The sequence below is a fragment of the Clostridium sp. DL1XJH146 genome (assembly GCF_054819755.1).
The window spans coordinates 1-57671 of sequence record NZ_JBTVVN010000012.1 but is presented as its reverse complement, the minus strand read 5'-3'; the positions used below and the strand labels follow the sequence as shown (position 1 = coordinate 57671).

Below are 57671 nucleotides of genomic sequence, written 5' to 3'. Positions count from 1 at the left end.
AATAGGATAATGGCTGAAGATATAATTCGTGAATCTGGGTATATGATTCCACAGAGTGGTAATGTAAACAAATTCTTAAATTCATTAATGAAATCAGAAGATAAAGAATTACCAAAAGAAGCAGTAGAATTATTATTAAACAAACTAAAATTTAATGAGAAAGAGGAGATTAACAATATGGCAAATATTGAAAAGTGGAAATGTAGTGTGTGTGGATACGTACATGAAGGACCTTTAGAGGATGATTTTATTTGTCCAGTATGTAAGCAACCAGCTTCTGTATTTAATAAAATAGAAGAAGATAATAAAAATAAATATGCAGGAACAAAGACTGAGAAGAATTTGCTAGAAGCATTTGCAGGGGAATCTATGGCAAGGAATAAGTACACTTATTTTGCCAAAGTTGCTAGAGAAGAAGGTTATGATCAAATTGCAGGAATATTTGAACATACAGCTCGTAATGAGCAAGAACATGCCAGGGTTTGTTTTGAAGAATTAGGTCATATAAATTCGACAGCAGAGAATTTACTCTATGCAGCTGAAGGTGAAAATTATGAATGGACTGACATGTATGACAGATTTGCAAAAGAAGCGGAAGAAGAAGGATTCAAAGGATTAGCAGAACGTTTTCGCAGAATAGCAGCTATTGAAAAAGCTCACGAAGAAAGATACCGTAAATTACTTGATAATGTAGAAATGAAGAAGGTTTTTGAAAAGAGTGAAGAAACAATGTGGGAATGTCGTATATGTGGTCATTTAGTTATTGGTAAAAAAGCACCTGGGGCATGCCCAGTATGTGGATATACTCAAAGTTACTTTGAAGTTAGAAAAGAAAATTATTAATACACTATAAATGTTAAATAGGTAGTGCGAAAGCACTGCCTATTTAACATTTATTTTCTATTTCAAATTTCACTTCTTTTGGCATTAAATCTAGTAACATATCAGCCGTTTTTTCAGAGGGAATTAAAGCGCCATTGTTTAACCAGTCTATTGTAGTTTGGACTACTCCATGACAAAAAAACTCTAAAGCAAATTTGAATTCTACTGATTGATTGTCAATAGGAGTATTGGTATTTTCGTATATCTTTTTGGACAGAGAATTAAAAATTCTATAAAATTCGTGATCTGCTAGTGAATTTTGACCTTTATATCTGTAGGCATTTTTAAGAACATGAGAATATTCTTTATAAAAATCACATTTTTTAACTAAATTATCATGAATCCCTTTTAAGGTATTAGTATCAGTAAATAATGTTTCTACTTTTTCGTCATAAAACCAATTAATTACATCGTACTTATCCTTGAAGTGTCTATAAAAAGTTTGTCTAGTTATGTTTGAAGCTACAGCGATATCCTTAACAAAAATATCATTCAAATTTTTAGTTGTCATTTGATTAATTAATGTATTTACAATATGTAATTTAGTATCATTGCTTTTCATAAACTCATCCTTTTTATAATTATAATTAACTTTATGATTTTTTCAATATGAGTAGAAAGGGAGGTGTTTCTCTATTTATTATAGCATATGCCAATAACAATATAAATAAAAATAATTACTTTACATAATTTGTAATTATTTTGATACGTATCTGTAATATTTTTGTTTGTTTTACTACTAATTAACTTGATATAATAATGTAAGAATAAATATTATTATAAAAGGAGATTTATAATGAATAAAAAAACCATATTGTTATTAAGTGTTTTTACAACTGGTATTTTGCTATTCACAGCTTGTGGTAATGATGCGAGCAATAATACAGGAAATACAGGAAATACTGTTACTGCAGAAGAGCAAGAAGATGTAGATACAAATAATTCTTCTGAAAAAGATGATTATGAATTAAAAGACATAAAAAATGTGGGAATTAATGGTAACTTTGAATATGATATAACTTACCCTGAAGTTTCAGGTATAACTAATGTAGAGGTCCAAGGAAAAATTAATAATCTTATTAAAGAAAAGTTTGCTATAGATGAATCATCTATAGATGATTCGAAAGAAACGTATACTATTACTTATAAAACACAACAAAAAACTAGTGAAATATTAAGTTTAGAAATTAATTCCTCACTCTATTTTGATGGAGCAGCTCATCCTAATAATGCTATTGATGCCATTACTATTGATATGAAAACAGGCGAAGAAATCAAACTTCAGGATTTATTTAAAGCTGATGTAGATTATGAAACTTCTTTAAATGAGATATTAAAGAAAAGAATGGAAGAAACAGAGTACCAATTATATGAAGAGTATAATGGAATAGAAGAAAATCAAAGTTTTTATCTAACAGATTCAAGTATAGTTTTCCTATATAGTGAAGGGGCTTATGCTCCATATGCAGTAGGTAATATTTATTTAGAAGTAGGCTTTGATGAAGTAAATGAACTCCTTAAATAAATGTTAATACTTTGAATTATATTTAGAAATATTAGAAATATTAGAAAGCAAGTTAGTCTGCAAGCTTCTAGCAAAAATCAATTTTTATTTTTGCTAGAAGCTATAATAGGCGAACTTGCTTAATTTTTTTCTGAAAATGATATTGTAGTTGGAGTTTAACTAAATTACTTTTGTTGCACAACCATATTATTAGCAGTAAATTAACCTATTTTTCTAGCGGGGCAATTTTTAGAAAATAATTTAACATCATTAGTGAAAACAAATTTTCTTTGAGCCCAAAAACTAAAGGTAAATATAATTATTTCGGCAAGAAGTTTTGAAATAATTAAGTTTATTTCTATAACTTCATTGAACATATGGATTATTCCATAGTTTCCCATCATAACAAAGAAGGCAAGAATAAAGTATTTTGGCAGAGATTTTTTAACTGTAGAATTTTTGAATTTTGAAAATACGAAAAATTTATTTATAGTGTAATTAAATATAGCACTGAAAATTCTTGCACCCACTACTGCAATTAAGAGATTTGAAGTTAAAAATTGTAGTAGTACAACTAAAACAAAGTCTAATATACCTGATGTTATCGAGGAAAGACTAAATTTTACTATAGGGAAATACACCTTTGCAGAATCTCTAAATGTACGAAAATGTGAAGATTTATTTTCTTCTAGGTAAATAGTTTCTATATCAATTTCTTTGAAACTATAGCCAGATGGGGCAGCTTCTAAAAGTTGGTTCATTTCGTATTCAAAACGGTCTCCTGAAATTTCATAAAGCCACTTAAGCATATGAGGAGGAAATCCTCTAAGTCCTGTTTGTGTATCATATACCTTTACTCCACTTGCAAAAGAGAAGACACCTCTAGTCATACTATTTCCAAAAGAACTTCGCAAAGGTACATTGCCGGTAAAACGTCTGCTACCTAATATTATATTGTTATCATATACATTGATTTCTTTTGCAACTCTTATAATATCTTCTGGTGAATGTTGACCATCACAATCAGCAGTTATAATTCCTTCCTTTTCTGCTAGAGTTTCTATATATTTAAAACCTACTTTTAGGGCATATCCTTTACCTCTGTTTATATCTTCAGTAATGACTGTACACCCTAATTCTCGTGCAAGGTCAAATATGTTTTTATAGTCTTTTCCACTTCCATCATCTACAATAACGATATTGTAATTACATTTTAATTTCAATTTTTCTATCAGATTTATCATTCGCATAGTTGGTTCATAAGCTGGTATTAGTATTATCATAATATAACAACTCCTTTCAATTTAAGTATTTTGATTTTATACTTATAAAACTATTCTGTTATAAAAATTATATCGCTGACGCTTCGCTCTTCCCCTTTGCCAAGGGGGTCATTTACTACATTCCCCATAAAGTACATTGTTGAAGAACCGCCTCCATCTAAATTGTAGGCCTCAGTGCAACCTAGTTCATCAAAAACATTTGCAAATTCTGATAGGGTCATACCTTTGCTATATCCTGTATCTCTTCCATCCACTACGATGAAAACAAAATGATTAGGTTCTATCATACCTATGCCTGTTCTAGGATTTGAACCGTCGATTGTACGGTTTCCAAAATTGCTGTCTATCTTAGTGTCTGTAAAGTCTTTAGTAACCTCTCCATCTGAGATAAGTATAGGGCCAAAAGAGTAAGTATTTGTAACTCCCATATCTAGTAATTCTTCAGAAGATACTTCTTCTTCATCATAGGTTAGTAAACTACCGTCGGTATAAAATGCAGCACCAGTTCTAGTAGGAATATCTCTATAGAGCACTCCGTTACGTATCAAAACTCCATCGCTTCTAAATCCATAATAGTCTCCGTTTATAGCAAAAATTGCATCATTATTTTCGGCTATTTCTGAGGTAGTCTCTACAATATTGCTACCGAATGCATTTTTTGCAAAGGCAGAATTAAGATATGTAGAATCTTCAAGTATAATATCCGCAACAAAATAAGTTATCTTGTCACTACCAGAGCCAGTTTCAATTTTTTCAATATTTATTTCAATATTATCGCTTTTATAGGTAGAGTCATCATAATAGATATTATTTGAAGTTGTGGTAGCATCAGTATCAGAATCGATGCTGTCTATAGTAGTATCAGTGGTATTGGTATCAGCAAAAGTATTTATAGAAGTAGGCTCTACTACTACTTCAACTTTTTCAATTAAATATCTGTCAGCGAGAGCATATAGTATGATTGCAATTAGTAGCATTACAGTTGAAGAAATTATTATTATTTTTTTATTTACTTTAGTATTCAATCTATTTTTGATTTTAATCATCTCCTTAGAGCGAATTGTTTTTTTAGTATAGTTATATATTAGTTTAGTAGGCTTAAATTAACCTTAAAAAAATAGTAAATTCAGTAATAGATAACTTGACACTATTGACGAAATATGTCGATATGATATCATGATATTAACAACAATAAAGTTATATTAAAGATATACTAAAATATAGAAGGAAATCTATTAAATTTTCGACTAAATATTGAGGGGTTGATTATTATAATCTGGAAACGGAAATCAAAAGGTCTTACGCTACTAGAATTGATAATTAGTATAGCTTTACTCGCCATAATAATTATTCTTAAGAAGATGGAGATACATCAGTTTTAGGGGAGATGGTGATTTACGCAGGAAAATTAACTATAAAAAACAATACAATAATAGATTCGAGTGGAGTACTATATATAGATGGTGATGCCACAATTGGATATAACAACGAGTTCAAAGGGAGCATAGTTGCTAATGGAGAAATTAAAATAGGGAAAAATAAAAGTTTAACAATGGGTGATGGTGGAACTATAAAAGGGAATTTGCATGCCATTGGCAAAGTAGATATTGGCAAAGATGGAACCTTAACAGGTGATATAAAAACTAATGATGAAATAGATGTTGGGGATGGTAAAGTCATATATGGTGATTTGTATGCAGATAAAAAAGTAGACATTGGTAGTAATGGAAGCCTAACAGGAAGTATACAAACTAATGATGATATTACAATCGGAAACAATAAGTCTATATTAGGTGATTTATATGCCATGGAAAAGGTAGACATAGGTAACAACGGAAGTTTAACAGGAAAGATAGAAACTAATGATGAGATAATAATCGGTACATCTAAAAATATTGATGGCGATTTATTTGCAATTAAGGATATAACGCTTAAAAATAATAGTATTATTAATGGAAATGTTATTACTAATGGAAGTATAAAGACATCTAATAATGTATCTATAAATGGTGATCAAACTGAAAACGCAAACCTTGATAACTATTCTGAAATTGAGCCTGTTAGTTTTTCGTTAGAATACTTAGATTTAGTAGATATTACTATACCTAATATGGAATTAAAAGTAGAAAGCTTTTATAATAGCAACGGTTACTACAATTTAGATTCCGATACTACGAATAATTATTCAAGTTATAGAAAATTTTATTCAGAAGATGATGTAGACAAAGATATATTTACAAAGATTCATAATTTTCCATCTGAAGAAATTATAATAGTAAGTAAAGGTGATATTAATATCGATTCCTATAATCAATTAAAGGGAGTGCTTGTAGCTGAGGGGAATATCACACTAAAAAACATACAAGGTTTTGAGGGTATTATAATTTGCAACGGAGAATTCAAGTATGAAAACGCATATGGTACTATTACATTAACAAGTATAAGTGACTATTTTGATTCAGCGGATGAGTATCCTTTTATTATGACAAATCCTTAATTAACAATAACGATAAAATTATTAAGGGTTTCTTTGTTAAAGGGTAAGATATAAATGATTTTCTTGATGCTCCAAAGGCGACGAAATTGGCTAAAATATGATATAATAAATTTAGTAGATTTTGGGAGGAATACCATGAGAAAATATATGAAATACATTTTAGCATTTGCTCTATTTATAATTATTTTTCTTTTTCAAACGTTTCTTTATCATCCACGTGGAATCGAAATTGCAAAATGGCAAGTTGCTACTTGGGATACTATGAATGATTCTGACTCATTTATTGCCCCTTTCAATTATGGTGTAACTAAGTCAGGGATCTACTATCTTTCTAGTCAGTTTGACGAAAATATGGAATTATATGATTCTATTTATATACAAAAACCTCTTGGATATGCATTTGAAGTATATTTTAATGAAGTTATGATTTACTCACAAGGAGATATGGACTACCCCACAGCTAATTTGTGGAATACATCATATTTAATAACAATACCTGAAGCATTAAAACAAAAAGAGAATTCTATTGAGATGAAAGTTTATGCACTTCACGATGTAGGTTTTATTTCTATACCAAGCTTAGTATTGAAAGATGATATTCATTGGGTCAATCTTCTTCAGAATATTTATACTAATTTTTTCAATGATATATGTATTGGAATATGTATTTTTTTGGGTATTATATTGCTATTGTTTTCTAAACATAATTATACACACAAAATATCTTATCAGTTACTTGCAATGGCTGCCTTTTTCTATGCAATACATAGTTTAGATTATAGCTATAGGCTATTTACGGGTTCATTAACTTCATATTTCATCTTTCGCAAAATAATTATATCTTCCTTTGTTATTGCTCTATATTTGTTAATATATGGTTTGAATACTTATTTTTATAATGTAAGACTTCCTAAATATGTACATATACTTTTTATATTGAGCTTGATGCCAATATATGCGGCACAAAACTATATATGTCTTAATAATATTAAAATATATTACTATATATTTGCACTTATAGGAATTATATTCCTAATAATAGAAGTATATGTTCGCAGAATTACACAGCTACAGTTTTCTATTTCCTTTCTTAGTCTTACTTTAATTCATAATTTTATATTATTTATATTTAATATTGCTGAACCGGCATTTTTTAATATTGGTATTTTTGTTTTGCTTATTGGAATTACCTATTCTCTTATTATGGAATATTCAGAAATTGCACAAAAGAACAATTTTCTGAGCCATAAAGTAATCACAGATTCTTTAACCAATGCTTATAATAGGGAATTTATTAATAGTGTACAATGTACTCCGGGCGACATTATAATGTTTATTGATTTGGATAATTTTAAAAAGTACAATGATGCATATGGGCACCAGGCTGGTGATACACTACTTATTTCATTTACAAATTATGCAAAAAAATTGTTACAATGTGAAGATTATTTTATACGCTATGGTGGGGATGAATTTATCATCATTAAGAAAGATGCTACGCCTGAAACTGGCAGCACTATTACTAGGGAACTAGATGAATTTGCCCATAGCATCAATGAATTTGGTGGTATATCCTATGGAGTTTTTCCTTACGAGCAATCAATTTTTAATACTATGCAAGAGGCTGATAAACAAATGTATCAAATGAAAGCTGGCAAGAAAGATAAAAAATAACTATAGAATCAAATGCTCAATGCATTAGAATTTGAAGAATTTATTGCAAAGTAATATCATGTAACGTACAAAACAAAGAATAAAAGAGAGGTATAAAAATGAAAATAGCTATAGCTCAAACTGATATAAAATTTGAAGAAAAAATATATAATTGGGAAAAAGCCAAGGAAATAGTAAGAGAAGCAAAGAACAATAAAGCCGAATTAGTAGCTTTCCCAGAAATGAGTTTTACAGGATTTTCAATGAATATTTCAGAAACCAGCGAAAAAAATTGCGAAACGCTGGAATTCATGAAAAAATGTGCTTTAGAAAATGGGATAGCTATAGCAGCGGGTTGGGTTAATAAGTGCAAAGATAAGGCTGAGAATCATTATTCTGTAGTTGATAAAGCGGGCAAAATTATCTCGGATTATGTAAAAATCCATCCATTTACTTATGGAGGAGAAGATGAGTTTTTTATTGCTGGTGATAAGATAACCAATGTTGATTTTATGGGAAGAAAGATTTGTACTTTTATATGTTATGATCTAAGATTTCCTGAAATATTCCGTAGAGTTGTGGATGAGGCCGATATTATTATTATACCTGCAAATTGGCCTGCAACCCGTGATACACACTGGCGAAGTCTTTTGCAAGCTAGGGCAATTGAAAATCAATGTTATATTGTAGGTGTAAATTGTGTTGGCAATCAGCAAAATATTCATTATTGTGGCAGTAGTTGTGTTATCAACCCGAATGGTGTGTTTTTGCAAATTGCTAGTGAACATGAAAGTTTGTTTTTAGTTGATATACGGGATGATGTTGATAAATATCGCGAAGAATTTCCTGTTTTGAAGGATAGAAAGAATTGGGTTTGATAGAGTCTTTGAAAAAACAAGAATTGATATCTTAATTGATATCAATTCTTGTTTTTTATAATAAGTTAATCTTCTACATCAAAAGCTTCCAATTTACTCTCTTTTTTGATGGGCATAGAATCACCGTGTTTTACAAAAAATAGAGGGATAGCTGATAGGGCAATAAAAATAGCTCCATAAGGGAATAAGGTCCAATAGCCAACATATTGTAATAAAAGACCCGATAGAATAGGCGTAACTATTTGAGAAGACATAGATGCAGTATAATAAAAACCAGTGTATTTTCCTATGTCAGAGCCCTCACTTAAGGATACTATCATAGGATATGAATTAACATTAATAGATGCCCAACCAATACCTGCTAGACCAAATAGGAATAATATGATAATGCTAAAGGATTGGAAGAAACCGGCGATTAAAAATGCAAGACTTAACATAAAAATACCTATAAAAATAGTTTTTTTACGGCCTATTTTTGTAGCAATATTTCCTATTGGTATAAAGGCTATTAAAGCTACTACTTGAGCAACAATTAATGCATAGGCATATAAACCACCGTCCAAATTCCATTTGACAACGGCATATTTTGAATAAGCACTTATTATTGCATTATAACCAAAGAACCATAAAAATATTGCACTTAGCATAAAGATTAAACTCTTTCTTTTTTCAGGTGATAGTTTGGATTTTGTTATAGTCTCTTTTTTTTCGGTGAAACCATTTTGATTTTCAATTTGCTCTTTCTCAGCATTGAATTTTTTTTCATCTCCAAAGATGGAAAGAATAATAACACCTAATAACATTATGATGGCAACGCTTACAAATAATATTAAATAGCTAGGATTATCTCCTTTAGGTACTAATAATGCAATTAATACAAGGGCAATAATACCACCAACTGTACCCATTAAATTAATAATAGCATTAGCTTTTGAAAGCAATGGTTTTGGTGTTATATCTGGCATTAGAGCAACGGCAGGTGAACGATAAGTGCTCATAGCTAGTAAAACTATACCCAAAAATATAACAAAAGGTACAAAAGTAGTTGGTGTATTAAATATTACTAAAAATATCATAGAAATAACAGCTGTGATTGTACCGAACAAAATGTACGGTTTTCTTTTACCAAACTTTGAATTTGTTTTGTCAGATAGCATACCAAAGAGTGGAAGCATAAATAGAGCTAGGACATTATCAGCTCCCATAATAGCACCGGCTAAAGCTTCATTCATGTCAAATGTTGTTTTTAAGATGAGAGGTATAACATTGTTATACACCTGCCAAAAAGTACAGATTGTCATAAAGGCCAGACCAATTAAAACGGTTCTTTTCGTGTTTAATTTCATATTCAGTCTCCTAACAAATTATTTGATTTTTTAAAGCTTAAACATAATCGATATATAGTACCTATATATATAAATTATAACATTTTATCGAAATAATGCATGTAAAATTTAAATTAAATTATTCGATTAAATTTCTTTGTTTTTACATAATAAAACTGTTGGAAATTTGCTTATGGCATAGTGAATTTAAAGTTTTTTAAGATTATGTTTATGGACATAAGTTGAAAATATTTTCTAAAAAGAATATAATTTGGAGTATAAGTTATTTTTTATAAGCATTATTTATATATGAAGAATATGGAGAAATGTATGGCAATTAGCAAGGGATATAAGAGAGCACTTTGCTGGTCAGAAAATCTGTTAATATAAAATTTCATGAATGAAATAGCTAGCTTTTTTAAACTAGCATATGTGCTAAAAAATCTTGATAATTTGAATGCATCCAATTAGGGTGAGGTGACTGAAATGAATTCAGTGCTAATAATTAGTATAATAATATTGATTATTGCAATTACCATGTCTATGGTAGGAAAAGGTGGAGGTAATTTTTACGTATTAACCATGGTGCTAGCTGGGGTTTCAATGCATAATGCAGCTACTACATCACAGCTTATAATGATGGGAACAGCAATTACCTCAATGATTGTTTTCAATAAACATAAAAAAGTTGATTGGAAACTAGCATTGATTATTGATCCACCTACGGATATTATGGCTTTTGTTGGAGGGTATTTCGCTGGAAATATTGAAGGAACTACTTTAAAATTAATGTTTGCTATATTATTAATAGTAATATCAATTTTTATGTTTATTCCAGTGAAAGAAAAACCTATAGAGCAAAAGAAAAAATTTGGTTATTGGAATAGAACTTTCGGTGATTATAAATATACCGTTAATTTATGGGTTACGCTGCCTATTACAGCTGCAGTAGGTTTTTTTGCTGGTGCAATTGGAATTTCAGGAGGAGCTTTTAAAATTCCTCTTATGGTTATGCTATGCGGAATACCTATGGAAATAGCTGTGGGAACTTCATCAGCAATGGTTGCAGCTACAGCTTTGATGGGATTTATAGGACATAGTATTAATGGTGATTTTAATCCTCAGTTAGCTATACCACTTACTATTGTTGCAATAATTGGAGGATTAATAGGAAGTAAATATGCTATTAAAAGCAAACCTAAAAACTTGAAAAAAATCTTTGCTGTAACAAATCTATTAGCAGCAATAACTATGATAATCAATATTCTTAAGTAAGTTGATATTAAATATGGAATAAAGATTGAAGATGTAATTGAATAAATAGTAATTATTAAGCCAGTTTTTTGATGTAAAAGTCATTTTGACTGGTTTTTTATCTGTTATTGGAAAATATTTATAATGAATTTATTGACATAATTGGAATGGGGGGGGGTAAAATGATGAATGTAGATAAGCTTGTCTATGTTTTTGATTAATAGGCCTATGTAATTGCAAAGATTAAAAAAAATTATTTGGTAATGATTAAAAATTAAAACTTCCCTATTTTTATTTATAAATAAGAATGGGGAAGTATGAGATTATTAGAAGTATATGTTATCTAAATAGTTAAGGAGTGCGGAGGGGTTTTTTGAAAGGAATTAAGTATATCGTTAGTTTTTGTGTTATCTTTATAGGTATTTTAATAATAGGTGAAAGTCATATTTTTTATTTAGACAATTTTTATACACTATATGATAATACTACATTGTATTTACAACATGATACAACTAGTGAAGAAATGATTGCTGATATACTAAATTCAGCACATCGAAATAAAGTTGAGGTATTTACCTTCACGCGAACTCAGAGGGATGTAGTTAATACTGAATATGATATTTATGCAACGGCAGGGACTGAAAAATATATTAATGAAAATTCAAATATATTTGAAGGGAACTATACAAGTCTTTTTGTAGGAAACACTAATTTTAAATTTAATGATTTTAATGATATACATAGCATAGAGAATATGCATGATTATTATTTTATTGGTAGTGAAGAGCAGGTTTACCAATTCAAGATGGATTTAATTAATAAATATGCAGGGAATCACCCTAAACAAGGATATATTGATAAAGAAGCAAGAAATAATACAGTTGCTATATGGATACTTATTATCAGTATTATTTTATTATTATCTTTTTATGATATTCTTTCACAAAAGAAAGAAAATGTTGTTAGAATATCTATGGGAGAAAAAATAAGTAAAATCATTTGGACAAATATTATCTTAGATTCTTTAGCGCTTATTGTGATTTTTATCGTAATATTATCTGTTTTATCAAGATATAGTTATGTGTTTTTTAATTTTAAAATTTCTATAATATTATTTATCATTTTACTATTTATCAATGGAACTTTATATTTAAATTTATATTTTTATGATATAAAAGAAGTTTTTTCTAATAGTAAAGGATCTAAAAAATTATTATCAATTAATTATGGACTGAAATTAGTAACAACTATTATTACGATTTTTATAATATCTAGCAATATAGCTTTTAGTGCTCAATCGTATAAGTTGTACAAGCAAAAGTCTTTTTTTGAAAAACATTCAGATTATTACTATATCAAGTTTATGTATAGACCAATTGTAAAAAATGATGGATCTATGAAAGATACATGGAATGAATCTGAAGCTGTTCAGTCAAGATTTTACAAAGAATTTTTTGAGAAATTTCATTCAACTGCACTAAAAGATAATTCTGGTTATATAGAGCAAGAAGCTATTATAGCAAATAGAAATTCTTTTGATTACTTATCAAGCAAAATAGATGAATTAAGGGATAGTGATTTAGATAAAGATGTTTATTTTATGCTACCTGAAAAGATGAAAGAAAATCCCGAAATAATTGATAATCTATATGGAAAATTATGTTCTAGGGAAGAAACTAAATTTGATTATGAAGTGATTTATTACCATGAAGATATAGAGGTTATTGGAATAGATGAAGATAGTATTTACGGAAGTAATTTAGTTAAAAATCCTTGCATTAGCTATATTAATATATCGTTGGATAAAGCAGGAAGTAATAATATTTATTTAAATAACTTAGATTATTTAAATGATGTTATGTATAAAATATCATCAGATAATGAATTTAATGAATTCAATGAATTTTTAGTTGAACATAATTTAAAAGATGAAGAAGTTTATAAAATAAACGTTCTAGAAAAATATGAAAATAGTTGGATTATAGCAAAAAGAGTTTTATATATCAATTTAGTATTTAGTGTTTTAGTTTTATTTTTAGAATTTATTATTATTAATTCAATTATTAGATTGGAATATGAAGTAAATGCTATTGAACTTTCTATTAAAAAAGTTATGGGATATAGTGTTCTAGAAAAGAATTGGAAAATTATTATGATGACAGTTATAACTACAATATCCAGCATACTAATTTCCGTAATTGTTGTAAAAGTAATGGAAATTAAGGAAGTTTATTATTTAGCTTTTGGGGGAAGCATGATTCTAATACTAGAATTATTTGTTATTACATTTTACATACGTAGGATTGAGAATTGTAAAATTCAAAAAATATTGAAAGGAGGAAATTTATGATTGAAATAAAAAATTTAACTAAAAAATTTGATAATAAAACAATCTTATCGAATTTTAATCTGAATATAGAGAATGGAGATTTTATAATATTTTCAGGTCCAAGTGGTTGTGGTAAAACAACTTTATTAAATATGATTGGAGCTATAGAAAAAATAGATAGTGGTGAAATAATTGTTGATGGTATAGATATTAAAAATAAAAGAAATCACTTAAAGTATTTTAGAACAAAAATAGGTTTTTTATTTCAAAACTTTGCATTAATTGATAATAAAACGGTAAAAGATAATTTGAAATTTATCCGGAAAGATTGTAAGACAAATTTATCAATAGAAGATGCGTTAAAGGGTGTGGGCTTAGAGGAAAAAATAGATGAAAAAGTATATACATTATCAGGTGGAGAACAGCAAAGAATTGCATTAGCCAGATTAATGCTTAAAAAATGCGATATTATATTGGCGGATGAACCTACAGGATCTCTTGATAAAACGAACGCAGGAGCTGTACTTAATATTTTAAAACAGTTAAATGAACAAGGAAAAACAATTATTCTGGTTACACATGATGAGGACATAAAAAAAGTAGGAAATAAGGTGATAAATTTATGAGTAAGATTAATGGGAAAAGAATTCTTTTGTTTATTATTCTAGTATTTGTAGTTTTAAATTTAAGTTGGTTTTTGATAACAACGCTAAAGTACAATAAATATATAAAAGCTGTACCTAAAAATGAATTTGGCTTGTATGGTATAAAAAAAGAAGATGGATATACTTATAGTGTTAAAAAACCAGATTATTTACATTATACAGGAAATTTGGCAGTATCTAATATGGAAAAAGGTGAACTTTTAATTGTATGGCCATTGATATTTGGAGGGTATAAATATGGTTTTAGCATACAGTATGCTGAAGGAGCATATGAAATTTATGTTGATGAAAATATGAAGCCAATAAATGAAGATGATATGGATGCTATTCAAGAAATTGAAAAACATAAAGATGAACTAGAGGAACTATTTTCTAAAGAAAATGAAATGTGGCAGTTGAAATAATAAAATCGTAACTACATATGTTTCCTAAAACTTAACGGTTTGAGGAATTTTTTTTTACTTTTTAAGTTTGGTATTTTTATATTAGAATTGATATTTAGAGATTGGGTATGATTTTAATGTAATTACAAATAATGGTATAATAGTTATTAATAATACTTAAATAGAAAAGGGGTTATTTTATGGAAAACTGGTGGAAAGAAAGAGTTGTGTACCAAATCTATCCTAGAAGTTTTCAAGACACAAATGGCGATGGTATAGGTGATATTCCAGGAATTATTATGCACTTAGAAGAATTGAAAGATTTAGGAGTTGGAATTCTGTGGATTAGTCCTGTTTATTCTTCCCCAAATGCGGATAATGGTTATGATATTAGTGATTATAGGGCAATTCATAAAGATTATGGAACCATGGAGAATATGGAACAGCTTATAAAAGAAGCTAATAAACTAGATATTAAAATTGTTATGGATTTGGTTATTAACCATACTTCCGATGAACATGATTGGTTTCAAAAGAGTAGAGAAAATATAGAACCTTATAAAGATTATTATATATGGAGACCTGCTAAAAAGGGTAAGTTACCTAATAATTGGACAAGTTTTTTTGCAGAGGATTGTTGGGAGTTTGATGAAAATAGACAAGAATACTATTTACATCTTTTTGCTAAGAAACAACCTGATTTGAATTATAATAATCCTAAAGTTCTTGAAGAAGTAAAGGATATAATGAGATTCTGGCTTGATAAAGGAGTATCTGGTTTCCGTTGTGATGTTATTAATGTACTTTATAAATCTTCATTAGAAGATGGTAAAAAGAAATTGATTCTAACGGGCAGTGAGTTTTATATATCACAAGAAGGTAATCATAAGATATTGCAAGAGTTAAGGAAAGATGTTTTAGACCACTATGATTGTTTTACAGTAGGTGAAACTGTTTTCGTTACACCTGAAATGGGAAGAGACCTTTGTGATGAAGATAGATGCGAGCTTAATATGATTTTCTCTTTTGAACATATGGAAGCAGACCAGTGGAAAGTTAAGTGGTTTAATAGAAAGTTTAATCTCAAAAAATTTGCAACGTCTATTGAAAAGTGGCAGAAAGCTCTTGAATGGAATGCAAATTATATTGAAAATCATGATCAACGTAGAGTGGTATCAAGATTCGGAGATGATGGAGAGTACTGGGATAGATCTGCTAAGATGCTTTCAACTATGCTTTTAAGTTTGAGAGGGACACCATACATATTTCAAGGTCAAGAAATTGGTATGACTAATTTTGATTTTACAAGTATGGATCAGGTGCAAGATGTTGAATCGCACAATGTTAATGAGCTACTAAAACGTTTTCATATCCCTGAGGGATATCGTTGGAAGATGATAAAAACTTCATCAAGAGATAATTGCAGAACACCTATGCAATGGAAAAATGGTCCTGAAGCAGGTTTTACAACAGGAAAACCATGGCTGGGTGTTAATAAAAATTATACACGTATAAATATGGCAGCGCAGGTAGATGACCCTGATTCTATTCGTAGCTATTATAAAAAAATGATTAAACTTAGAGATGAATCTATGATACTTAAATATGGAGAATTTGAAGCTTTAGAAATATCAAAGAATATATTTGTCTATAAAAGAACTTATGAAAATAATAGTCTAACAATTTTGTTGAACTTTTCTAAAATGAGTTGTAAAGCTAATTTTAATGGAAATGTGATTATATCAAATACTAAAAGAACTGATTATGATGGGGTATTACAACCTTATGAAGCGATAATTCTTAAGTGATTTTGAATTAGCAATTAAAGATTCTCAACGATAGGAAAGAATCATCCTTAATTGTGCATTGTGCATTGTGCATTGTGAATTGTGCATTATCTTTAAAATGTATTATGTTTTCAAAAAAAGGGGGGCTAGATTATGAGTAATGAGCAAAAGGTCGATATTAAACGAAATCATTATACTTTTGGACTAGGAACTGTTGGCAGAGATATGACGTATACGTTAGTGAGCATGTATCTTATTTTTTATTTGACAGATATATTGGAGTTGCCTAATGGAACACTTTGGTGGATTGCTGCTATTATGTTATTTGCAAGAGTTTTTGATGCATTAAATGATCCTATTATGGGGGTTATAGTTGACAATACTAAGAGCCGATTTGGAAAATTTAAACCATGGATTACTATTGGTACTGTTGTTTCTGGGGGATTTACAGTTCTGTTATTTACTGATTTTGGTTTTACTGGTACAGCTTTCGTTATTATGTTTTTATTTGTTTATTTATTTTGGGGCATTAGTTATACAGCTAATGATATTGCCTATTGGTCTATGTTGCCATCTTTATCTATCAATCAAAAGGAACGTGAGAAGATAGGTGCCTTTGCTAGAATTTGTGCCAATATTGGTTTGTTTACAGTAGTTGCAGGGATTGTGCCTATTACAACAGCCCTTGGAAATACTTTTGGTAGTATGAAAAAAGCGTACTTTATTTTTGCAATTGCAATTGTTCTAATTATGTGGGTAGGACAAAGTATTACTATATTTGGAGTTAAGGAACCTAAAGGAATATTTAGTGAGCAACCTAAGACAGAATTAAAAGAACTTATTAATATTATTTTCAAGAATGATCAATTACTTTATATAGCTATTTCTATGGCATTATTTATGATTGGCTATATGACTACAACTGGCTTTGGTTTATATTTTTTCAAATATGCATACAGGAATGAGGGTATGTATTCAATATTTGCTTTGATTTTAGGAGTATCTCAATTGAGTGCATTAATGTTATTCCCTTTATTCAGTAAAAAATATGAAAGGCGTTCCCTTTATAAAGGGGCTGTAGTTTCAGTAGTAGTTGGGTATATTATCTTTTTCTTTTCGCCTATGAACATGCTTTTTATTGGAGTTGCTGGTATACTAATTTTTCTCGGTCAAGCATTCATTCAGCTTTTAATGTTAATGTTTTTAGCAGATACTATAGAATACGGTCAATGGAAATTAGGTAAACGTAATGAGAGCATTACTTTTTCAATACAGCCATTTATTTATAAAATGGGAGGGGCAATAGGGAGTGCTATTGTTTCTGCAACAGTTATTATTTCTGGTATAACAGGAGCCAAAACACCTATGGATGTAACAGAAGGTGGATTACTTATGATGAAGGTTGCTATGTTGATTTTACCTTTGATTTTTATATTATTAGGATATTTAGTATATAAACATAAATTTAAAATAGATGCTGAAATGTACAATAAGATTATTAGAGATTTAGAAGAGTGGGGAGATATTAGTATTAACTAAAGGCTAGTTTTAAAGAAAAATGGATGTTTTTTTATAATTTATAAAAGAAAAACATTCAACACCTTTGTTCTATAAATATTTTAAATTTAAGAATTATTAATTAAAATAATTATTGAATTAATGCAAAAAGTGGTATAATGGTAATAATTTATTAAAATATATACAAATGAAAAGGGGAGTGAGTACGTGGATAATTATTTAGATATTGCAAATAGTTCATATATTTTTAAAATTGGAGCTGTTGTAATAACTTTTGTTTTTGTTCAAGCAATAATATTTTTTATAAAGGCATGGAAAGAAGGTAAAAAAATAGGATTAACTAAAGAAAAAATGATGGCAGCAGTCAGGTCTTCGGCGGTTTTTTCAATTGTACCATCTCTGCCGATATTAATAGCTTTAATAGCGATGGCACCAGTTCTTGGAATACCATTTCCATGGATTAGATTATCAATTATAGGGTCAGCGCCATATGAGCTTATGTCTGCTGAAATTGGAGCAAAGAGTATGGGCGTTAGTGGAATTGGTTCAACAGAATATACTGCTGCTGTATTTGCTAACTCTATGTGGGTTATGTCTATTGGTATAATATGGGGACTACTTATTTGTATTTTATTCTTAAAAAAAATCCAAGGTAGAATGAATAATATGAAAGAAAAAGATTCTGCATGGGGAGAAATAGTAATATCTGCTTTATATTTTGGAGTATTATCTGTATTTATTGGAGGGCCTATAGTATCAGGAGGAGTTCCTTTATACACGTTATTAAGTAGTGCATTAATTATGGTGTCTATAACTTACTTGATTAAAAAATTCGATATAAAATGGCTTAATAGCTTTGCCTTATCAATAAGTATGGTAGGTTCTATGGCTTTAGCAATTTTATTTAGTAATATAGGATAGGGGGATGAATTTATGGACAAGGATATTAGATTAGCAGATTCATACGATGATGAAATTCATAAATTAGGGAGAATAACTGGGTTATTAGCCTTGTTATTAATTTTTATAGTACCAACGATGATCAGTATCAAATTTAATATATTCCCACCAACTAAAAATTTATTAATAGGTGTTTGGAGTATAGCAATCTTGGAAATTCCAGTTTGTATAGCAGAGGTACTTACATATACGCCTCTTTTAGGTACAGGAGCATCTTATTTAGCTTTTGTAAGTGGTAATTTAACTAATCTTAAAATACCATGTGCTTCTATGAGTATGGAAATTGCCGAAGTTAAACCAGGGACAAAAGAAGGAGATATTATCTCAACAATATCTGTTGCTACCTCTACAATGGTTACGGAAATAATAATAATAGTAGGAGTTTTAGCTATTGTGCCATTGACACCTGTTTTAAGTTCGGAAGTGTTGAAACCAGCTTTTGATAATGTTCTTCCAGCTTTATTTGGAGCACTAGGAGTATACTGGATATTAAAGCAATGGAAACTTGCAGTAGCACCACTCCTTTTCTCTATAATAATATTAATGGTTGTGGATATCAATATAGCAGTAATAATTCCAGTGGCAGCTGTAATATCAATAGTTAGTGCAAGAGCTTTGTATAAAAAGGGACTTCTTGATAAGAAGAAGTAATCTTTCTTAAAAAGATAGAGTGAAGTTTGTAGAGTGAAGTGAAAAGACTAAAAGAGTAAAAGATTAAAGATTCTCAGCTCTGCTGAGAGTCAACAATAATTGTGCATTGTACATTGTGAATTGTGCATTCAAAAATGTATTATGCATTGACAAGAAGGTGTATTAAAAATGAGATTTTTGTTGTTTTTGTTAGTAGTTTTAGTGGTTTTAATTGTGGTAGTTTTGGTTAGAACTTTGAAATTTAAGTCAAAGAAATTTAGTGTACAAGCTAAAGGCGAATTTAATATTGATAGAGATAAGGCAGTAAAAAATTTAGCTGATGTAATAAAAATAAAAACTGTTTCTCATTCAGATTATTCAGAAACAGATTGGGATAAGTTTAAGGAATTACACAAACGGGTAGAAGAAAACTATAAGCTTGTTCATAAAAAACTTTCAAAAACTGTTGTAAATGAATATTCTCTAGTCTATAAATGGAAAGGGAAAAATAGCGATAAAAAACCTATACTTTTAACAGCACATATGGATGTAGTTCCTGCATCAGAAGATTCTTTAAAGGATTGGACATATCCTCCATTTAGTGGGGAATTGGCAGAAGGACATTTGTGGGGAAGAGGGACTTTAGATATTAAAATTCAGATGATAGCAGTACTTGAAGCCGTAGAGAACTTGCTTGCGCAAAATTATGAGCCCGATAGAGATATTTATCTTGCATTTGGTCATGATGAAGAAGTTGGAGGAAGTGAGGGAGCAACAAATATTGTTAAATATTTTGAAGAGAACAATATAACATTTGATTTTGTCATAGATGAAGGTGGATGTGTAACTGAAGAAGCGCTTGCAGGAGTAGACGGACCTCTTGCTGTAATAGGAATAGCTGAGAAGGGATATTCAAATGTTAGATTAAGTGTAGAAAGCACTGGAGGACATGCTTCAATGCCACCTAAGAATACTGCACTTGGAGAGATTGCAAAAGCAATTGTTGCACTTGAAAAAAATCAATGTGAGACTAAAATAACTAAGCCACTAGAGGATATGCTCATGTATATAGGACCAGAAATGAGTTTTTCAAATAAGATGATAATATCAAACTTATGGTTATTTGCTCCTGTTTTCAAAATGGCTTTTGCTAAGACTGGAGCTGGGAATGCCCAACTTAGAACAACTACAGCAGCTTCAATGAGTAGTGGTAGTATGGAGCCAAATATTTTGCCTGGAAAAGCTACAGCTACTTTTAACTTTAGAATTCTTCCAGGAGAAACAGGACAAGATTTATTAGAACATATTGAAAAAGTAGTTAATAATCCAAGAGTTAAAATTGAGCCTTTAAGACTTGAAGATCCATCAAAGGTTTCTAGTGCAGACAGTGAAGGATTCAAAATTATAGAAAAAACAGTATATCAAATATTTGATGAGGCAATAGTATCTCCATATCTAGTAATGGCAGGTACAGATGCTAGAAAATATGAAGATGTTAGTGATAATGTATATAGATTTTCACCTTATCAAATACATAATGATGATTTAAAGAGAATGCATGGTGTAGATGAGAGGATTTCTTTCGAGAATATTGAAAAAGCAGTTCATTTCTTTATGCAAATGATAGTGAACTCTAACACTTAAGGGAAATTTGCAATTTGCAATTTGCAATTAGCAATTTTTTAAAAAAAGAAAAAGGCAGTGTTAAGTGATAATGCACAATGCACAATGCACAATGCACAATGCACAATTAAGGAGGAAATATTTTAGCGGAGCTAAAATATTTCTAGAATTAACTTAAAGATCAAAAACCAAAAGACCAGGAGATCTGTTTTTACGCAAATCTCCTGGTTTTTATTAATTGTTTTTATAGGAGAATTTTTGATTGATGCAGAACCTGCTTGCATTAGTTTGGAAATAAGATGTTGTTTGTGATATATGATAAGTATCAGTGAAAAATAATATAAATACATAAATAATATTAACACATAAATGTTTGTAGTTTATATAATGCTCTTACAAAATTAAAGATTCTCAGCTCTGCTGAGAATCTACAATAATTGTGCATTGTGCATTGTGCATTGTGCATTGTGCATTGTGCATTGTACATTATGTATTGTGTATTATGAATTGTGCATTGCTCTTTTAAGAAGGTTCTTTCTCCAAAAAAATGCTTCTGCTAGGATAGGCGATTTCTACTTTTTCATTTTCAAGAATTTCTAGTATTTTAAAGTTTATGTTTTCTTTTACCTTTAAAAAGTCACCCCAATTAGTAGTGTTTGTGAAAAAATAAAGAAAAATATCTAGACTACTTTCATTGAATTCATTGAAAGTAACAAAAATGGTTTCTTTATGAACATCATTATTTTCAGTAAGCATTGCTCTTATTTTTTGAGTGCATATTTCAATTTTTTCTTTAGGAGTATCGTACCTAACACCTAAATTAAAAGTAATTCTTCTTTTTTGCATTCTAGACCAGTTAGTTATTGCTTCGTCTGCCAAATTTGAATTAGGTACAGTTACTAAGGCATTGGCAAAGGTACGAATTCTTGTACTCCTAAAGGTTATATCTTCTACAGTACCTTCAATGGTTGGAGTATAAATCCAATCTCCTATAGTAAAAGGTCTATCAAGAATTATTACTATTCCACCAAAAATATTTGAAAGAGTATCTTGTGCGGCTAGTGCAATAGCGAGTCCTCCTATTCCTAGCCCTGTAATAAAACTATTTACATTAAAGCCGAATTCTTCTGCAATTATACAAGTTGCAAAAGCAATTATAATAAATCGGACAATCCTTGATAAAAAAGTAAGTAAAATATTATCAACTTTCAAATTTAACTTTTTATTAATGTTTTTATATAAATTAGAATTCTCAGAAGATAAATTGTGAAGGCCTAAGGCTACAAGGATAATTATTGAAGACCTAAATAAAGATACAAATTTTGAAGTTTGCACAATAGTGCCAGCACTAGTTGAGGAAATTACCGATTCTGTAATATCATATCCAAAACTTGAGGTTAAATATTTAATAGATAGATAAAGACCAAGTATGGTGAAAAATATTGATAATGGTTTTTCAAAGGATATAAGAATTATTTCGTCTAGGTTAGTTTTTGTTTTCTTGCTTATTTTTAATAGACGACTAAATATATATCTTGTGAAAATCTTTCTAAACAAAACAAAGAATAAAAAAATTAATAGAGCTATTATAACTATTTTGAGATTATTAAATGTAATAAATTGATAAATATAAGTTGTTGTATTATTAAAGCTGTCAAATGCTTCTTGTAATACGCTCATTGTAGCACCCCCTAATTAACCATTCTAAATGATTTTGCAATAATTCTCAAGATGATACGCTAAGTAACAGGGGTAATTGCGTTCTTTTTATAAGGCCGCTATTCAATGTAAATACTTCTACTAGGGAAAGCAATTTCTAATTTTTCTTCTTTTAGTATTTATAATATTTTGAAATTTATATATTCTTTATTGAAGAAATTGCATAAAAAAGAATTTTTTTAATAGCTGTAAGCTTTTTATTACATGTTTATTATGATATAATGTTAAACAGTAATAGTTATTAATTATGAAAATATGATGAGGTGATGTAATGAATAATTTGGATAAAATAATAAAAGATATTGAAAATGGAAAGGCTGATATGCAGCTGATAAATGAGGAAGTTAAAGCACAAGAAAAAGACTTCAGCAAACTTGATGGATTTTCAATGGTCCATAGTTTTAAATTTAATGAAGGCGATAAATTCATTAAATCAATAGTTGAGAAAGATGAACAATTATATTATGTTGAGAGAGATATTTGTGCAGATGAAGATTTTTATGGTACATGTAATTTAGAGTATGATAAAATTTATTTATTGAAATAGCATAATATTCACAAATTAGTCTAAAATTTGTGAATAAGGATGATTTGCTGATATAGTGAATCATCCTTATTTTATTATTTAAATTAAAAGGAGTGACTAAAGATGAATAATGGATTTATTTTTGTATTGTTTGTAGTTGGAGTATTGGAATTAGTATTAGCCTTCGTTAATGAAAAAATATTAAGAAAGAATTACAAAGATAAAAAAATTAAAAACCTTGAAGGGCTTATAAAATGGGAAAAATATTCAAACCTTCTGATAGGTGTATTAATAATTATCTACGGTGTAATATATTTAGTTGACTATACTAATCCAGTAATAAATTATTATGCGCCGGCTTTAGCTGTTATATTTGGTATGAGTTATTTTGGAAGGAAAAGATATATTTAAGCTAGTGATTATGATTTTCTTGCCTTTGGTGAGAAAATCTTTTTTTATACGTACACATATGTTACTTCGATAATTAAGAACATTATTTAAATGCGTGTTGTTTAATTGGGAAATTTATAAATTGTATAAAAGCTTGTATTATTATGAAAATCTATATATAATTATTAATGGTTTATTAATAATAAATTAACAATGTGTTCGGATGAAGATTGTGGGAGAGAGATGGCTTGCCATCCGCCGAAGAGGAAAAACTTTCAGGCACCTATGGGTTTTCAATGTGAAACTTTATTTGTACTTGTCCAAAACTCGGTGAATTTACGAGTTATGGATAAGTGAAAATAATTAGTTGAACTGAAAATCCCAAGAGTTTCTTTATGAAATTTTATCTATACGTTTCCAAAACTCAATGAATTAACGAGTTATAGGTACATATAAATAAGCAGTTTAGTTGGAAACTCTATTTTAGGAGAAAACCGTAATTGGACGAGCCTCTGGAGAGAGCTGATTATTCAGACACCGAAGGAGCAAGATAGTATTATTAACTATCGAATCTCTCAGGTAAAAGGACAGGGGATAGAAATTATGAAAATAATTTTGTCTCCTCCATTATATTAAATTAAGGGAGGATTTTTTAATGACAGGGTTTATGGAAGTATTAAACAAAATTGATTCATTGGTTTGGGGACCACCGTTACTTATTTTATTAGTAGGTACGGGACTTTATCTAACTGTAAGACTTGGGGTATTACAGGTTAAAAAGTTACCACTTGCACTAAAGTATTTATTTTCTAAAGAAAAAAACAATGATGCAGAGGGTGATGTATCATCATTTGCAGCTTTATGTACAGCTTTAGCAGCAACAATAGGAACAGGAAATATTGTTGGTGTCGCAACAGCAATTAAACTTGGTGGACCAGGAGCTTTGTTTTGGATGTGGGTAGCTGCTTTCTTTGGAATGGCTACTAAGTACTCTGAAGCGTTACTTGCAGTAAAATACAGAACCGTTGATGAAAATGGTCAAATGGCTGGTGGACCTATGTATTATTTAGAAAAAGGTCTAGGAAGTAGATTTTTAGCTAAGATGTTTGCAATCTTTGGAGTAGGAGTTGCTTTCTTCGGGATAGGTACATTCCCACAAGTAAATGCAATAGTTGAAGCTGCAGAAATTGTTTTCAACATTCCAATTGTGTTGACAGGAATAGTGTTAATAGTACTGGTATCTCTAGTAACTATAGGAGGCGTAAAGAATATTGCATCAGTGGCTGAAAAAACAGTTCCTTTTATGGCAGTATTTTATGTTATAGGTGCTTTAATAATAATAATAATAAATATTAATTTATTACCAGGAACAATAGCTTTAGTGGTAAAGAGTGCTTTCACTACAACAGCAGCAGCAGGTGGTTTCACTGGAGCAACTGTTATGCTTGCGATGAGAAGTGGTGTTGCTAGAGGAGTATTTTCTAATGAATCTGGTTTAGGTAGTGCACCAATAGCGGCAGCGGCAGCTAAAACTAAATCTTGTGTAAGACAAGGACTTGTATCTATGACAGGTACTTTCTTTGATACAATAATTATTTGTACTATGACTGGACTTGTTTTAATAATGACTGGAGCTTGGAATTCAGAATATGCAGGAACAGCTATGACAAATTATGCTTTTAGTAGTGGGCTTCCTATAGCTATGATAGGACAGTTGATTGTTACGATTGGACTTATTTTCTTTGCTTTTACAACAATACTTGGATGGAATTATTATGGGGAAAGATGTACTGTGTATTTAGTTGGAGTAAAAGGAATTAAACTATATAGAGCAGTATATATAATTTTAGTTGGACTGGGAGTATTTTTACAGTTGATAAATCTAAAATTAGAAATGATCTGGAAAATAGCAGATATAGTAAACGGACTTATGGCGATTCCAAACCTAATTGGATTAATTGGATTAAGTGGAGTTATTATAAATGAAACAAGAAAATATTTTAAAGACCTTGAAGATGACGGAATGGTTAAAGTAGCTGAATAAAAGATAGTGTGATATTTGATGTTATATATAGCACATATATGTAGAGATATATTTACATATATGTGCTTTTATGTTGTTATAAATGTAAAGATATCTATGTGTTATATTAGGAGGATTACTAGGGCTATATATAGCGGGGTTAAATCAAGAAAGTAGTTACTTTAATTTTGATATGATTATAAACATTATAGTTAGTCTATTAGTGGGAATGTTTATGAGTTATTTTTTTGTAAAAAGGCGTAAAAAAAGAAATGGTAAGGTGCTAGAATTTGATGACGTAGCTTGTTGTAAAACAATATTGAAGAACAAATGTTCGCATAAAGTTTTATTTAATGGAGATAATAGTAATAAGTTAGATATTTGCTTAAAAAATTCTATGGAAATAGGTGTAGGAATTATATTATAATAAGATTAAGGATTATATTTATAAAATGATACGAAAGTTGTAATTGAAAGGAGTGTATCTAGTGGAAAATGAAAAAATCAATAAACTGCAAATGGATGTAAACAGTTTATCAATGAAGACAGCTAATAATGATACAAGAATTATAGAATTGAGTAGGAACTTGAAAAAAGTTTAATAAATTTGTGCGGGTTATAAGGCTCTCCTTTAAGGAGAGTCTTTATGTTTCTTTGAATTAAAACTATAAGAAAGATTCTCGAACGATTGGGCGAGAATCTTTTATTTAAGTACAGATTTTGATTATGAAAGTTTTTTTACAGTCTTCAATAAAATAATCCTCCTGAATAAAAAAGAAATTAAATCTGCAATCGTATTTTGTGATATACGTAACGTGACGAACGATAAAAGAATAGAAAGGAGTAGTTTGTCCTAAAAGTACGAATAATCTACAGTTAATTACGGTTATTATATTGACTAAATAAACTATGAATGTTAATATAAAAACGAAAACAGTGAAATTTGCAGGAGGGTTAATTATGAAAGTAGCAATTATTTTTGGAAGTAAGTCTGATATTGAAAAAATGAAGGGTGCAGCTAAAGTATTAAAAGAATTCGGAGTAGAATATGAAGCTCATGTATTATCAGCTCATAGAGTTCCGGAAAAATTAAGTGAAACTTTAGAAAAACTTGAGAACAATGGTTTTGAGTGCATTATTGCAGGTGCTGGACTTGCTGCTCATTTGCCAGGAGTTATTGCATCACAAACAATATTGCCAGTTATAGGTGTTCCAATAAATGCAGCTGTAGATGGAATGGATTCATTATTAGCAATAGTTCAAATGCCAAAGCCGATTCCAGTAGCAACAGTTGGAATTAATAATAGTGCTAATGCAGGAATGCTTGCCGTTGAAATCTTAGCATTAAAATACCCAGAACTTAAAGAAAAATTAATTCAATTTAGAAAAGATATGAAAGAAAAATTTATAGAGGATAATTCAGAAGGAGTGGAACTATAATGGAAAGAAAGATGATGTATGAAGGAAAAGCTAAACAAGTATTTGAAGGGGATAGTGAAGATAACGTAATTATTTATTACAAAGATGATGCTACTGCTTTTAATGGTGTGAAAAAATCTAGTATAGAAAGTAAAGGAGCTCTTAACAATGCTATTACTACTATGATATTTGAAATGCTTGAAAAGAATGGTGTTAAAACTCACTTTATCGAAAAGTTAAGTGAAAGAGAACAATTATGTAAGAAAGTAGAAATAATACCTTTAGAGGTTATAGTTAGAAATGTTGCAGCAGGAAGTATGGCAAAGAGATTAGGAATAGAAGAAGGAACTGCACTTAAAACAACAATATTTGAAATCTGCTATAAAAAAGATGAACTAGGAGATCCACTTATAAATGATTGTCATGCAGTTGCTTTAGGATTAGCTACATTTGAAGAGCTTAAAGAAATGTACGCTATGACAGCTAAGATTAATGATTTATTAAAAGAGTTTTTCTTAAAACAGAACATTAAATTAATCGATTTTAAAATAGAGTTTGGAAAGACTAAAGAGGGTGAAATTGTTTTAGCTGATGAAATATCTCCAGATACTTGTAGATTTTGGGATGCAGAAACTAATGAGAAGTTAGATAAAGATAGATTTAGAAGAGATTTAGGTAATGTAACAGAAGCATACGAAGAAATACTTAAAAGAATTTCTAAAGGGGAATAATATTAATGATAAGAAATAATAATGATTTATCATTACAAGTTCAGGACAAAGATAAAATGGAAGAAGAATGTGGAGTTTTTGGTATTTTTTCTACTAAAGATATTGATGTTGCAGAAATTGTTTACTATGGGTTGTATGCTTTGCAACATAGAGGACAAGAGAGTGCTGGTATAACTGTTTCTAATGGAGAAAAGTTAAAATGTGTTAAAGACATGGGATTAGTATCTGAAGCACTTAAACCAGATACAGTAGAAAGTCTTAAAGGTAGTTCAGGTATAGGACATGTCCGATATTCTACAACAGGATCAAGTAACGTTAAAAATGCTCAGCCACTATTAAGCAAATATAAGCTTGGAGCTATGTCTATTGCACATAATGGAAATTTAACAAATGCAGATACTATAAGAGATCTTCTTGAAGATGGAGGAGTTATATTTCACACATCTATAGACTCAGAAGTAATTTTAAATATGATAGCAAGAAAAGCAAAGTGTGGATTAGAAGAAGCTGTCGTTCATGCTATTCAAGCGGTAAAAGGATCTTATGCAATCGTAATGCTTACTGAAAAAAAATTAATTGGAGTAAGAGATCCAAATGGAATAAGACCTTTATGTATTGGTAAGATTGACGGGGATTATGTAATATGTTCTGAATCTTGTGCACTTGATGCTGTTGGAGCGGAATTTGTTAGAGATGTAGATCCGGGAGAAATAGTGATTATTGATGAAAATGGTATTAAATCAATACATTTTGCGGAAAAAACTAATAGATCTATTTGTTCTTTTGAATATATTTATTTTGCAAGACCAGATAGTTTTATGGATGGTGTGAGTGTATATGAATCTAGAGTTAGAGCAGGAGAACAGCTTTATAAGGAAGCACCAGCTGAAGCGGATATAGTAATAGGAGTACCTGATTCAGGTATATCGGCAGCAATAGGTTATGCTAAGGCTTCAGGAATCCCTTTTGGTATAGGACTTATAAAGAATAAATATGTAGCTAGAACTTTTATTGCACCATCTCAGCAAATGAGAGAAAAGGCTGTATCTACAAAACTTAATGCATTAAAAGTAAATGTAGAAGGAAAAAGAGTTGTCATTATTGATGATTCTATTGTAAGAGGAACAACTAGTAGAAGGCTTGTTGAAGTTTTGAAGAGAGCTGGAGCTACTGAAATTCACTTTAGAGTTTCTTCACCTATGGTTAAGTTTCCATGCTATTTTGGAATAGATACTCCTTACAGAAAAGACCTTATAGGAGCACAAAAGAAAGTTGAAGAAATAAGCGATTTCATAGGTTCTGATAGTCTTGCATATATTAGTCAAGATGGATTTTTAAGTACTTTTGAAAATAAAGGTTTATGTATGGGATGCTTTGATGGAGTTTATCCGGTATCAGCACCTATAGAAAAAGATAAAGACCGTTTAGAAGGTGAGGAATAAAATGGCTACTTATAAAGAAGCTGGAGTTAATATTGAAGAAGGCTATAAAGCTGTTAAGAAAATAAAGAATTATGCTGAAAAAACTTATAGTAATGCAGTTTTAAATAATTTAGGTAGCTTCGCTGGCATGTATGATCTTGCAGGATTCAAGAGTCCTGTGCTTGTATCTGGAACAGACGGTGTTGGTACAAAATTAAAAGTTGCTTTTCATATGGAAAAATACGATACAGTGGGTATTGATTGTGTTGCTATGTGCGTAAATGATATACTTTGTCACGGGGCAAAACCATTATTTTTCTTAGATTATATGGCTTGTGGAAAATTAGATGCAGAAGCTGCAGCTGATATTGTAAAAGGAATTTCAGAAGGATGTTTGCAATCAAGTTGCGCTCTTATTGGCGGGGAGACTGCTGAAATGCCAGGATTTTATTCTGATGGAGAATATGATATTGCTGGATTTTGTGTTGGAGCTGTAGAAAAAGATGAAATAATCGATGGTAGCAAAATAAAAGAAGGCGATATTTTAGTAGGTATAGAATCATCTGGAATTCATAGTAATGGATATTCTTTAGTTAGAAAATTAATCACTGATTTTGATATGGACTTTAAAGGTAAGAGAATTGGAGAAGAATTACTTACACCTACAAAGATTTATGTTGAAAATGTACTTAAACTTATGGAGAAATTTGAAATAAAGGGTATGGCACATATTACAGGCGGAGGATTTTATGAGAATATTCCAAGAATGCTTAAAGATGAATATACATTAGTTATAGATAAAAATTCTTTTCCTAAACCTGAAATATTTAATTTCTTAATGGAGCAAGGTGTAGAGGAAGATCACATGTATAATACTTTTAATATGGGGATAGGATTTGTTCTTTGTGTTTCTCCTGAATTAGCAGGTGGAGTCATTGAAGAGTTATCAGAACTTGGTGATAAAGCTTATAAAATAGGAAAAGTTCAAAGTGGAGGCAAAGAGGTATGTTTAAAATAGCTGTTCTTGCTTCAGGGGGAGGAAGTAACCTTCAATCTATTATAGATAGAATTCAAGATGGCTATCTTTCTAATTGTTCTATCGAATATGTTATTTCTGATAAGTGTGGGGCTTTTGCTCTTGAAAGAGCAAGAAAGAATAACATAAAAGCTATTGAATTAGATAAAAAAAAGCATGGGGCTGATTTATCTGATGAAATACTGAAAATTGTAGATGGAAAAGTTGATTTAATAGTTCTGGCAGGGTATTTGTCAATATTGCAAGGGGACATTATATATAAGTTTAATAATAAAATAATAAATATCCATCCATCGTTGATACCTTCTTTCTGTGGAAAGGGTATGTATGGATTAAATGTACATAAAAAAGCTATTGAATATGGAGTGAAAGTAGCTGGATGTACAGTGCATTTTGTAGATGCAGGAACAGATACAGGGGCAATAATTATTCAAAAATCTGTAGAAGTATTACAAGATGATACAGCGGAAATTCTACAGAAAAGAGTTTTAGTACAAGAACACATTGCTCTTCCAGAAGCCGTTAAACTTCTTTCAGAAGAGAGAGTTGTGGTGGAGGGAAGAAAGGTAGTTCTTCTTTAGAATAAAGCAAGAGTGAAGTTTGAAATGTGCATATGAGAAAATAAGTATATGGATAAAGATAATGCACAATGCACAATTTACAATGCACAATTGTGGAGGATTTTCTTCCCTTTGGTCAGAAAATCTTTATTTAATAAATTCAAGTGCAAAGTAAAAGTAATTACAAGATAAGTTTGATTAAATAAATTAATCTTTTAATTAATGTTTAAATTAATTAAAGAAATATTTTAGCTTTGCTAAAATATTTCATCCTTAATTGTGCATTGTACACTGTGCATTGTGCATTTAAATTAAGATTAAAATAAAAACTATTTACATAAATCAAAATTCTAGATAAGAATTAAAATTCCAAAATGGAACAAAAAAGAAGGGGTGTTTTAATGATTAAAAGAGCGCTTATTTCAGTTTTTAAGAAAGACGGCATAGCTGATTTTGCAAAATTTTTAGTGGATAATGGAGTTGAAATTATTTCAACAGGTGGAACCTATAGACATTTAAAAGAAAATGATATTCCTGTTACAGAGGTTAATGAAGTTACTGGATTTCCTGAAATTTTAGATGGTAGAGTTAAAACTCTTCATCCAGTTATTCATGGTGGAATACTTGCAATTAGAGATAATGAAGAACATATGAAAACTATTGAGGAAAAAGAAATTAAGCCAATTGATATGGTTATTGTTAATTTATATCCTTTCTTCGAAAAAGTACAAGAAGATTTAGAATTTGAAGAAAAAGTTGAATTTATAGATATCGGTGGACCTACAATGCTTAGATCTGCTGCAAAGAATTTCCAAGATGTAGTTGTAGTAACAGATCCTACTGATTATGAAGACCTTAAAAATCAAATTACTGAAAATAAAGATGTAGATTATAAAACTAAGAAAAGATTAGCAGGAAAAGTATTTAATTTAACTTCAGCTTATGATGCAGCTATTTCTAACTTTATGTTAGATGAAGAATATCCTGAATACTTATCTTTATCTTATAGAAAAGAAAGTGATTTAAGATATGGTGAAAATAGTCACCAATCAGCTGCCTATTATGTAGCTACTGATGGAACAGGGGCTTTAAATAATTTTGAACAATTACAAGGAAAACAGCTTTCTTATAATAATATTAAAGATATGGATATAGCATGGAAAACAGTTTGGGAGTTTGATGAACTTGCAGTTTGTGGTCTTAAACACAATACTCCTTGTGGCGTTGCATTAGGAACTGATGTAAAAGATGCTTATGTTAAAGCGTATTCTTGTGACCCAGTATCAATATTTGGTGGAATTGTTGCTTGTAATACAAAGGTAACAAAAGAAGCTGCTGAAGAAATGATAAAAATATTCTTAGAAATAGTTATAGCACCAGAATTTGATGATGATGCCCTTGAAGTTCTTAAGACTAAAAAGAATTTAAGGGTAATTAAGTGCGGAGTGAAACCTTGTGATGACCATAATATTGCAAAGGTTGATGGTGGTATTTTAGTTATGGGAGAAGATAATAAGTTTGCAGATAAATATGAAGTAGTAACAGAAAAACAGCCTACTAAAGAAGAGATGGACGATATGGTATTTGCTATGAAGGTTTGCAAATATGTAAAATCCAATGCCATTGTTGTAGCTAAAGACAAGATGGCAACAGGTGTAGGTGCAGGCCAAGTAAACAGAATATGGGCAGCAAAACAAGCTCTAGAAAGAGGAAAAGGTGCATCAGTTTTAGCTTCAGATGCGTTTATGCCATTCAATGATGTAGTACTAGAAGCAGCAAAATATGATATAAAAGCAATAATTCAACCAGGTGGTTCCATTAGAGATAAAGATTCAATAGAAGCTTGTAATGAGAATGGGATATCTATGGTATTTACGGGAATTAGACACTTTAAACACTAATTTTTAAAACATAATTTGCAATTTGCAATGTGCAATTTGCAATGAAGGATGATTTTCTTCCTTTTGGTCAGAAAATCTTTAATTAGTAGAACAATTAATTAAATGATTGATTAATTAAAAAAATTAAGATTCTCGGCGTTAGCCGAGAATCATCCATAATTGCAAATTGCTAATTGCAAATTGCACATTGAAATACGGGAGTTGATAATATGAAGGTTTTAATAATAGGTTCCGGTGGAAGAGAACATGCAACTGCATGGAAGATTGCTCAAAGTGATAAAGTTGAAAAGATTTATTGCGCACCAGGTAATGGTGGAATGGCAATGGAAGAAAAATGTGAAAATGTTAATATTGTAGAAATTGATGAATTAGTTTCTTTTGCGCAGGAGAATAAAATTGATTTAACTATAGTTGGACCAGAAGCTACTTTGGTTGAAGGAATAGTAAATAAATTTAGAGAAAAAGGCCTTAGGATATTTGGACCTAGCAAAGAAGCTGCTGCACTTGAGGGAAGTAAAAGCTTTGCTAAAGAATTTGCCATAAAATATAACATAAAAACAGCTGAATATAAAGCTTTTGAAGATAGGAAAAAGGCTATAGAATATACGCAAAGATGTGGATACCCTATAGTTATTAAAGCAGATGGACTTGCAGCTGGAAAAGGCGTTATTATATGCGAGAATGAACAAGAAGCTATTGAGGCAATTAATAAACTTATGGTACTTGATATTTTTGGTGGTGCAGGACTTAAACTTGTAATCGAAGAATTTTTAGAGGGCGTAGAGGCATCTATATTATCAATTACAGATGGGAATATGATTATTCCTTTTATATCAAGTAAAGACCATAAACAAATTTATGATGGAGACAAGGGTCCCAATACTGGTGGTATGGGAGTTATTGCCCCAAATTTTTATTGCACAGAAGAGGTTTTAAAGGAATTTGAAGAAAATATTATGGCTCCTACTCTTAGAGGTATAAGAGAAGAGAGAATGGATTATATAGGAACTATCTTTTTTGGCCTTATGATGACTAAAAAAGGTGTTTATTTATTAGAATACAATGTAAGAATGGGTGACCCAGAAACACAAGCAGTGCTTTCTTTAATGGACAGCGACTATTTTGAATTATTATATAAAGCAACAGAGGGAAAACTTTCAGAGTGTGAAGTTCAGTTCAAAGATAAATATTCTTGTTGTGTCAATGCTGTATCTGGTGGATATCCTGGTAATTATCAAAAGGGTAAAGTTATATCAGGGATTGATAAAACAGAGAGCAAAGTTTTTGTTTGTGGTGCAGAACTTAAAAATGAAGAACTTGTAACTACTGGAGGAAGAGTACTTTCTATAGTTTCTTTAGGAGACTCATTAGAAGAAGCAAGAAGTAAAGCTTATGAAGATATAAAAAAGGTAAGTTTTGATGATATGTATTATAGATGTGATATTGGAGTAAAAAAAGAATTTTAGAAGGAGCTTATTGATGAGAAACGTTATGAGGGTTTTTGTTGAGAAAAAGCCTGGCTTTAATGGTGAAGCTAATGGTTTAATGGCTGATTTGAGAGATAATCTAAATATTAATAATATAGATACTATTAGAATATTTAATAGATACGATATTCAAGGTATTGATGAAAAAACTTATGATATGGCAAAAAACACTATTTTTTCAGAACCACCAATTGATGCAGTTTATGATGAAGAAATAAAATTAGAAGAAGATGTTAAAATTTTCGGCGTTGAATATTTGCCAGGTCAATATGATCAAAGAGCTGATTCAGCTACTCAGTGTATTCAATTATTAACACATGGAGATAGCCCTATTATAAGATGCGCTAAGATTATAGCTATTAAAGGAAACATTAGCAATGAACAGCTGAAAGAAATAAAAGAATATTATATAAATCCAGTTGATTCAAGAGAAGCTCTTTTAGATAAAGTAGATGATCTTAATATTGAAACTGTTGTACCTACATCGGTAGAAATATTAGATGGATTTGTTGACTATAATGAAGAAGAATTAGCCAACTTTAGAGAAAAACAAGGCTTTGCTATGAGTTTTGAAGATATTAAATGTGTTCAAAATTATTTTAATGAAGAAAAGAGAAATCCTACTATTACTGAAATAAAGGTAATAGATACATATTGGTCAGATCACTGTAGACATACAACTTTCGAATCAGAACTTACAAAAGTGGAATTTGAAGAAGGAGATGCACTTAAGCCAGTTAAAGCTGCTTATAAAATGTATCTTGATGCAAGAGATTTTGTATATGGTGAAAAAGAGAGAGAAATTACTTTAATGGATATTGCTGTAATGGGCATGAAAAAAATGAGAAAAGAGGGTCTGCTAAATGACCTTGAAGTATCAGATGAAATTAATGCTTGCAGTATTGAATGTGAAGTAGATATAGATGGAAAGAATGAAAAATATCTTGTAATGTTTAAAAACGAAACACATAATCATCCTACGGAAATAGAGCCTTTTGGGGGAGCAGCTACTTGTCTTGGCGGCGCTATTAGAGATCCACTATCTGGTAGGTCTTATGTTTACCAAGCTATGAGAATTACAGGAAGTGCGGACCCTAATAAGTCTATTGAAGAAACTCTTAAAGGGAAATTACCTCAAAGAAAAATAACTTTAGGGGCATCAGATGGTTATAGTTCTTACGGAAACCAAATAGGACTTGCAACAGGATTAGTTCGTGAGATGTATGATGAAGATTTTGTGGCTAAGAGAATGGAAATTGGTGCAGTAATTGCGGCAGCTCCAAAAGAAAATGTTGTAAGAGAAAAACCAGAAGATGGAGATATAATTATTCTTCTTGGTGGAAGAACTGGTAGAGATGGATGCGGCGGAGCAACAGGTTCTTCTAAGGAACATGATGAAGATTCTATTTTAACTTGTGGTGCTGAAGTACAAAAAGGTAATGCGCCTACGGAAAGAAAAATACAAAGATTATTTAGAAATAAAGAAGTAAGTACATTAATTAAAAAGTGTAATGATTTTGGGGCAGGTGGAGTTTCAGTTGCTATTGGAGAACTAAGTGATGGCCTTGTTATTGATCTTGATTTAGTTAGAAAAAAATATGATGGACTTGACGGAACAGAGCTTGCCATATCTGAATCACAAGAAAGAATGGCTGTTGTTGTAAGGGCAGAAGATAAAGAAAGATTTATTCTTTTAGCTAAAGAGGAAAACTTAGAAGCCTATGAAGTTGCAAAAGTTACAGAAGAGAGAACTTTAAAAATGCTTTGGAATGGCAAAGAAATTGTATCTTTAAGAAGAGATTTTTTAGATACAAATGGTGCTAGACAAAGAGTAGAGATAAAAGTTAATAATCCTAAAATCCAATCAGTATTTAATAAAAAAGAAGTTAAAGATATAAAAGAAGATTGGATAAATAATCTTAAGGATTTAAATGTATGTTCACAAAGAGGACTTGTAGAGAAGTTTGATAGTTCAATAGGTGCTGGAACAGTGTTTATGCCTTTTGGAGGTAAAAATCAACTTACTCCTTCTGAAGTAATGTGTGCAAAAATTCCAGTTTTAGATGGAGAGACAAAGACAGGTACCCTAATGTCTTATGGATACAACCCTAAAATCGGAAAATGGAGTACTTTCCACGGAGCACTTTATGCTGTTGTAGAAAGTGTTGCTAAAATTGTTGCAGCAGGTGGAGATTACAAAAAAGTAAGATTAACTTTCCAAGAGTACTTTGAAAGATTAGGTAAAGACCCTGAGAAATGGGGAAAACCTTTTGCGGCCTTATTAGGAGCTTTTTATGCACAAGATAAATTTGGAATACCAGCAATAGGTGGGAAAGACAGTATGTCAGGAACATTTAAAGATATTGATGTACCGCCAAGTTTGGTTTCCTTTGCGGTTAATGTCGTAGACACTGATATTGTAGTATCTAATGAATTTAAAAAATGTGGAAGCAAAGTTATACTTATTCCTATTGAAAAAGATGAAAATTATATAGTCAATTTTGACAAATTAAAGAATAACTTTGAAGTGGTATCTAAGTTAATTAATAGCGGAAAAGTTTTATCATCATCTGCTGTTAGTTATGGAGGAATAGCAGCTAGTATTTCTAAAATGTGTTTTGGAAATAAAATAGGGATGAATTTCTCAAATAATTTAAAATCAAGTGGACTATTTACTGCTGAATATGGTGCAATTATTTTAGAATTAAAGGATTCTGTTTCTTTGAAAGATGACTTTGAGGGTGTTAATTATAAATTGTTAGGTTTTACGCAAAAGGCTGAAGAGATTAAAATTTGTGATGAGGTTATGCCTCTTAATCAATTAATAAAAGAATGGCAATCACCACTTAGTAAAGTATTCAATTTTGAAACAGAAAAGATAAATGACGAAATAAAATACGATACAAAAAAAATAATAGTAACTAAAAAACCTATAATTAAGGTTGCAAAGCCAAAAGTATTTATTCCAGTTTTCCCAGGAACAAACTGTGAATATGATTTGAAAAAAGCTTTTGATGTAGCGGGTGCAAGTACTTCGGTTGGAGTATTTAAAAACTTAACTAGTAATGATATAAATGATTCTATAGAGCATATGGTAGAGGAAATTAAGTCTTCTCAAATAATTATGCTTCCAGGTGGATTTAGTGCTGGTGATGAACCAGATGGTTCTGGTAAATTTATAGCATCAGTATTTAGAAATCCAAGAGTAAGTGAAGCTGTGATGGATTTAATTAAAAATAGAGATGGTCTAGTATTAGGAATATGCAACGGATTCCAAGTACTTATAAAATTAGGATTAGTTCCATATGGTGAAATAAGAGAAATGGATGAAACTTGTCCTACTCTAACTTATAATAAAATAGGTAAGCATATGTCTAAAATAGTAAACACAAAAATAACTTCTACACTTTCACCTTGGCTTAAAGGGGTAGAAAATGGAGATATACATTCTATTGCAATTTCTCATGGAGAAGGAAGATTTGTATGTTCAGAAACTCTTGCAAAAGAATTATTTGAAAATGGTCAAGTAGCAACACAATATGTAGATTTTGATGGTAAACCAACTTATGATATAAACTTTAATCCAAATGGTTCTTACTGTGCAATTGAAGGAATAACAAGCCCTGACGGAAGGGTATTCGGAAAAATGGGCCATTCAGAAAGAATAGGAAAGAACGTTTATAAGAATATTATTGGAGAGAAAGATCAAAAGATATTTAGAGCTGGAGTTGAGTACTTTCTTTAGAAGATAGTGTGAAGAGTGCAATGTGCAGTTTGCAGTTGAAAGATTAAGAGCAAAGATAAATTTGTAATGCACAATGCACAGTGCACAATGCACAATTAAGGAGGAAATTTTTTAGCGGAGCTAAAAAATTTCTTCGTTTTATAACTTGAATAAAGACAGAGATTTTGCGGTAACGCAAAATCTCTGTCTTTTTAAATTTATTAATATAATTAAAGATTTTGTGACCAAGGGGAAGAAAATCACCTACAATTGTACATTGTAAATTGTGCACTGTGAATTGAACAAATAAGTTCTTGTTACTAAATTTTAACTTTTAAAACTAATTTTTTATTATATAATAATATTGGACTTATGATATAAAAAATACTAGGAGGTTTACTATGAAGTTTTTTACTCAATTAAAAGATAGTTTCTTTAATTTTCCAGCTTATAGAAAAATGATAAAGCAAAGTTATGGGAAAAGTTTTCTCTACGGAGTTTTGTTATCGTTGATTTTATCTGTATTTGTTACTATTAATATAGGTATAAAATTGAACGATGGTATCAAAGAACTTACTAAAATTTACGAATCTGATGTGCCATATTTCGAAATGAATGATGGAGAGCTAGATGTAGATATTGAAATGCCTTATATTACAGATGATGAAGGTTCAGCACTATATATTGATACGAGAGAAGATGCTGATAAGACTGTTATGGATGATTATGAACAGGGATTTTTTATTTTTAGAGATGGAATAGTACAGAAACAAGCATTTCAAGTGCAAACATATGAATTTTCTGAATTCACAGAAATTGGAAACTTTAACAAAAACGATGTAGACAAAATTTATCCAATGCTTAAAGGGTTTAAAGCTATAGCTTATGTTGCTATATACATTGGGTACTTTATTTTTTCTATATTATCATTCTTGCTTTTATCCATACTTTATGGGCTAATAGGATTAATTATAAAAGCAATAATGAAATCAGACCTTACATTTACAGAACTAGCTAACGCATCAATTTATGCTCTAACAGTGCCTAAAGTTATTAAAGTATTCTTGTCATTAGTAAGAGTTAATGTTCCACATTATTGGATATTTACTTTTATAATAATGACTGTATACTTGTTTATGGTTACTAAACAAAAGGATGAAAAAGAAGAAATATTACCAATACAATAATTATTAGGCTAGCACTTAGGTGCTGGCTTTTTTGTTTTGATAGTGGTATATTTGTTTTACGATATGTTTTAAAAATTGTTGATTTATAGAGTGTTGTTATATTAAAAGTGAATCTATATTTTATAAATAATAATATAAATATTAACGATATTTTAATGTAGATTACTATCTTAAAGAGGTGTTTTATGAAAAAGAATGGTATGATTGGAAGATATGGGTTAGATAGATTTTCAAAATTCTTGTTAATACTAGGATTAGTACAAGGTATTTTTGAGTGGTCAAGGATAGTAGGTATTTTATTTGTAGGGTATGCGATTTTTAGGATGATGTCTAAAGACTTTGATAAAAGAAAAAGAGAGGAAATGGCATATATAAAATTGGTGGGCACTCTAAAATATAGATTGGATGGTTTAAAGTATAGATTAACAAAAAAAATTAATGTTGGATTTTTAGGTAAAACTAAAAGAAAGTTCAATAGTACAGGCAGGAAAGTTAAAGATAGAAAAAATTACGTCATTATTAAATGTCCTGAGTGCAAGCAAAAGCTTAGACTTCCTAGAGGGAAAGGTAATTTATTAGTAACATGTAAAAATTGTAAGCATCAATTTAGAAAGAGAACTTGATTTTTAGGCAAGGATAATATGTTTTTATATGCATGATAGTTTTATTTTAGATTTTATTGGGAGAAGAAAATAATGATATATAAAAATAGTAATGTAAATGTAAGGAGATAATATGGAGAATAACAATAATGAAATAGCTGTTTCGAATGAACGTACTATTAAAGAGGGGAAGAAATACAGACATTTTAAGGGTAATATGTATCTTGTTTTGTATGTAGCTACACATTCAGAAACAGGAGAAAAATTAGTAGTATATCAACCACAATATGGAGAAAAAGGCATATGGGTAAGACCTCTTGATATGTTTTTAGAACAAGTTGAGGTAGATGGAATAATGGTAAACAGATTTCAGGAGATAGATGATTAAATATGGTTTATATTTTCTATAAAAATCAATATGGAGGATTAATCCTATGAACCAAAAGGAAAGAATGTTAGCAGGACTGCCATATAAGGCATGGCTAGATGGACTGGCTGAAGAAAGAATGGAAAATAAGAAAAAAATATATGAACTTAATATGTGTAGACCAGAAGAGCAAGAAAAAAAAGACAAATTAATAAAAAAAATTTTATGTAAAACTGGTTCACAGGTTAATATAGAAACACCTTTTCACTGTGATTATGGTAAAAATATTGAAGTTGGCAATAATTTTTTTGCAAATTATAATTGTACTATTTTAGATGTTGGCAAAGTAATTATAGGTGATAATGTACAGTTTGCACCAAATGTATCCCTATACACAGCGGGACATCCTATACATCCGGATTCAAGAAATAGCGGGTATGAATATGGTATTGGAATAACTATTGGAAATAATGTTTGGATTGGCGGTAATACTGTAGTTAATCCTGGAGTAACCATTGGTAATAATGTTGTTATTGGTGCTGGAAGTGTTGTAACTAAAGATATACCAGATAATATGATAGCGTTTGGAAATCCATGCAGAGTTTATCGTGAAATAACAGAAGAAGATCGCAGATATTATTATAAAGATAATGTTTTTGATGTTGATGATTATTTTGACTAAATGGTTACTTACTTTCTGTTATCCAGGTGATAGTATTAAGATTAGAAATAAGATAGTGAGCACTCAATTGATAGAGATTGAGTGCTCTATTTTTGATTGAAGAAGTGGAAGTTTTGTGAAAATTTAATATATTTAAAAATCATTTAAGAATGAAGCTAAAAACTTTAATAATTCTTGAATTAATAAGACGAGAAATGACAAAATATTTCAAGGGATTATGATAAAATGGAAAATGTGGGGAAATTATTGATGAGAGAGTAATTAAGTAACCTTAGTAATTATTATTCTTATGAAGAAAAGAGGTATTAATTTGAATTGTACGTTAAAGAAATATAAATTATTTAAAACTATTGTATGGGGCTTATTTTTATTATATTTAGCATTGTTAATAAAGGTTATATTCTTTAAATATTGGCCAATGGGAATGATTAAAGTATTATTACAGAATGATTCATCTATGCCGTTAAGTATTAGAATTAAGGATAGTAATTTTATTCCTATGAAAACTATACTTTATTATTTAGGAGGGAACCAAAGTTTTGGTGTTGCAAAGTCAAATATACTAGGAAATATCATAGCTTTTGGCCCTTTTGGATTTTTGTTGCCAATTATAATTGATAAAATTAAAAGAGTAAAGTCTGTAGTAATTTTTTCACTTATTTTAAGTTTAACATTTGAGCTAGTGCAATTATTTGCTGATCTTGGAGAGTTTGATATTGATGATATATTACTGAATACTCTTGGGGCAATATGCGGTTATATGATTTTTAAAGGCTTTGCCTATTTGATTTATAAAAAGAAAAATTGTGATGTTAAGTCACTAATGTGAAGCTCTATGAACCACTAGTACTTACATTAATTCTTTGTGCAATATTAATTGTAAATAAAATATGAATCAAACTAACTTTATTTTTAAATTTTAAAAGGAAGTGAAATAAATGAAAGTGAGAGGTGAGTTTTCAATTAATGAATACTTTATGGAGATTTAGATTACTGATTATATGTGAATTATTATTTATAGCTGCGTTTATTGCAGTAATAGTATTGCAGGAAAGAAAAAAGAAGAAAGTTAAAGGTGATATTACTGTAAAATGTTTAAGTATATTTAATTTGCAATTATTATCTTCAATTATATGTCTATTATTTCCCATAACCTACTTATATTTGTTTCTAAAGGGTTATTATCTTGAAAGATATTCTTTTTTTATTCCTAAGTATTTCGATGAATGGTATGAATTGTTTAATTATAGTGAAATTATAAAAATTGAAAATCTACTTAGACTTGATAAGGATAATTTTTATGATTTTTTTATGGTATCTAGTTATGTGGTAGAGTTATATGAACTTTATGCTGTATTCTTTATGCTAATATGTATAGCTATATCATTATATATTGGAATTCAAAATGTTGAGATTACCAGTAATGGAGTATTACAGAGAAAAGATTTATTTTTGTGGAAGGATATAAAAGAATATAAATGGAAAGAACCTTCTAAGATTATAATTCAAATGGATGTTAGAAATTATTATAAATTGGAACTTTATATTGATGATAAAAATCAAAATAAAAAGTGGTTGAGTATTAAGCCTGATAAGGTGACTCTTGATGTTAAATTTGAGGATAAAGAAAAAGCGGACAAACTTTTAAGAGAGAAAAATATAGTTTCTAAATAAAAGTATACATAATAGATGATTAGTGTAAAACACAAGGAGTAGAGTTGGAGTGAAAATAAATAGAGGTGGACGAAATGATTAAATCTGAAAATAGAAACAGATATGTACTATTAATTTACATAATTCTATATTTTATAATATCTTATTTTACACCTATGAATGATTTTCTAAGATACGAGATTAATTTTAAAATATTTGCTGCACAAGACTTTAAAAAGGTTACAAAGGATATGTTTGTAAAACAAACTGATTCTTTTGATATTTACTACAATGATGTTTTAAAAGATGATGATATAAATTTTATTACTACTAGTATAGAGAAATCTGAAGATATTCTAACTAATATATTAGGAGAAAAAACATCATATCCACTAAAAATTGTATTATTTTCATCAGAAGAAGAATTTAAATCAGCCTTTAATTTAGAAGGCACAACATCGATTTATGCTTATAATGTTATATATCTGTGTAGGGATACTATTACAGAACACAAAATTATTCATGAATACACTCATTTTAGATTTGATTATTTTTGTGAAGATAAAAAAATTAAATCCTATAAAATACCAATGTGGTTTAATGAAGGGTTGGCTGAATACAGTGCATTTAAAGCTGTTTCTGATGATGAATCTCCAATAGATATACATGTAAATAGACTTAAGAACTTTAAAGAGCTAGATACGAGTAGTGAAATAGCTAAAGCACATTTAAGTGGATATTTACCATATGTACAATCTTACTTAACCATAGAAAACATAATAGATGCTAGTGGTGTAGATGTTGTACAAGATATATTAACAGATTCTAAAGAGATGAACTTTTATAATTCTTTAGAGAAAAACACTGATATGACTGTAGAAGAGCTTCAAAATATGCTAATTGATAATTAGTGTAATAATTAATTTATAAATTGTTTTTTAGCATTTTCTTAAGGAGCATAGAGGAATAAATTTTAATATTAAAAAATTTTGTTGTATAAATATAGGAGTAAATTATGACTGAGAATAATAATGAATTAATTTTGATATTAAGTAAAAGAAAATATATAATAAGAGTTTTGTGCTGCATAATACTTCTTGGAATTGGAATTATTATGATGTCCTTTGATTTTCAAAGAATATTTGATACTTATAATTATCTCTTTCCAGCATTTGTGGTATCCACTGTAATGCCAGTATTAAGTACATATGTTAGAAGAAAAAGACTAAAGAAATCTAAAATTGATATTAATAAATATTTTAACTTTATAGGAGAAACTAAAACGCAAATTGTTACATTACTAGGTATGATATTAACAGCAATAATTTTGAAAAGTTTCTTTTTCAAAATTTTTGGGATATTAATGATTATATTTTCACTTTGGATGTTAGTAGCTAACACTATTGATTATTTAAAGAAGAAACCGTTATTGGTGATAAATGATAGTGGTATTAAAATCAATATTAATGCTACATATTCTAATATGTATATGTTAAATTGGGTGAAGTAGAAGAAGTTTTTATTTATAATGACAATGGATATAAAACAATTGGAATATATCCATCAAATATGAAAGAAGTTTTAAGTAAAATGAGTTTACTAAGAAGAGCTATGCTCGGAAGTCCTAAAATAATAAGTATTTCTAAAAATGACATTTCGATGGATATTGATGATTTGTATATTGAAATTATGATTCATCTATGCCATTAAGTATTCGAATTAAGGATAGTAATTTTATTCCTATGAAAACTATTCTTTATTATTTAGGAGGAAACCAAAGCTTTGGTGTTGCAAAGTCAAATATACTAGGAAATATCATAGCTTTTGGCCCTTTTGGATTTTTGTTGCCAATTATAATTGATAAAATTAAAAGAGTAAAGTCTGTAGTAATTTTTTCACTTATTTTAAGTTTAACATTTGAGCTAGTGCAATTATTTGCTAATCTTGGAGAGTTTGATATTGATGATATTTTACTGAATACTCTTGGAGCGATATGTGGATATATGATTTTTAAAGGCTTTGCCTATTTGATTTATAAAAAGAAAAATTGTGATGTTAAGTCACTAATGTGAAAATCTATGAACCACTAGTATTTACATGAATGGAGGAATGGATACAATTTTTCATATATTTTAAATATAACTATGATTAATGTTAGCAGTACGGTTTTTACATCTATAAAAACCTGTAGGCCTTTGGATTGCATGAACTGTTTAAATGAATAGTTTGGAGTATCCAAATATTTGGCAACGGTAAAGGGGATAAGAATGAAAAGAAGTAAAAGAATAAAAAAAAATATTTTAATAATCCAAATTTTAATAATCAGTAGTATTATTTTTATATGTTTTTTTCTTCCTCCAATTAAATCGTACTTTAATCAGGAGATGAATAAAGATTTAATTCAAAAAATTGAGAATGAATTAATTTCAGCAAATATTGAAATTGTTCAACTAAAATATAGGAATGGTGAAAATCATAGTTCCTATTTGGCTTCATCTGGTGCAAGTACCTCAGTTTCAGAAGGTGGTAGTGGAGTGATTATTGCTAAAGAAGGTAATAGATATTTTGCCCTTACAGCCAATCATGTGATTTTAGAAGAGGATGATGTGGATAAAACTCAAATTATTGCTATGAGATATGATGATTTAGATTTTGCAGATTACATAAGTGAAGTAGGATACTTTATGGGAGTAGATGACTATTACTATCAATTTCCAAATGTTACTGTAGAGTACGCCAATGATAAATATGATTTGGTATTAATTAGTTTTATGGCGGAAGAAGAATATTCTATTTTGCCAATTTCAGATAAATTACCTAAATATGGAGACATAGTTGTAGCAATGAGTAATCCATGTAGTGAGAGAAACCTTGTATCGGCAGGTAAAATAAGCAGCAGAAAACTAGTCACATTTAATGATGAGGTAGGAAAAAATCAATATCCAATGATTCAACATACAGCCCAAATATCACAAGGAAGTAGTGGCAGTGCTTTAATTAATCAAGATTTTGAGATTGTGGGAATAAATCTAGGCGGTAATGAGAATATATTTCGACAGTATATTTCTGGGATGGCAATGGCAAGTGATCGAATTGTTGATTTTTTAGAAGAATCTGGCTTTGAATTTCAATAATGATTATAGTTTCTTTTCTGTTGTAATAAATTAAACTTCTTGAAATTTTTAAATATTTACACATGGCGCTAATACTGTACTTATCCTTATTAGCAAGAATTATTTTGATTTTCGTCCCATTATCAGCGCCGCTTGCTTTAAAATATCATTTTCCATCTTTAGTTGCTGAAGCTCTTTACGTAATTCTATTAATTCAATTAATTTATTTAATGCGAAAATAATGAATGATAAAATAAGAGTGTTTGAAAATTATCAAGATGTAATTTCTTTGTTAAAGGATTGTTACAACAAAGATGGGAATTTAGATAAAGAGAGAGTACTTCTTAAATATATCGAAAAATTTGATATATCAATGGATACAGCAAAAGTTGTTTTGCAATATAAATTGCATGAGGCAGATTCTCCGAAGGCTGAAAGTGAAAAAATAATTAGGGAACTAAAATTTGATTTAAAAAAATGCAGAGATGACCATGAGAAAAATGGTGAAACTCTAGGACCAGAATTTAAAATAATTATAAACGGAAAAGTAAAAAAAGAGGTGCGCAAGCTTACTAAAGAAGAAATTGATATTAAAGTGAGGAGAGTATCTGCAATCGTTAAAATAGGAATGTTTATGGATCGATATCCATCTGAATTGTCTGGTGGGCAGCAACAGAGGGTAGCCATTGCAAGAACATTAGCACCGAATCCTAGCGTTTTATTTATGGATGAACCATTATCTAACTTGGATGCAAAATTGCGTTTGGAAATGCGGTATGAATTACAAAGACTCCATGTTGAGACAGGAAGCACATTTGTTTATGTAACTCATGATCAGATGGAAGCCATGTCACTTGCTACAAAAATATGTCTAATTGATAATGGCGTTTTACAACAATACGAAGCACCACTTACTGTTTATAATAAACCTGCTAACCTGTTTACTGCTGACTTTGTTGGAAATCCTTCAATAAATTTTGTTAATGCTGAAGGACGGCAAGAGCAAGAAATTTCTAAGTGCAATTATGTACTAGGTGTTAGGCCTGAGTTTATTAAAATTTGTGAAGAAGGTAAAATTTCCGCAGTTGTATACGGTTCAATGCCTACAGGAATGGAAACGACCCTGAAAATAAGAGTTGGTGAATATTTGTTTACAAGTGTAAGAGATGCAAATCTTTTACACTTATTTTAGTTTGAATTAATCTAACAAAGTTCGGACTTAAGTTACATATATGGATAAATTTATTTAAATATGCTAGAAATACTTAACAAATTTTTTAAAGTAAGATAAAATATAAATAAGGTATTTGAGGAAATATAGATAAATATTTATATAGTAAGGATAGTAATTTATATTTAAATTTTATCACATAAATATAGGAGTAAATTATGGGTGGAATTAATTATAAATAGTAGTTAGAAGCATATTTATAGTTTGAATAATAAGGGGGAGTACAAAATCAAAGTGATAAAAAGAATGAGTGTATTATCAATACTAGTTATAATAAGTTTTTTATTTGTAGGATGTGATAATAAAGATCAGGAGCTGACTGAAACTAGAACGTATTCTAATATTTATTATACTATAAAATATCCATCAAATTGGTTAGAACCAGTAGAGGATAGAGGCGCAGTAAGTTTTTCAACAGAGGATAATGAGGTTTCACTAAATATAACGACAACTCGTATTTATCCATATACAGAAAATTATATTGAAGAAATCATAAAAAAAGTTGAAGAAGATATCAACGTTGAAGAATGTATTGTTGGTGGCAATAAAGGCTATAAAATTAAAATTGAAGAGGATGATAAGATAAATATTGCATATATTGTTCAAGAAAAAGATATGTTTTTCGAAATACTTTTTGAATGTTTAGATAATGCATATGATAATTATAAAGCTTTAATAAATAGAATAGATAACAACTTTGAATTTAACGACTTTGAGAAATTGGAGACTAGTAGCAATTATATTATTGGTCAGAGAGACGATAAATGGTTAGCTGATATTGAATTTTTAACGGAAAATTTGCCTAAAGTTCATAAAAATCTATTCTTTAAAGTAGAAGAAGAAGAATTTTCAGCTAATATAAAAAAAATAAAAAAAGAAATACCTACACTAACAGATGATGAAATAATTGTTGAATTGAGTAGACTTATAGCTTCGATAGGTGATTCACATACATCATTTGTGTTTAATAGCGAAGAAGTATATCCACTTAAATTTTACTATTTTGATGATGGAATTTATTTGATAGATTCTGCACCTGAGTATAGTCAATACATTGGTTTTAAACTAAAAGAGATAAATGGGAAAAGTGTTGAAGAAATTATAGAACTATTTCGACCTATTATTTCTTATGAGAATGAATCTTGGTTTAAGAAAAAATTTGCGGAATATATAGCTCGAACAGAATTTTTAAATGGTTTAAAAATAACAGATACAGAAATAGGAAAATTTGTTTTTATAGACAAAAACGGAAATGAAGAAAGTGTTGAAGTTGAACCTAGTAAGTTGGGCCTACAGAATGCAAGTGCAGATAAAGCTGAAAAAATGCTATATCTAAAGAATAGTGAAAAAAATTATTGGTATGAATTTCTTGAAGAAGATAAACTATTATATTTTCAATACAATTCTTGTTATAATATGAAGGAAAAATCTTTTTCAGATTTTAACAAAGAACTTTTTGATTTTATTGATAATAATTCTATAAATACATTTGTAATTGATTTAAGGAATAACTTAGGAGGAGATTCACTTTTGTTAGACCCATTTTTTGATGAACTTAAAGAAAGAGAAAGTCTAGACCAACCTCAAAAATTGTTTGTAATAGTAGGAAGAAATACATATTCATCTGCAATAGTAAATACTTTAAAATTTAAAAATGAAACTAACGCAATTTTTATTGGTGAACCAACAGGTGGGAAACCAAACCATTATGGAGTTGTTGATAAATTGGAATTAAGCAACACGAATACTATAGTTAGTTTTTCAACGAATTATTTACAAATCTCAAATGAAGACTTAGATTCATTTGTTCCGGATATTATTATTGAACCGAATGCAGATGATTATTTTAACAATATAGACCCAGTGATGGTAAGAATATTAGAATTTAATTAGTATATAGAGAAGGTATATGATAGAAATAGGATAAATTAAAATTGAAGGTATTGGAGAAGGTGACTCTCGATGTTAAATTTGAGGATAAAGAAAAAGTGGACAAACTTTTAAGAGAGAAAAATATAGTTTCTAAATAAAAGTATACATAATAGAAGATTAGTGTAAAACACAAGGAGTAGATTTAAAATGACAATAAATAAAAGGGCTAAAAAAACAATAATATTAATATTAATTATATTTTCTATAGTTGCGGTAAGATCAGTTACAAACGCTAATAATGATAAAATCACTGAAGAAAATGTGACTGTTGAAGATAATGAACTATATTCAATATGCTTTAAAGGCAATGTTTATGGATATGCAAATAAAAATGGAGAAGTTGTAATAGAACCAAAGTACGAAACAGTTACACAATTTTATGATGGAGTAGCGTGTGTAAGAGAATTTAATGATAATAATTATCTCATAGATGAAGAGGGAAATATAATATCTAGTATTGATGGATGGGTGTATTTAGTCAAGGATGGACTATGGTATATAGAAAAAGATAATAAATATGGTTGTATAGATAAATATGGAAAATGGGTTATTGAGCCAAAATTTGATTATTTAAGTTTGTTTGAAGAGGGTTTAGCTGAAGCAGGAATAAATGGAAAATATGGAAAACATGGTTTTGTTAATGAGAATGGCAAGTGGATTATAGAACCAAAGTTTGATGATGTATTTCAATTTTATGATGATTTAGCAGCAGCTAGTTTAAATGGGAAATTTGGATTCATAAATAAAGCTGGAGACTGGGTTATAGAACCTAAATTTGATTCTGTGACATGTGATTTTTCAGAAGGATTAGCAGCTGCAAACATTAATAATAAGGTTGGATATATAGATAAAAAAGGAGATTGGGTTATTGAACCTAAGTTTAGCAGTTCTTTTGATTTTCAAGATGGTATAGCTCTTGTTTATTATAATGGAAAGAGTGGGTTTATAGATAAAAATGGAGAGTGGATTATTGAACCCAAATTTGATAGTGCATATCAATTCAATAATGGCTATGCTATAGTAAGCTATGAAAAAGGAAATGATTTGTTCGAGTGTGGAATTATAAATAAAAAAGGGGAATTTATTTTTCAAGATGAAAATGTTTATATAACAGACAATGATATAGAAAATGGATTCTTTATTTTTAAGCGAGATGGATTATATGGAGTGCTAAATAATAAAGGAGAAGAGGTTATAGAACCTAAATATATTGAAAGCGTCAATAGGAAAAATAAAATAATTTTTTTAGATGAAGATACTATTTATTTTTTAGATGAAAATTTAGAAATACAAAATGAATATAATATAGGCAGTGAAAGAAACATTATACCAGGTTATATAGAAGAAGAAGTGAATATAATTACAAGAGATAGAATATTATATTTTAGTTTAGAAGGGGATTTAATAGGAGATTTTAAGGAAGATAATAATTATTTATTTGACAGTAAATATTGAATACTTAGTTCTCCAGCACCGGTGCTTTTGTGTGATCTTAGATCCTGAATATATAAAACAACCAATGTGGTTGTATATATTAGAAATTATTTTATTTGCGACTTCTGGTATTTGTTATTATATTGACTGGTTTAATAAGAAAAAAAACAAATAATTTTGTGGAATACATTATTTAAAATAGTAATTATTTTTGAAGATTGACTATTGTAGTACGTTAGTAGTTAAGGGGTCAGACTCCACCCGACTTTAGTCGAAAAATGATAGTGGAATTTATGATAAGAAAGTATGAGAAAAATTGTGCAACTAATGGACAAGTTGACGAACTTGCTACTATCAAAGGTGGAAAAAATTTTGATTTTAGTAGAAGGAGCAGAATTATTAATAATATTGATTCCTTTATATTTGATGAAACTAGGAGTAAATTATGATTGAGAATAATAATGAATTGATTTTGATATTAAGTAAAAGAAAATATATAATAAGAGTTTTGTGCTGTATAATACTTCTTGGAATTGGAATCTCTATTATGTCTTTTGATTTTCAAAGAATACTGGATATGTACAATTATATTTTTCCAGTATTCCTGATATTTGGAGTATTGCCTGTATTAGATACATATGGTAGAAGAAAAAGACTAAAGAAATCTAAAATTGATATTAATAAATATTTTAACTTTATAGGAGAAATAAAAACAGAAATTGTTATATTCCTAATCATAATATTAGTAGCAAGGACTCTTAAGAGTTTCTTTTACAAAATTTTTGGCATATTAGTGATTATATTATCTCTTTGGATGTTAGCGGTTAATACTATTAATTATTTAAAGAAGAAACCACTTTTGCTGATAAATGATTGTGGTATTAAAATCAATATTAATGCTACATATTCTAATATGTATATGTTAAATTGGGATGAAGTAGAAGAAGTTTTTATTTATAATGACAATGGATATAAAACAATTGGAATATATCCATCAAATATGAAAGAAGTTTTAAGTAAAATGAGTTTACTAAGAAGAGCTATGCTCGGAAGTCCTAAAATAATAAGTATTTCTAAAAATGACATTTCGATGGATATTGATGATTTGTATATTGAAATTATGATTCGTATGACTAACAAATAGTAGGCATAACTGCCCATTAGACTAATAATATGAAGCAGATGTAGAGGATTATTTTAACAATATAGACACAGTGATGGTAAGAATATTAGAAATTAATTAGTATATAGAGAACCTATATGATAGAAATAGGATAAATCAAAATTGAAGATATGTTGAGGTAATGATGCTATTATAGGATGTATTCTTAATAAGTATAAAGGAGTTCCATATGGATAAAACATTTAAATTTTCAGAAGAAACAATAAAACAAAGGAAGAAATTAATGATTGTAATGGCAATAATCATGCTAGTAGCTATTGTATTTTTTAGTATTTTTTTAAGTAGCATAGATGAAATAAAAAATATTTGGTTATTTATTAAAATTATATCTGTTATGGCAGCAATTATGATAATTGAGATTGTTATAGTATCTAGAATAATGTTTAAAAAATTAAGAACTATGGAGATAATAGTTACTGAAAAAACTTTCGTACGTCAAGGTGGTAAATTTATTGAAGCAATATCTTTTAATGATTTAATAAGAGTAAAAGTATCTACAGAGCCTTCTGGGAAAATTGCATTTATAAAGCTTAAAACAAGAAAAAAATCATTTAGTATTTCTGGATTCGAAAGTATGGATATTTTGGTGGAAAATATTAAAGAAAAGCTAGAAGATTCATCGATATTAATTATAAAAAAGTGGAAGGTAAATTGGAACAACCCAATTACTTCTGTAATCGCTGGTATTATTACCATGATAATTATTGCTTTACTAATGAGATTTAGTTTAAGTAAATATGAAATTTTTAATCGTTTTTTAATTATTGGATTCGCGTTATTTCTTCTTATTTATAGGCCTATATCAAGAAATTCTGGAAAGCGCTTTAGAATTTTAGAACTTGTTTCAGGTATTCTTATGTTAGTTGGTAGTGCATTAATTTTTATCGGTAATATGCTACACTAATAAGATTTATTTCAAAGTGAATTACAAAATAAAATAAGAAGAAAAAGAGGGAGGAAATTATGGATGATATTAAAATAGTTTACAATAGAAAATTAGTTTTCTGTATTATATTTAGTACTTTAGCTATTAGCTGTATAAGTTTAGCTGTTAGCTGGATATGTTTAGGCATTATTTCAATAATATTTATTATAGTTGCAGTATATTTTATGTTTTTTTATAAAAATCCAATTAAATTTGATTGGATAAAAAAGCCTTTAGTTGTTTTCCATTTGCAAGAGAGGGGAATTAAACTATATTCTTATGAGAAGGAAATTCCTTGGAATGATATTGATACATTTTACATTAAATTTGCTTATTTCAGATATTTTCTTTGTATAAAACTAAGAAAAGATATAGTGATGACAGAAGAAAAAAAATTGTTTTATGAAAAATTACTGCAAACAAATATTTTAAATGAAACTTATGAAGAAGATAAAATAATAGAATATCCTTTTAGTTTTATAAAAAGTTCATCTGATGATTTAAAAGCAAAAATTGAAATGTTTTTAAAAGAGTATTCTACATACTATCTTGAAAAATCGCATGATAAATTAGAAATTAATAAAAGTACACTGCAAGTACTAGGGATTGGGTTATTTGTTCTATTTTTTGCTAATATGATTGCAACTAATGCTACTTTTTTTCTGGTAACCTGTTTTGTAAGCATACCTACTATGTTTTATTTTTATAAGAAAATAAAAACTACTACATATTTAATTTTATCAGAAAAAGGATTTGAATTTCCAAAGGCAAATTTAAAACTTAATTGGAATGTGATTAAATTAATAGAAGTACAAAAGGCAACAAGAGATACTCCAGGTGCTTTGATTATTTGGTTCAATGATGTTCAAACTTTTATAAACGAAAATCCGAATTTTTTTTCAAAAATCAATAATGTAATAGATTATGATAAAGAAAAATTGATAAAAACAGGAAGATTCAGAGTGAAATGTTCAGAAACATCAATAGGAGAAGATGATTTAAGAGAAGAATTTCAAAGATATATAGATAAATATGGTCAAGTAACTATTCATGAAGAAGATACTGAGAAACATAATAAACAAGAAGAAATAAGGGATGATAATCAAGAAAAAATAAAATATAATGATCAAGAAAAAATAGAAGACAATACAATCATAAATATAACAGAGGGAAAAAGTGAGATTCTAATTGAAAATAAAACTAATGTAGACGATTCACAAAACATAGAATTAGAATGTAATTTAGAACTTCAAAAACTTTTGAAAATTCAATTTAAATCACAGGATAACTTTAGTCAAATGATTCTTTTAAAGGATGAAGGAGAGTATTGTTTGGCAGCAAGAATAGAAGGATTAACATTAGATGGTTATTGTATTTTCTTTAAAAATCAAATTAAAAATTTATCTTATTGTCCTGATTTTTACAATGAGATACTTCAAAAAGAATATTATTTCAAATTAAATACAACACAGTATATTAACCTTAAAAAATGGGAAACGGTTTTTAACAGTTATCAATTAAAAAATCATTTTATAGAAATAAAAACTTTAAATGAAAACTATAAGGGGACAATTAAGGAAATATGGGAAGAAAAAATGGTATTAAATGCATTTAAAATAAAAGATAAAGGCGCTTTTGAATCTGTATCCATTGATTTAAACTCAATTGTTTTGAGTTCTTTTGAAACTTCGGAATTAAAGCTTTTAGAAAAATATAGTTCTTAAATATAATTTAGGCATTTATATATTCAAACATCTTGTACAAATTATGCAGTTTTTATAGATGGTAAATTTGTAACTAGTGAGGTTCTAACGGAAAAGAAACTAATGAAGTTTCTTTCACTAGAACATTTGTAAGGGTAGAATAATATAAAGAATTAAAATAAATAGTAATAAAATAGGTAAGGAGAAAATATTGATGAAAAATATAGGTAAAAGGATAGTAGTTATAGGTTCTCCTGGAAGTGGGAAAAGTACTTTTGCAAGAAAACTTGCTGAAATAATAGAAATTCCACTGGTTCATCTTGATAAGGAGTATTGGAATGCTGGATGGGTTGAAACTCCGAGAGATGAATGGATAAAGAAGCAAAAAAACATGATTTCAGCAGAAGAGTGGATAATTGATGGCAATTATAGTAGTACATTAAGTATGCGTATTGAAAAGGCGGATACAATCATCTGTTTTCGGATTAATAGAGTTAAATGCATTCAGGGGTATTTTAAAAGATTAATAACTAATATAAATAAAAAAAGACCTGATATGGCAGAGGGTTGCCCTGAAAAATTTGATTTTGAATTTATGAAGTATATATGGGATTTTCCTAAAAAATCAGGTAAAAAGAATATTGAGATACTAGAGAAAAATAAAGATAAACAATTAATAATTTTTAGAAGTAGAGGCGAGGCAAATAAGTTTTTGAAAGAGCTTGTTGAGTAATAAGTAATAATGAAAAAAGTAATATTGAATAACAAGATCCACTTTACAGTCAAAGTGGGTCTTGTTATTTTTTTATTCAAATTCAATGTTATTCTCTTTACACCAGCGTATGGCAAGTTCTTTTGTAGAATTTTCTTTATGATCATACCAAGCTTGTTGCAAATCTAAATCATAGATTTTATCTTTAAATCTTCTGAAGGCACCACTACCATTTAAAGTATTCAGCAGTATGCCAGATTTTTGATTATCCTCTAAAGAATAGCAAAATGATTTCATTAGCTCATATTCATCTAAGTCTTCACTATTTGGTAAATTGATATAATCTTCGTAGTTCTCTTCTATATCAACAATGGTTTTGATGATGTCTATTTGCCAATCAGCATAGTTTCCTAAATCATCAAGACTCTTCTGACCAGTGAATACGTCATCTGCAATTCCAGCGTATTCATCAAAAACACACACTATGAGATTATCCTTTTCACTATAATAGTGGGTAGATTCATCAGTACAAAGCTCGATTGCTTCAATAACGTCTTCAAGTTTAATTTTTTTCATACGTAACATCTCCTTTTGATTATTTAATTTATATTATTTTAAAATAAAGATTTTCTGACGGAAGGAAGAAAATCATCCTTAATTGTGCATTTAAAAATTACTGATTTTCTATTTTCTCAGCTAGTTCATTCAAATAAGCCCATCTGTCCATTTTTTCTTCTAATACTGTTTCTTCTTTTTCTTTTTCGGCTAAAAGTTCCTGAAGTAGTCCATAGCTACTACCAGCCGCATTTATCTTTTCTTCTATTTGTGAAAGTTCATTTTCTAAAGATTCTATAATAGAGTCTATTTCTTCAAATTCCAGTTTTTCTTTATAAGAGAATTTTAATTTAGTGTTATTTTTATAGTCATTTTTTGATTTTTTATTTTCAGTAGTAGTTGATACAGCTTTTTTCGCATATTCAATTTCAATTTTTTCTTGTTGCTTTGTAGTTAGGTAATCTGAATAATTACCAACGTGTTTTGAGATAATGCCATTTCCCTCGAAAGCAAATATTCTATTTGTTATTCTATCTAGGAAGTATCTATCATGGGAAACAATAATAATTACACCGTTAAAATAATCAAGATAATCCTCTAATATTGTAAGAGTTTCAATATCTAAATCATTGGTAGGCTCATCAAGATAGAGAACATTTGGAGCATCCATTAATATGCTTAGTAGATAGAGTCTTCTCCTCTCACCACCAGATAATTTGCCAACATAAGTCCATTGCTGGGTGGAAGGGAATAAAAAGTTTTCTAGCATTTGTGATGCACTTATTTGGGTTCCATCTTCTGTTGTGATGAATTCAGCTTTTTCTCTTATGTATTCAATAACCCTTAGATTTTCATCCATATGGTCTACTTCCTGAGTGTAAAAGCCCATTTTTACAGTTGTTCCTATGTCTATAGTTCCAGAATCAGGTTTCATTTTTTCGTTTAATATATTCATAAGTGTAGATTTACCACTACCATTAGGGCCTACTATACCAATTCGGTCTTTTTTGGTCATTATATAACTAAAGTCATTAAATAATAGATTATCATCAAATTTTTTGCTTATATGATCAATTTCAATTATTTTTTTGCCTAATCGAGTACTGGCTGTGGATATTTCAACATTTTCCTCTGAGAGATCTGCCTTTGAATTTTCGATTTCTTCAAATCTATCAATTCTTGCCTTTTGTTTGGTGCTTCTAGCTTTGGCGCCTCTTCTAATCCAAGCCAGTTCTTTTCTGTATAAATTCTGTCTTTTTCGCTCAGTATCTTTTTGAATTTGAAGTCTTTCAGCTTTTTTTTGTAGAAATTCACTGTAATTGCCCATATAAGTATATAAGTTTCCTTTGTGAAGTTCTATTATCTTATTAGTTATTCTATCTAAAAAATACCTATCGTGGGTAATCATTAAAAATGAACCTTTTTTACCGTTTAAATATGTTTCAAGCCACATAATAGTGTCTGTATCAAGGTGGTTGGTAGGCTCATCTAAAATTAATAAATCACAAGGAGATATTAATGTAGAGGCGAGAGCTACCCTTTTTTTCTGGCCACCAGATAAGGTGGATATTTTTGCAGTAAAATCAGTAATGCCTAGTTTAGTTAAAATAGTTTTTGCTTCATTTTCTACGGCCCAACCATTTTCAGCATCCATTTTTGCAGTGAGGATATTTAATTTGTTTATCAAATTTTCATCTGAGGGGTCCCTCTGTAGTTTATAAAGTAAGTCTTCATATTCTCTTAAAAGCACCATTAGTTTTGAATCGCCTTTGTAAACTTGTTCTAAAACAGTTGCATCTTGATGCATATTAGGATTCTGAGATAAATATTCAATGCGCAGATTTGATTTTTTAGTAATATTACCAGAGTCTGACCATTCCATTCCTGCAATTACTTTTAATAAAGTAGACTTTCCAGTACCATTAATACCTATTAAACCAATTTTATCGCCTTCATTTATATTCAATGAAATATTGTCAAAGAGAATTTTTTCGCTATAGCTCTTACTAAGGTTTTCTAATGTTAAAAGATTCATAATAATTCCTTTCTTCGTGTTATATAATAATATTACAATGTATATATTATAAAGCATTAAAGGATATTATTAAACTAATAGTTTTTTAACTTCACTCTGCAAACTGTACTTTTATTTTTTAGAGGTTTTAATAAATTAAAGATTCTCGGATGTACGATGAGAATTATCATTAATTCCCTCTTTATACTTTGATATTCTCCTGTTTACTCTTTATTTCTTAATATTTCAATTAGTTAATTATATATCTAT

General features: G+C 29.2%; 54 protein-coding genes, 1 pseudogene and 2 riboswitches (1 of these 57 running past the window's edge). Of the genes and pseudogenes, 47 read left to right on the top strand and 8 right to left on the bottom strand.

Going from position 1 to position 57671, the window contains the following annotated elements; genetic code table 11:
- Positions 1–843 carry the 3' portion of a rubrerythrin gene (gene rbr, locus ACVHXK_RS07990; RefSeq protein ID WP_461205855.1) on the top strand. It extends 327 nt beyond the left edge of the window, so only the last 843 of its 1170 coding nucleotides appear in the window; the start codon falls outside the window, past its left edge; the stop codon is at positions 841–843.
- A 43-nt stretch (positions 844–886) separates the two neighbouring features.
- On the opposite strand, the gene ACVHXK_RS07985 is transcribed toward rbr, so the two are convergent.
- Positions 887–1444, bottom strand: coding sequence for a TetR/AcrR family transcriptional regulator C-terminal domain-containing protein (locus ACVHXK_RS07985; protein WP_461205854.1), 558 nt, complete (start codon positions 1442–1444; stop codon positions 887–889).
- Positions 1445–1678: 234 nt separating this feature from the next.
- On the opposite strand from ACVHXK_RS07985, the gene ACVHXK_RS07980 reads away from it, so the two are divergent.
- Positions 1679–2407 (top strand): DUF3298 and DUF4163 domain-containing protein, encoded by a 729-nt coding sequence (locus ACVHXK_RS07980; RefSeq protein WP_461205853.1) that lies wholly within the window; start codon positions 1679–1681, stop codon positions 2405–2407.
- A gap of 200 nt (positions 2408–2607) precedes the next feature.
- On the opposite strand, the gene ACVHXK_RS07975 is transcribed toward ACVHXK_RS07980, so the two are convergent.
- Together ACVHXK_RS07975 and ACVHXK_RS07970 are read right to left on the bottom strand one after the other, a co-directional pair.
- Positions 2608–3669: a glycosyltransferase gene (locus tag ACVHXK_RS07975; protein ID WP_461205852.1), complete on the bottom strand. Its 1062-nt coding sequence runs from the start codon at positions 3667–3669 to the stop codon at positions 2608–2610.
- A 50-nt stretch (positions 3670–3719) separates the two neighbouring features.
- Positions 3720–4715 carry a phosphodiester glycosidase family protein gene (locus ACVHXK_RS07970; RefSeq protein ID WP_461205851.1) on the bottom strand — a complete coding sequence of 332 codons (996 nt, stop codon included), beginning with the start codon at positions 4713–4715 and terminating at the stop codon, positions 3720–3722.
- 216 nt (positions 4716–4931) lie between these two features.
- On the opposite strand from ACVHXK_RS07970, the gene ACVHXK_RS07965 reads away from it, so the two are divergent.
- From ACVHXK_RS07965 to ACVHXK_RS07950, 4 genes are all read left to right on the top strand, one after another.
- A complete protein-coding gene (locus tag ACVHXK_RS07965) occupies positions 4932–5051 on the top strand; it encodes a prepilin-type N-terminal cleavage/methylation domain-containing protein (RefSeq protein ID WP_461205850.1) in 120 nt (39 codons plus the stop codon).
- A 5-nt stretch (positions 5052–5056) separates the two neighbouring features.
- Entirely contained in the window at positions 5057–6166 is a 1110-nt protein-coding gene (locus ACVHXK_RS07960; RefSeq protein WP_461205849.1) for a polymer-forming cytoskeletal protein, read from the top strand.
- A gap of 135 nt (positions 6167–6301) precedes the next feature.
- Entirely contained in the window at positions 6302–7840 is a 1539-nt protein-coding gene (locus tag ACVHXK_RS07955) for a GGDEF domain-containing protein (protein WP_461205848.1), read from the top strand.
- 98 nt (positions 7841–7938) lie between these two features.
- Positions 7939–8697 (top strand): carbon-nitrogen family hydrolase, encoded by a 759-nt coding sequence (locus ACVHXK_RS07950; protein WP_461205847.1) that lies wholly within the window; start codon positions 7939–7941, stop codon positions 8695–8697.
- A 65-nt stretch (positions 8698–8762) separates the two neighbouring features.
- Here the strand turns inward: ACVHXK_RS07950 and ACVHXK_RS07945 are convergent, their stop codons facing one another.
- Entirely contained in the window at positions 8763–10043 is a 1281-nt protein-coding gene (locus tag ACVHXK_RS07945; protein WP_461205846.1) for an MFS transporter, read from the bottom strand.
- A gap of 465 nt (positions 10044–10508) precedes the next feature.
- Here ACVHXK_RS07945 and ACVHXK_RS07940 point away from each other — a divergent pair, with 465 nt between their 5' ends.
- From ACVHXK_RS07940 to ACVHXK_RS07900, 9 genes are all read left to right on the top strand, one after another.
- On the top strand, positions 10509–11297 hold the full coding sequence (locus ACVHXK_RS07940; RefSeq protein ID WP_461205845.1) for a sulfite exporter TauE/SafE family protein: 789 nt from the start codon (positions 10509–10511) through the stop codon (positions 11295–11297).
- A gap of 352 nt (positions 11298–11649) precedes the next feature.
- A complete protein-coding gene (locus tag ACVHXK_RS07935) occupies positions 11650–13626 on the top strand; it encodes a DUF1430 domain-containing protein (RefSeq protein ID WP_461205844.1) in 1977 nt (658 codons plus the stop codon).
- The gene (locus ACVHXK_RS07930) at positions 13623–14231 is read left to right on the top strand and encodes an ATP-binding cassette domain-containing protein (RefSeq protein ID WP_461205843.1); all 609 of its coding nucleotides are present in this window, start codon (positions 13623–13625) and stop codon (positions 14229–14231) included. The genes ACVHXK_RS07935 and ACVHXK_RS07930 overlap by 4 nt, the downstream gene beginning before the upstream one ends.
- Positions 14228–14674: a hypothetical protein gene (locus ACVHXK_RS07925; protein WP_461205842.1), complete on the top strand. Its 447-nt coding sequence runs from the start codon at positions 14228–14230 to the stop codon at positions 14672–14674. Before ACVHXK_RS07930 ends, ACVHXK_RS07925 begins: the two co-directional genes overlap by 4 nt.
- 179 nt (positions 14675–14853) lie before the next feature.
- Positions 14854–16461: a glycoside hydrolase family 13 protein gene (locus tag ACVHXK_RS07920; protein ID WP_461205841.1), complete on the top strand. Its 1608-nt coding sequence runs from the start codon at positions 14854–14856 to the stop codon at positions 16459–16461.
- A 132-nt stretch (positions 16462–16593) separates the two neighbouring features.
- Positions 16594–17979, top strand: a complete 1386-nt coding sequence (locus ACVHXK_RS07915; RefSeq protein ID WP_461205840.1) for a glycoside-pentoside-hexuronide (GPH):cation symporter — start codon at positions 16594–16596, stop codon at positions 17977–17979.
- A gap of 186 nt (positions 17980–18165) precedes the next feature.
- Positions 18166–18879: a DUF5058 family protein gene (locus tag ACVHXK_RS07910; RefSeq protein ID WP_461205839.1), complete on the top strand. Its 714-nt coding sequence runs from the start codon at positions 18166–18168 to the stop codon at positions 18877–18879.
- Positions 18880–18891: 12 nt separating this feature from the next.
- A complete protein-coding gene (locus tag ACVHXK_RS07905) occupies positions 18892–19569 on the top strand; it encodes a hypothetical protein (RefSeq protein WP_461205838.1) in 678 nt (225 codons plus the stop codon).
- Between the two features lie 168 nt (positions 19570–19737).
- Positions 19738–21192 (top strand): M20 family peptidase, encoded by a 1455-nt coding sequence (locus ACVHXK_RS07900; RefSeq protein ID WP_461205837.1) that lies wholly within the window; start codon positions 19738–19740, stop codon positions 21190–21192.
- Positions 21193–21693: 501 nt separating this feature from the next.
- Here ACVHXK_RS07900 and ACVHXK_RS07895 read toward each other — a convergent pair.
- The gene (locus ACVHXK_RS07895; RefSeq protein ID WP_461205836.1) at positions 21694–22851 is read right to left on the bottom strand and encodes a mechanosensitive ion channel family protein; all 1158 of its coding nucleotides are present in this window, start codon (positions 22849–22851) and stop codon (positions 21694–21696) included.
- A gap of 310 nt (positions 22852–23161) precedes the next feature.
- On the opposite strand from ACVHXK_RS07895, the gene ACVHXK_RS07890 reads away from it, so the two are divergent.
- From ACVHXK_RS07890 to ACVHXK_RS07780, 23 genes are all read left to right on the top strand, one after another.
- Positions 23162–23437, top strand: coding sequence for a hypothetical protein (locus ACVHXK_RS07890; RefSeq protein WP_461205835.1), 276 nt, complete (start codon positions 23162–23164; stop codon positions 23435–23437).
- A 102-nt stretch (positions 23438–23539) separates the two neighbouring features.
- The gene (locus ACVHXK_RS07885) at positions 23540–23827 is read left to right on the top strand and encodes a hypothetical protein (RefSeq protein ID WP_461205834.1); all 288 of its coding nucleotides are present in this window, start codon (positions 23540–23542) and stop codon (positions 23825–23827) included.
- 202 nt (positions 23828–24029) lie between these two features.
- Positions 24030–24110, top strand: a riboswitch (glycine riboswitch).
- A 198-nt stretch (positions 24111–24308) separates the two neighbouring features.
- Positions 24309–24407, top strand: a riboswitch (glycine riboswitch).
- A gap of 54 nt (positions 24408–24461) precedes the next feature.
- On the top strand, positions 24462–25850 hold the full coding sequence (locus tag ACVHXK_RS07880; RefSeq protein ID WP_461205833.1) for an alanine/glycine:cation symporter family protein: 1389 nt from the start codon (positions 24462–24464) through the stop codon (positions 25848–25850).
- Positions 25851–26064: 214 nt separating this feature from the next.
- A complete protein-coding gene (locus ACVHXK_RS07875; protein WP_461205832.1) occupies positions 26065–26256 on the top strand; it encodes a hypothetical protein in 192 nt (63 codons plus the stop codon).
- A 533-nt stretch (positions 26257–26789) separates the two neighbouring features.
- Positions 26790–27269, top strand: a complete 480-nt coding sequence (purE, locus tag ACVHXK_RS07870; protein ID WP_461205831.1) for a 5-(carboxyamino)imidazole ribonucleotide mutase — start codon at positions 26790–26792, stop codon at positions 27267–27269.
- Complete coding sequence (purC, locus tag ACVHXK_RS07865) at positions 27269–27979, top strand: phosphoribosylaminoimidazolesuccinocarboxamide synthase (protein ID WP_461205830.1); 711 nt, start codon at positions 27269–27271, stop codon at positions 27977–27979. The genes purE and purC overlap by 1 nt, the downstream gene beginning before the upstream one ends.
- 5 nt (positions 27980–27984) lie before the next feature.
- Entirely contained in the window at positions 27985–29421 is a 1437-nt protein-coding gene (gene purF / locus ACVHXK_RS07860; protein ID WP_461205829.1) for an amidophosphoribosyltransferase, read from the top strand.
- Position 29422: 1 nt separating this feature from the next.
- Complete coding sequence (gene purM, locus ACVHXK_RS07855; RefSeq protein ID WP_461205828.1) at positions 29423–30418, top strand: phosphoribosylformylglycinamidine cyclo-ligase; 996 nt, start codon at positions 29423–29425, stop codon at positions 30416–30418.
- A complete protein-coding gene (gene purN, locus ACVHXK_RS07850; protein WP_461205827.1) occupies positions 30406–31017 on the top strand; it encodes a phosphoribosylglycinamide formyltransferase in 612 nt (203 codons plus the stop codon). Before purM ends, purN begins: the two co-directional genes overlap by 13 nt.
- Positions 31018–31397: 380 nt before the next feature.
- Positions 31398–32897, top strand: a complete 1500-nt coding sequence (purH, locus tag ACVHXK_RS07845; RefSeq protein WP_461205826.1) for a bifunctional phosphoribosylaminoimidazolecarboxamide formyltransferase/IMP cyclohydrolase — start codon at positions 31398–31400, stop codon at positions 32895–32897.
- 209 nt (positions 32898–33106) lie between these two features.
- On the top strand, positions 33107–34363 hold the full coding sequence (gene purD / locus ACVHXK_RS07840) for a phosphoribosylamine--glycine ligase (RefSeq protein WP_461205825.1): 1257 nt from the start codon (positions 33107–33109) through the stop codon (positions 34361–34363).
- A gap of 13 nt (positions 34364–34376) precedes the next feature.
- Positions 34377–38129 carry a phosphoribosylformylglycinamidine synthase gene (locus ACVHXK_RS07835; protein ID WP_461205824.1) on the top strand — a complete coding sequence of 1251 codons (3753 nt, stop codon included), beginning with the start codon at positions 34377–34379 and terminating at the stop codon, positions 38127–38129.
- 380 nt (positions 38130–38509) lie between these two features.
- A complete protein-coding gene (locus tag ACVHXK_RS07830; protein ID WP_461205823.1) occupies positions 38510–39295 on the top strand; it encodes a DUF1189 domain-containing protein in 786 nt (261 codons plus the stop codon).
- Between the two features lie 185 nt (positions 39296–39480).
- Entirely contained in the window at positions 39481–39918 is a 438-nt protein-coding gene (locus tag ACVHXK_RS07825) for a zinc ribbon domain-containing protein (RefSeq protein ID WP_461205822.1), read from the top strand.
- A gap of 112 nt (positions 39919–40030) precedes the next feature.
- The gene (locus ACVHXK_RS07820; RefSeq protein WP_461205821.1) at positions 40031–40285 is read left to right on the top strand and encodes a DUF1653 domain-containing protein; all 255 of its coding nucleotides are present in this window, start codon (positions 40031–40033) and stop codon (positions 40283–40285) included.
- Positions 40286–40331: 46 nt separating this feature from the next.
- The gene (locus ACVHXK_RS07815; protein WP_461205820.1) at positions 40332–40946 is read left to right on the top strand and encodes a sugar O-acetyltransferase; all 615 of its coding nucleotides are present in this window, start codon (positions 40332–40334) and stop codon (positions 40944–40946) included.
- A 310-nt stretch (positions 40947–41256) separates the two neighbouring features.
- Positions 41257–41775, top strand: coding sequence for a VanZ family protein (locus ACVHXK_RS07810; RefSeq protein ID WP_461205819.1), 519 nt, complete (start codon positions 41257–41259; stop codon positions 41773–41775).
- A gap of 137 nt (positions 41776–41912) precedes the next feature.
- Positions 41913–42620 carry a hypothetical protein gene (locus tag ACVHXK_RS07805; RefSeq protein ID WP_461205818.1) on the top strand — a complete coding sequence of 236 codons (708 nt, stop codon included), beginning with the start codon at positions 41913–41915 and terminating at the stop codon, positions 42618–42620.
- A 74-nt stretch (positions 42621–42694) separates the two neighbouring features.
- Entirely contained in the window at positions 42695–43510 is an 816-nt protein-coding gene (locus ACVHXK_RS07800; protein ID WP_461205817.1) for a gluzincin family metallopeptidase, read from the top strand.
- 104 nt (positions 43511–43614) lie between these two features.
- Positions 43615–44109 (top strand): hypothetical protein, encoded by a 495-nt coding sequence (locus tag ACVHXK_RS07795; protein WP_461205816.1) that lies wholly within the window; start codon positions 43615–43617, stop codon positions 44107–44109.
- Positions 44097–44309: a hypothetical protein gene (locus ACVHXK_RS07790; RefSeq protein WP_461205815.1), complete on the top strand. Its 213-nt coding sequence runs from the start codon at positions 44097–44099 to the stop codon at positions 44307–44309. Before ACVHXK_RS07795 ends, ACVHXK_RS07790 begins: the two co-directional genes overlap by 13 nt.
- The gene (locus ACVHXK_RS07785; RefSeq protein ID WP_461205814.1) at positions 44300–44671 is read left to right on the top strand and encodes a VanZ family protein; all 372 of its coding nucleotides are present in this window, start codon (positions 44300–44302) and stop codon (positions 44669–44671) included. Before ACVHXK_RS07790 ends, ACVHXK_RS07785 begins: the two co-directional genes overlap by 10 nt.
- A 195-nt stretch (positions 44672–44866) precedes the next feature.
- The gene (locus tag ACVHXK_RS07780) at positions 44867–45733 is read left to right on the top strand and encodes a S1 family peptidase (protein ID WP_461205813.1); all 867 of its coding nucleotides are present in this window, start codon (positions 44867–44869) and stop codon (positions 45731–45733) included.
- Here the strand turns inward: ACVHXK_RS07780 and ACVHXK_RS07775 are convergent.
- Positions 45708–45928: pseudogene (locus ACVHXK_RS07775) on the bottom strand (IS3 family transposase); the annotation flags it as partial. The gene ACVHXK_RS07780 and the pseudogene ACVHXK_RS07775 overlap by 26 nt on opposite strands.
- A 25-nt stretch (positions 45929–45953) precedes the next feature.
- On the opposite strand from ACVHXK_RS07775, the gene ACVHXK_RS07770 reads away from it, so the two are divergent.
- The 9 genes from ACVHXK_RS07770 (at position 45954) to ACVHXK_RS07730 (ending at position 54853) form a co-directional block, all read left to right on the top strand.
- Positions 45954–46904: an ABC transporter ATP-binding protein gene (locus ACVHXK_RS07770; RefSeq protein WP_461205812.1), complete on the top strand. Its 951-nt coding sequence runs from the start codon at positions 45954–45956 to the stop codon at positions 46902–46904.
- Positions 46905–47177: 273 nt separating this feature from the next.
- A complete protein-coding gene (locus tag ACVHXK_RS07765; protein WP_461205811.1) occupies positions 47178–48836 on the top strand; it encodes a hypothetical protein in 1659 nt (552 codons plus the stop codon).
- A 186-nt stretch (positions 48837–49022) separates the two neighbouring features.
- Entirely contained in the window at positions 49023–50330 is a 1308-nt protein-coding gene (locus tag ACVHXK_RS07760) for a WG repeat-containing protein (protein ID WP_461205810.1), read from the top strand.
- A gap of 272 nt (positions 50331–50602) precedes the next feature.
- Complete coding sequence (locus ACVHXK_RS07755; RefSeq protein WP_461205809.1) at positions 50603–50758, top strand: hypothetical protein; 156 nt, start codon at positions 50603–50605, stop codon at positions 50756–50758.
- Positions 50755–51453 (top strand): STM3941 family protein, encoded by a 699-nt coding sequence (locus ACVHXK_RS07750; RefSeq protein WP_461205808.1) that lies wholly within the window; start codon positions 50755–50757, stop codon positions 51451–51453. Before ACVHXK_RS07755 ends, ACVHXK_RS07750 begins: the two co-directional genes overlap by 4 nt.
- 208 nt (positions 51454–51661) lie before the next feature.
- Positions 51662–52396, top strand: a complete 735-nt coding sequence (locus ACVHXK_RS07745; RefSeq protein ID WP_461205807.1) for a hypothetical protein — start codon at positions 51662–51664, stop codon at positions 52394–52396.
- 59 nt (positions 52397–52455) lie between these two features.
- Positions 52456–54141 carry a hypothetical protein gene (locus ACVHXK_RS07740; RefSeq protein WP_461205806.1) on the top strand — a complete coding sequence of 562 codons (1686 nt, stop codon included), beginning with the start codon at positions 52456–52458 and terminating at the stop codon, positions 54139–54141.
- Between the two features lie 21 nt (positions 54142–54162).
- Positions 54163–54273, top strand: a complete 111-nt coding sequence (locus ACVHXK_RS07735) for a YoaP domain-containing protein (protein WP_461205892.1) — start codon at positions 54163–54165, stop codon at positions 54271–54273.
- Positions 54274–54334: 61 nt separating this feature from the next.
- Positions 54335–54853 carry a DNA topology modulation protein gene (locus ACVHXK_RS07730; RefSeq protein WP_461205805.1) on the top strand — a complete coding sequence of 173 codons (519 nt, stop codon included), beginning with the start codon at positions 54335–54337 and terminating at the stop codon, positions 54851–54853.
- Positions 54854–54925: 72 nt separating this feature from the next.
- Here the strand turns inward: ACVHXK_RS07730 and ACVHXK_RS07725 are convergent, their stop codons facing one another.
- Together ACVHXK_RS07725 and ACVHXK_RS07720 are read right to left on the bottom strand one after the other, a co-directional pair.
- On the bottom strand, positions 54926–55417 hold the full coding sequence (locus tag ACVHXK_RS07725; protein ID WP_461205804.1) for a UPF0158 family protein: 492 nt from the start codon (positions 55415–55417) through the stop codon (positions 54926–54928).
- An 88-nt stretch (positions 55418–55505) separates the two neighbouring features.
- Positions 55506–57422 (bottom strand): ABC-F family ATP-binding cassette domain-containing protein, encoded by a 1917-nt coding sequence (locus tag ACVHXK_RS07720; RefSeq protein WP_461205803.1) that lies wholly within the window; start codon positions 57420–57422, stop codon positions 55506–55508.
- Between the last annotated feature and the right edge of the window lie 249 nt (positions 57423–57671).

What these genes read in the sequence shown, in the direction of transcription:
- ACVHXK_RS07760 (WP_461205810.1), top strand. Translation starts at nt 49,023, where the DNA reads ATGACAATAAATAAAAGGGCTAAAAAAACAATAATATTAATATTAATT.
- ACVHXK_RS07930 (WP_461205843.1), top strand. Translation starts at nt 13,623, where the DNA reads ATGATTGAAATAAAAAATTTAACTAAAAAATTTGATAATAAAACAATC.
- ACVHXK_RS07875 (WP_461205832.1), top strand. Translation starts at nt 26,065, where the DNA reads ATGAGTTATTTTTTTGTAAAAAGGCGTAAAAAAAGAAATGGTAAGGTG.
- ACVHXK_RS07780 (WP_461205813.1), top strand. Translation starts at nt 44,867, where the DNA reads ATGAAAAGAAGTAAAAGAATAAAAAAAAATATTTTAATAATCCAAATT.
- ACVHXK_RS07825 (WP_461205822.1), top strand. Translation starts at nt 39,481, where the DNA reads ATGAAAAAGAATGGTATGATTGGAAGATATGGGTTAGATAGATTTTCA.
- ACVHXK_RS07950 (WP_461205847.1), top strand. Translation starts at nt 7,939, where the DNA reads ATGAAAATAGCTATAGCTCAAACTGATATAAAATTTGAAGAAAAAATA.
- purF (WP_461205829.1), top strand. Translation starts at nt 27,985, where the DNA reads ATGATAAGAAATAATAATGATTTATCATTACAAGTTCAGGACAAAGAT.
- purN (WP_461205827.1), top strand. Translation starts at nt 30,406, where the DNA reads ATGTTTAAAATAGCTGTTCTTGCTTCAGGGGGAGGAAGTAACCTTCAA.
- ACVHXK_RS07820 (WP_461205821.1), top strand. Translation starts at nt 40,031, where the DNA reads ATGGAGAATAACAATAATGAAATAGCTGTTTCGAATGAACGTACTATT.
- ACVHXK_RS07730 (WP_461205805.1), top strand. Translation starts at nt 54,335, where the DNA reads ATGAAAAATATAGGTAAAAGGATAGTAGTTATAGGTTCTCCTGGAAGT.
- ACVHXK_RS07900 (WP_461205837.1), top strand. Translation starts at nt 19,738, where the DNA reads ATGAGATTTTTGTTGTTTTTGTTAGTAGTTTTAGTGGTTTTAATTGTG.
- ACVHXK_RS07945 (WP_461205846.1), bottom strand. Translation starts at nt 10,043, where the DNA reads ATGAAATTAAACACGAAAAGAACCGTTTTAATTGGTCTGGCCTTTATG.
- ACVHXK_RS07980 (WP_461205853.1), top strand. Translation starts at nt 1,679, where the DNA reads ATGAATAAAAAAACCATATTGTTATTAAGTGTTTTTACAACTGGTATT.
- ACVHXK_RS07915 (WP_461205840.1), top strand. Translation starts at nt 16,594, where the DNA reads ATGAGTAATGAGCAAAAGGTCGATATTAAACGAAATCATTATACTTTT.
- ACVHXK_RS07805 (WP_461205818.1), top strand. Translation starts at nt 41,913, where the DNA reads ATGAATACTTTATGGAGATTTAGATTACTGATTATATGTGAATTATTA.
- purH (WP_461205826.1), top strand. Translation starts at nt 31,398, where the DNA reads ATGATTAAAAGAGCGCTTATTTCAGTTTTTAAGAAAGACGGCATAGCT.
- ACVHXK_RS07885 (WP_461205834.1), top strand. Translation starts at nt 23,540, where the DNA reads ATGAATAATGGATTTATTTTTGTATTGTTTGTAGTTGGAGTATTGGAA.
- purE (WP_461205831.1), top strand. Translation starts at nt 26,790, where the DNA reads ATGAAAGTAGCAATTATTTTTGGAAGTAAGTCTGATATTGAAAAAATG.
- ACVHXK_RS07835 (WP_461205824.1), top strand. Translation starts at nt 34,377, where the DNA reads ATGAGAAACGTTATGAGGGTTTTTGTTGAGAAAAAGCCTGGCTTTAAT.
- ACVHXK_RS07955 (WP_461205848.1), top strand. Translation starts at nt 6,302, where the DNA reads ATGAGAAAATATATGAAATACATTTTAGCATTTGCTCTATTTATAATT.
- ACVHXK_RS07800 (WP_461205817.1), top strand. Translation starts at nt 42,695, where the DNA reads ATGATTAAATCTGAAAATAGAAACAGATATGTACTATTAATTTACATA.
- purD (WP_461205825.1), top strand. Translation starts at nt 33,107, where the DNA reads ATGAAGGTTTTAATAATAGGTTCCGGTGGAAGAGAACATGCAACTGCA.
- ACVHXK_RS07975 (WP_461205852.1), bottom strand. Translation starts at nt 3,669, where the DNA reads ATGATAATACTAATACCAGCTTATGAACCAACTATGCGAATGATAAAT.
- ACVHXK_RS07770 (WP_461205812.1), top strand. Translation starts at nt 45,954, where the DNA reads ATGAATGATAAAATAAGAGTGTTTGAAAATTATCAAGATGTAATTTCT.
- ACVHXK_RS07815 (WP_461205820.1), top strand. Translation starts at nt 40,332, where the DNA reads ATGAACCAAAAGGAAAGAATGTTAGCAGGACTGCCATATAAGGCATGG.
- ACVHXK_RS07905 (WP_461205838.1), top strand. Translation starts at nt 18,892, where the DNA reads ATGGACAAGGATATTAGATTAGCAGATTCATACGATGATGAAATTCAT.
- ACVHXK_RS07895 (WP_461205836.1), bottom strand. Translation starts at nt 22,851, where the DNA reads ATGAGCGTATTACAAGAAGCATTTGACAGCTTTAATAATACAACAACT.
- ACVHXK_RS07750 (WP_461205808.1), top strand. Translation starts at nt 50,755, where the DNA reads ATGATTGAGAATAATAATGAATTGATTTTGATATTAAGTAAAAGAAAA.
- ACVHXK_RS07925 (WP_461205842.1), top strand. Translation starts at nt 14,228, where the DNA reads ATGAGTAAGATTAATGGGAAAAGAATTCTTTTGTTTATTATTCTAGTA.
- ACVHXK_RS07725 (WP_461205804.1), bottom strand. Translation starts at nt 55,417, where the DNA reads ATGTTACGTATGAAAAAAATTAAACTTGAAGACGTTATTGAAGCAATC.
- ACVHXK_RS07985 (WP_461205854.1), bottom strand. Translation starts at nt 1,444, where the DNA reads ATGAAAAGCAATGATACTAAATTACATATTGTAAATACATTAATTAAT.
- ACVHXK_RS07940 (WP_461205845.1), top strand. Translation starts at nt 10,509, where the DNA reads ATGAATTCAGTGCTAATAATTAGTATAATAATATTGATTATTGCAATT.
- ACVHXK_RS07970 (WP_461205851.1), bottom strand. Translation starts at nt 4,715, where the DNA reads ATGATTAAAATCAAAAATAGATTGAATACTAAAGTAAATAAAAAAATA.
- ACVHXK_RS07960 (WP_461205849.1), top strand. Translation starts at nt 5,057, where the DNA reads ATGGTGATTTACGCAGGAAAATTAACTATAAAAAACAATACAATAATA.
- ACVHXK_RS07795 (WP_461205816.1), top strand. Translation starts at nt 43,615, where the DNA reads ATGACTGAGAATAATAATGAATTAATTTTGATATTAAGTAAAAGAAAA.
- ACVHXK_RS07880 (WP_461205833.1), top strand. Translation starts at nt 24,462, where the DNA reads ATGACAGGGTTTATGGAAGTATTAAACAAAATTGATTCATTGGTTTGG.
- ACVHXK_RS07830 (WP_461205823.1), top strand. Translation starts at nt 38,510, where the DNA reads ATGAAGTTTTTTACTCAATTAAAAGATAGTTTCTTTAATTTTCCAGCT.
- ACVHXK_RS07745 (WP_461205807.1), top strand. Translation starts at nt 51,662, where the DNA reads ATGGATAAAACATTTAAATTTTCAGAAGAAACAATAAAACAAAGGAAG.
- ACVHXK_RS07755 (WP_461205809.1), top strand. Translation starts at nt 50,603, where the DNA reads ATGATAAGAAAGTATGAGAAAAATTGTGCAACTAATGGACAAGTTGAC.
- ACVHXK_RS07740 (WP_461205806.1), top strand. Translation starts at nt 52,456, where the DNA reads ATGGATGATATTAAAATAGTTTACAATAGAAAATTAGTTTTCTGTATT.
- ACVHXK_RS07785 (WP_461205814.1), top strand. Translation starts at nt 44,300, where the DNA reads ATGCCATTAAGTATTCGAATTAAGGATAGTAATTTTATTCCTATGAAA.
- purM (WP_461205828.1), top strand. Translation starts at nt 29,423, where the DNA reads ATGGCTACTTATAAAGAAGCTGGAGTTAATATTGAAGAAGGCTATAAA.
- ACVHXK_RS07720 (WP_461205803.1), bottom strand. Translation starts at nt 57,422, where the DNA reads ATGAATCTTTTAACATTAGAAAACCTTAGTAAGAGCTATAGCGAAAAA.
- ACVHXK_RS07890 (WP_461205835.1), top strand. Translation starts at nt 23,162, where the DNA reads ATGAATAATTTGGATAAAATAATAAAAGATATTGAAAATGGAAAGGCT.
- purC (WP_461205830.1), top strand. Translation starts at nt 27,269, where the DNA reads ATGGAAAGAAAGATGATGTATGAAGGAAAAGCTAAACAAGTATTTGAA.
- ACVHXK_RS07920 (WP_461205841.1), top strand. Translation starts at nt 14,854, where the DNA reads ATGGAAAACTGGTGGAAAGAAAGAGTTGTGTACCAAATCTATCCTAGA.